The organism is Streptomyces sp. NPDC057743 (genome assembly GCF_042798755.1).
GTDB lineage: Bacteria > Actinomycetota > Actinomycetes > Streptomycetales > Streptomycetaceae > Streptomyces.
The window spans coordinates 1-56,717 of record NZ_JBHVJX010000036.1; the positions used below are offsets into that span (position 1 = coordinate 1).

The following is a 56,717-nucleotide window of genomic DNA, read 5'->3' on the forward strand; positions in this document are numbered from 1 at the left end:
GGGGGTGCCAGACTGCTTCGCTTTACGTCTGGCACCCCCACCCCTCCGGCCCGTCCCCTCCCGTGGGGGGTGGGTGAAAACGGTGATTGCCACGTACGCCCGGTGGGCCAACTCGGGCCGCTGGGCCAGCTCGGGCCGGTGAGTCAACTCCGGCCGCTGGGTCAACTCGACCCTCAGGATCAACTCGTGCTGGTGGGCCAACTCGGGCCGGTGGGTTGCGTGGTGACCGTCAGCGGACGAGGACGAGGACGACGCGTGAGTCTGCGTGGTGACCGTCAGAGGACGGGCGGCCCCAGCCAGCGGGCGGTGACCGTAAGAGGACGGGCGGGCCTCGACCACCAGGCAACGGCCGTCAGCGGACCACAAGGGCCAGCCCCAACTCACCTGTTTTTCCACCCACTCACGGGAGGGGACGGGTCGGAGGGGGCGGTAGGCCCGAGCGAAATACGAGCAAGAAGGCCAACCCCCCCCCCCACCCCCCCACCCACCCCGGGTTGGGGCGGGTTCGGTGGGGGCGGTAGGCCAGACGTAAAGCGAAGCAGTCTGGCCTACCGCCCCCGGAGACCCGTCACCGCACCCAACAGCCCCGCGCAGCGGACACAACTCGCCCCGCCCCGCGCAGCGGAAAGGCGAACAACAAGCCCGCGCCGCAAGGCGCAAACAACAGCAACCCCCACGGCGGGAAAGCCAACAACGTGGGAAGCTAAGCCAAGCGCATCGGCAACGCCAACAAATCCGTGTGGTGCACGGCGACCGCCAACTCGCCCGCCGCGCAGGACTCCAGCCGGCGTCGCAGGTACCCGTCGGCCTCCGCGGCCAGCTCCGGCCGCTGTTCCCGGGCGGCCGCCACCCACCCGCGCAGCCAGCGCTCGGTCAGCGCGCTCTCCGGCCCGCCCAGCCGCCAGGGGCTGGGCCACGTGATCACCCGCGCCCCGCGCCGGGCGAACGCCTCGGCGGCCGCCGCGACCGCGTCGGGACCCAGCAGCCGGCCACCGCCCGCGGCCCGCCGCTGATGCGCGTTGAACGCGGCGCAGACGGCGGCGTCGAGCGGGTCGGGCGGGGCGAGTTCGACCCGGCCGTTGACCGAGAGCACCAGCAGCGCGGGGCAGCCGGCGCCCGTGCAGGCCGCGGCGACGGCCTCCAACTCGTCGCGGGTCAGCAGGTCGAGCAGTGCGGAGGCGGTGACCAGGGACGTGTCGGCGAGGGTGGCGGCGGTCAGGCCGGCGATGTCGCCGTAGGCGGTGACGGCCGTAACGGGCCGGCCGTCGGCGGCGGTTGACGGCATCCGTAGTGCGGCGTGGGCGAGCAGGACCGGGTCGTGGTCCTGGAGGACCCAGTGCTGGGGGCCGGGCAGCCGGACCGCGAGCCAGCGGCCCATCGCGGCCGTGCCGCAGCCGAGGTCGCGGATCACCAGGCCGTCCGTGCCGCCGAAGCGTTCCGGGGCGGGGGCCGCGGCGAGGTGGTCGCGCAGCGGGCGGAGCAGCTCCGGCGCGCGGGCCGCATCGTCCGCCCGCTCCCGCAACTGGAGCCACTGCGGGCAGAACCGGGGGTTGTTGGCGGAGCGCCTCAGCGGTCCGGCGGTGCGGTCCGCAGCCGTTCCAGCGCTCCGGCCAGGGTGTGCGACGTCGTCTCCCACCTCTCCAGCATGGCACGGCGGCCGCGCGCCGCGGCCGTCATTCGCCGCCTCGCTTCCGGATCGCCGCACCAGGTGCGCAACGCGGCCTCCAGCGCGGCCGGTTCACCGGGCGGGACCAGCAGTCCGGGCACGGTGCCGTCCGGGGCCCGTCCGACGGCCTCCGGTATGCCGTCGACATCCGTCGCCAGCACCGGGACCCCGCGCGCCAACGCCTCGGTGAGCACCATCCCGTAGGGCTCGGCGTGCGAGGCGAGCACGAACAGGTCGGCGGCGGCGTAATGGGCCGCCAGTGCGGCACCGGTCCGCGGTCCGACGAACCGGATCCGGTCACCCAGGCCCAACTCGCCTACCTGTCGGCGCAGTTGGTCAACGCACTCGGGGGCACCTCCGCCGCCGACGAAGGTGCAGGTCCACGGCGCGTCGGCGATGGCGGCCAGCGCGTCGACCAGGCGGCGGTGCCCCTTGCGCGGGGTCAGCGACGCCACGCACAGCAGCCCGCCGGCGCCGTCGGTCCCTCGGGCGAGCGGAGCCGGGTCGACGCCGGGCCGGGCGACCGTCACCGGTGGCAGCCCGGGACCGTGGCGGGCGCGTACCCGGCGGGCCGTCCAGTCGCTGGTGGCGAGCACCGCGTGGACGGTGCGCAGGGCGCGCCGTTCGCGGCCGTCGAGCCGGGCCGCGGTGTCGGGGTCGAGCCCGGTCTCGTCGGCCAGCGGCAGATGGACCAGGACGGCGAGCCGCAGCCGGGCCGCCGCGGGCTGAAGCACCTCGGGCACTCCGCAGGCCACCAGGCCGTCCAGTAGCACCACCGCGCCGTCCGGCAACCGGGCCAGCAGGCCGGCCAGTTCGGCGCTCGTGGCCGCGTCCGGGCGCGGCCAGGCCCCGGGCACCAGGTGGCGGTGGACGCGCCACCCCAGGGCCGGCAGGTCGCGGCAGACCCGCAGGTCGTAGGCGTTGCCGCCGCTGGGCGTCGTGGGGTCGGCGACGCCGCCGGGCAGGACGGCGTGCACCTCCCGCGGGCCGCCCGGTCCGGGCGGGATCACCGGGCGGGCCCGCGCCGGGTCACAGCGCGCGCTCGTAACTGGCCCAGGCGATATGGGATTCGTGCAGGGTGACGGTGATGCCGGTCAGCTCGCGGGCGCCCTGGCCGAGGTTGCCGGCGTGCACCCGGTCGGCGAGCCGGTCGGCGATGACCCTGGCCAGCGCCTCGGTCGAGGTGTTGGTGCCGGCGAAGGCCGGTTCGTCGTCGAGGTTGCGGTAGTTGAGCTCGGCGATCACCGCGCCGAGCTCCTGGGTGGCCAGGCCGATGTCGACGACGATGTTGTCGCCGTCCAACTCGGGGCGGCGGAACGCGGCGTCCACGACATAGGTGGCGCCGTGCAGGCGCTGGGCGGGCCCGAAGACGGCGCCGCGGAAGCTGTGCGCCACCATCAGATGGTCGCGGACGGTGATGCTGAACACGGGGGTTCCTCCAGGGTTTCGCGGGCGGGGAGTGCGCCTACGGGTCACTGCCCGTCGGTCGCCGGGGCGTCGGCGGCCGGGTAGCGGATGCGGTGGCAGAGCGCCGGGAGCGCGCCGGAGGCCAACCGCGGGAGCACCGACGGCAGTTCGGCGAAGGCGGACTCGCCGGTGATCAGCGCGTCGAAGGCGGGGTCGGCGAGCAGTTCGAGGGCGAGCCCGAGCCGGTCGGCGAAGGAGCGCCGGCCGCGCCGGGTCGGCGCGATCGCGCCCACCTGGCTGCTGCGGACGGTGAGCCGGCGGGAGTGGAAGGACTCCCCCAGCGGCAGGACCACCCGACGGTCGCCGTACCAGCTCAGCTCGATCACCATGCCTTCCGGGGCGAGGAGTTCGAGGGCGCGGGTCAGGCCCTCCTCGGTGGCGCTGGCGTGCACCACGAGATCGCAGTCGCCGCGGGCGGCACCGGGCGACGCGAACGGGACGCCCAACGCCGCGGCGGTGGCGGCGCGCGCCGGATCGGCGTCGACCAACTGCACGCGCGCGGCCGGGAATCGGGCCAGCACGGCGGCCACCGCCGATCCGACCATGCCCCCGCCGACCACCGCGATCCGGTCGCCGAGCAGCGGCGCGGCGTCCCACACGGCGTTCACCGCGGTCTCGACGGTGCCGGCGAGGACGGCGCGCGCCGCGGGCACCGCGTCCGGGACGGGGGTGACGGCGCCCGCCGGGACGACGTAGTGGGTCTGGTGCGGAGAGAGGCAGAAAACGGTGCGGCCGCGGAGCCCGGCGGGCCCCTCCTCCACCACGCCCACGTTCAGATACCCGTACTTGACGGGGGCCGGGAACTCCCCCTCCTGGAACGGCGCCCGCATCGCCTCGTATTGGCTCTCCGGGACGCCACCGCGGAAGACCAGGCTCTCGGTGCCCCGGCTCACCCCGGAGTAGAGCGTGCGCACCAGCACCTCGTCGGCGCCGGGCGGCGGCAGCGGGGCCGTCCTGATCTCGCCGCGACCTGGGGCGCTGAGCCAGAGGGCCTGGGCGACGCGCGGCAACGAACCCTCCTGGACGGTGCGGCGAGGCGTCATGAATGCTGGACAACGCGTGCCGGGACCCGGCGACGCCGTCACGATACGCGGCGCCCACCGGCTCCGCCACAGTGTGGAGGGAGGCGCAGTGGCCGTACAACAGCGGTACGGGGCACGGCCGTTCGCCCCGGACCGGGCGGCCGGCCCGCTCGCGCAGCTGGTGCTGCTGGCGGTGCTCTGCCGGGCCGTCGGGCTGGGCCCGGCCGGCTGGCTGACGGGCGCCGCCTTCGCGGCGGGCACCTGGGCGGCGCTCACCCGGGCGCTGCGCGGTTCCTGGCTGCCGTCCTTCGGGCCGGCCAACCGCGTCACGCTGGCCCGGGCCACCCTGGTCGGCGGGGTGGCCGCGCTGGTCGCCGACTCCTTCGCCCGGCGGGCCCCGGTGGCGGTGCTGGTCGGACTAGCCGCGGTCGCGCTGCTGTTGGACGCGGTGGACGGGCAGGTGGCGCGGCGCACCGGGACGGCGACGGCGCTGGGCGCGCGGTTCGACATGGAGGTCGACGCGTTCTTGATCCTGGTGCTGTGCGTCTACGTCGCGGTGCCGTTGGGCCCGTGGGTGCTGGCCATCGGGGCGCTGCGCTATCTGTTCGTCGCGGCGTCCTGGGCGCTGCCGTGGCTGCGGGCGCCACTGCCGCCGAGCACGGCCCGCAAGGCGGTGGCCGCGGTTCAGGGCGTGGTGTTGGTGGCGGCGGGCGCCGGCGTCGCGCCGCGGGGGCTGGCGCTGGCCGCGGTGGCGGGGGCGCTGGCGCTGCTGGTGTGGTCGTTCGGGCGGGACGTGGGGTGGCTGTGGCGGGCCAGGGAGCGGCCCCTCGCCGCGGGAACCGGCACCGCGGCGTAGCCCCGCATCACGTCCCGGCGTGCCGCCCCAGGTAGACGACCAGTGCCAGGAACAGCAGCACCAGGTTGGTCACCGCGATGTGGAGCAGCACCCGTATCCACAGGCTGCGGCGGGCCGCCTCGTAGGCCACGATCCGGTGCGGCACCAGGACGGTGGTGGGCAGCCGCGCCAGCCGGGTGCCGGGGCGGACGGCGGTGGCCCGGGCCCGGCGGACGCCGCAACGGGGCGAGGTGCGGCGCCGGGCGGAGATCTCGGGGCAGGTCCGCCCGTGCCCGCGGGCCGGGCGCAGCGGGCCGCGGCCGAGGTGGCGACCCCGGCAGGCCGACCCGGTGTCGGTGGGTATGCAGGTGCGGGAGCGGACCGCGCGCGACGGCGGCGGTCCCTTGCGTCGTGGTGCGGCGGACATCGGCGGTCACCCGGCTCCGGTGGTGCCGGCTCCCGCGGAGCCCCGGCGCGGTGCCGCGCCGCTCACTGCGCCGCTCCGCCCCGGGAGGGACCGCCGGCGCCGCGGTCCGGGTCGATGCCGACGCCGTGCGCGGTCCGCAGCGCGTCGTCGAGTTCGTCCTCCGCCATCGCCAGCGCGTCGGGGTCGTCGGCGGCTCGCGCCGCGGCGACGGCGGCCCGTGCCGCGCGCACCCGTTCCCGTACCGACTCGACGAAACCGCCCACGCATGCCCTCCGCGTTCAGGCCAAGTGGCCATCGCGTTCATCCGTTGAACAGGGGAATTCCTCAACTGTAGACGAAGGGCCCGCCGGGTTGAACGGGCGGGGCGTGACCGGCGGGCCCGCCCGCGACGCCGAATCCGCGGCCTACGCCGGACACTTGCGCCCTTGAATCTGCCGCTGCGGGAGCTTCTACGGTGCCCGGACCGCGGCCGCCGCTCCCGACGGCCGCGCTGCGGACCGTTGTGGAGGAGCACGCGTCATGACCGCATTCGTCCTGGTGTCGGGCGGGTATACCGGTGGCTGGATCTGGCGGGAGGTGGCCGCGCTCCTACGGGAACGGGGGCACACCGCGCACCCGGTGACATTGACGGGGATGGGCGACCGACGCCATCTGGCCGGCCCCGACACGGACCTTCAGACGCACATCGAGGACGTCGTGCAGGTCCTGGACCACGAGGACGTCCGGGAGGCGGTGTTGGTGGGGCACTGCTACGGCCTGCACCCGTTGCTGGGCGCCGCGGACCGCCGCATCGAGCGGGTCGGTTCGGTGGTCTATCTGGACGGCGGGATGCCCTCGGACGGCGACGCGGGCATCGATGTGATGCCCGACCCGGCCGTGCGGGACCGGCTGTTGCGGCGCGCCGTCGAGCTGGGCGGGGGACGGTTCGCGCCGCCCCCGCCGCTGGACGACGAGGAGTTGTGGGGCTCGCTCGCCGGGGTCTCGCCGGCCGACCGGGAGCGGCTGGAACGGCTGGCGGCGCCCCAACCGCTGGGCACCCTGACCCGGCCGCTCCGCCTGACCGGCGGGGCCCTCGACCTGCCGGGCACCGGGATCTTCTGCACCGCCAACGGGACCAGCACCGCGCTGGTGGCGGCCCTGGTGGCCGCCGGCGACCCGCGCTCCGCCCGGCTGACCGACCCCAAGGTCGGCTACTTCGACCTGGACACCGGGCACTATCCGATGCTCTCGCGACCCGGTGAACTGACCGAGGTGCTTCTCCGGGCGGCGGCCGGCGAGGGCCGCCGCCTGGGCTAGGACTTGTCCTGGACCCGAGCTGCCGCGGCCCGCTCCCGGGCCTCGGCGAGGTCCTCCTCGGTGGGGGCGTCGTCCTGGCTGAGGCGGCGGCGCCAGTAGCCGGTGAAGTCGATCCGGCGGGCGTCCAGGCCGCGCTCGGCGATCAGATGGCGGCGCAGCCCGCGGACCGCGCCGGCCTCACCGGCCAGCCAGGCGAAGGCCGGCTCCTCGGGGAGGCGGGCCGCGCGGACGGCGGCGAGCAGCGCGCCGTCCGCACCGCCCGGGGCGCGGTCCCGGTGGACCCAGTGGACGGCGAGGTCGGCGCGGGTCGACAGGGGCTGCTCCTCGGCCCCGTCCGCGACCTCGATCCAGGCCACCGCGCGGGCGGTGGCCGGCAGCGCCTCGGCGAGCGAGCCGATGGCCGGCAGCGCGGTCTCGTCCCCGGCGAGCAGGATCAGGCCGGGGTCGTCGAGCGGCAGCGGCCGGGCGTACTCGGCGGCCGGTCCGTAACGGGCGAGGGTGTCGCCCACGCGCGCGGTGGCCGCCCAACGGGTCGCCGGGCCGGCCTCGTTGGCCGAGCCGTGGTGGTCGTGCAGCACGAAGTCGACGGTGATCCGCCCCCGTTGGGGGTCGTGGGCGCGCACCGTGTAGCTGCGCATCACCGGCCGTTCGTCCTCGGGCAGCGCGAGGAACGCCTGGTACCAGCGCATCCCGTCGCCGCCGGGCGCCTCCGGGAGCCGGGGCGCGCGCTGGCCGGGCCGCGGGAAGAGGAGCTTGAGCTGCTGGTCGGGCCAGGTGGGGAGGGCATCGAGGCCGTCCCCGGTGAAGGTGATGCGCGCCATGCGCGGGGTGATCCGTCGGACGTCGGTGACGTGGAGGTGTGCGACGGGCAGGGCCGTCATGGGAACTCCCGGTGACGAGGGGCGGGTGGTCGGTGGGTCAGTGACCCGGGGTGGCGCCGAGGTAGCACCGAAGGCGGTGCGCCATCAGGGACGGGCCGCGCCGGACGCGTGCGCGTGGGGTGCCGGTGCGTCGGATTCCATGGCCCGCCCCTGATATCCTTACGCCATAAAGAGTAAGGATCGAGGACAATAGCTTTACACCATAAGGAGTGGCAAGTTGGTGGTATTCGCGGGCCAGGGCGACCCCCGCCGATCCCTCTCCCTGCTGTGGCGCACCAAGGACGCCAACGGCCGGGCCCGCACCACCCGGGGCCCCAAACCGGCCCTGACCGTCGAGGCGATCGTCGACGCGGGCATCGCGGTCGCCGACGCGGAGGGCATGGCCGCCCTGTCGATGCGCACCGTCGGCGAGCGGCTGGGCCGCACGGCCATGGCGCTCTACACCTACGTCCCCGGCAAGTCCGAGCTGGTGGACCTGATGTACGACCGGGTGCTGGCCGAGCTCCCCACCGACTACGACCTGACGTCCGGCTGGCGCTCGGCGATCGCGGCCTGGGCCGCCGACACTTGGGAGTTCTCCCTGCGCCACCCCTGGGTGCTCCAGGTCTCCCAGGCGCGCCCGGTCCTGGGCCCCAACGAGTACGCCTCCCTGGAGGCCCTGCTACGGGTGCTGTACGCCACGGAGTTGGACCCCACCGCGCTCCGCCGGATCGTCGGCCTGCTGTTCCACTTCGTCCGCGGCGCCGCCCGCACCGCCGCCGAGTCCCGGCAGGCGGCCGCCGCCACCGGCGTCACCGACGAGGACTGGTGGCAGGCCCGCGCCGGCACCCTGACCGAGGTCGTCCCCGACTTCGCCGAGCGCTTCCCGCTGCTGGTCCGACTGGAAACCGAGGGCGCCTCCCCACCGCCCGAGGCAGACTCCGGCGAGTCCTACCTGGAGCGCGAGGCACGGATGACCTTCGAGGCCGGCCTCGCGGTGGTCCTGGACGGCATCGAGACCACCGTCGCCCGCCGGTCCGCGCCGCCGCCGGAGCAGGGGCCGTTGGAGTGACGAAGCCGACGGGAGCGCCGCGGGCCGGTGTCGTCCGGGCGCGCACCGGCGTTGTCCCTCCGTGACCGTCCCACGCCCCCGCCCGTGGTTCCTGCCCGCCAGCCTCGCGGCCCTACTGGGGGAGGCACCGTCGGACGAGCCGACTGACGCTCCGTCCGATCCCGGGCCGGGCCCGGCGACTGATCCGCGGTCGACCAACACGCGCACCGGCCCGCCACCACCCGCACCCCGCTCCCCCGACCCCCGTCCGCCCCGGGACAGTTGAGCCCCGCACACACCGTGTTCATCGGGCTACCACATGTGGCGAGCGCCGGTGATCGCCCATAGCTTCGGCTCATGGCACTACGACAGATGCCCCGCGGGGCACGGCGGATGACCCACCTGGGCTGCGCGGCGGCGGTCCTGGCCGGCGTACTCGGTATGGCCCCGCCGTCCCGAGCCGTGCCGGACCGGGACGAGGGGGTCCTCGTCGTCCGGCCCGGGGAGTCGATCCAGCGCGCGGTGGACGCGGCCCGCCCCGGCGACACCGTGGTCCTGCTCCCCGGCGTCTACCGCGAGAGCGTGCGGATCAACAAGTCCCACCTGATGCTCCGGGGAACCGACGGTCGGACCGTGCTCGCCCCGCCCACCGCCCAGGCGGCGCCCGCCTGCAACGCGGCCGGCGACGGCATCTGCCTCACCGGCGCCCCCGGCGGCCCGCTCACCGACGTCCACCTCCGGTCGCTGACCGTCGAGGGCTTCCGGCGCAACGGGATCTGGGCCTCCGGGACCGAGGGGCTGACGATCCACCACGTCGCCGCGCGACACAACGGCCAGTGGGGCATCGGCGTGGAGAAGTCCGTGCACAGCGCGCTCCGCGACAACCTCGCCACGGAGAACGGCGACGCGGGCATCTTCCTGGCCAACGCGGCCGAGGAGGAGGCCCCCGGTCTCGACACCCGCGGCACCCTGGTGCTGGAGAACCGGCTGGACGGCAACCGCATCGGCATCACCGCCCGCCGGGTGCGGAACCTGCTGATCGCCCACAACACCGTCTTGGGCAACTGCGGCGGGGTGTTCGTGGTCGGCGACGAGAACCGGCCAGCGGGCGGGGCGCTGACGGTCCGGGACAACGAGGTCTCGGGGAACAACAAGTTCTGCCCGGCCACCAAGCGGCTGCCGTTCCTCCAGGGCATCGGCGTGGTCCTCACGGGCGTCGAGGACACGCTCGTCCAGCACAACCTGGTCCGCGACAACATCGGCAAGTCGCCGCAGTCGGGCGGCGTGGTGCTCTTCCGCAGCTTCGTCAAGGCCGCCAACCACCGCAATCTCATCCGCGACAACGTGGTGCTGCGCAACGCCCCGGCGGACCTGGTCAACGACGATCCGGCCGGCCAGGGCAACGTCTTCGTCCACAACACCTGCCGGACCTCCAGGCCGCCCGGCCTGTGCCAATAGCCGCGCCGACGACCGCGGGCACGACCGCGGACACCCCATCGGGATCGCATCGGGAGAAGAGAGACGGAATGACCACCGTGAGCCCCACCCCCCAGCCCGCCATGCGGCTTAGGGAACTCATCTTCGGCGCCGCGTGTGCGGCGGCCGTCCGCGCCGCCGCCCGGCTCGGCGTGCCCGACGCGCTGGGCGACGAACCCACCACCGCGGACAAACTGGCCGCCTCGGTGGGCACCGAACCACGGCCGCTGCAACGGCTGTTGCGGGCGCTGGCCTGCTACGGGATCTTCGAGGAGACCGAGGACGGCAGCTTCACCCACACCGAGATGTCCCGACTGCTGCGCGAGGACACCCCCAACAGCCTGCGCTACATCTCGCTGTGGTGCACCGAACCGTGGACCTGGGAGGCGTGGCCCCGGCTGGACGACGCGGTGCGCTCCGGCCGCAACGTCTTCGAGGACCTCTACGGCAAGGGCTTCTTCGACTACCTCCACCAGGACGCCCCGGAGTCCGCCCAGGTCTTCGACCGGGCGATGACCACCTCCAGCAAGCAGTCAGCCCGCGACCTCGTCGAACTCCTCGACCTCACCGGGGTGTCGACGGTGGCGGACATCGGCGGCGGTCAAGGCCACGTCGTGGCCGGCCTGTTGGAGAAGTACCCCTCGCTGCACGGCACCCTGCTCGACCTGCCGTCGGTCGTGGCCGACGCCGACCCCCGGCTGCGCGACGGCGGCCCGCTCGCCGAACGGGCCCGGATCGTGCCCGGCGACTGCCGCAGGGACATCCCCGTCGAGGCCGACCTCTACATCATCAAGAACATCCTGGAATGGGACGACGACAGCACCCGCCGCACGCTGGGCAAGGTCATCGAGGCGGCCCGCCCCGGCGCCCGGGTCGTGATCATCGAGAACCTCGTCGACGACAGCCCGTCGATGAAGTTCACCACCGCCATGGACCTGCTGCTGCTCTTGAACGTCGGCGGGGCCAAGCACACCAAGGAGAGCCTGGTCCGGCACATCTCCGAAGCCGGACTGCTGGTCCACGACATCCTCGTCGTCAACCCCTACCTGCACGCCTTCGAATGCACCGTCCCCGCCTGACACCCCGTTTGACCTGACACCCCGTACGACGGAACGGCCCGCTCACCAGCGGGCCGTTCCGTCGTACGGCGGCGGCCTCCCCGCAGGACATGACGGGGAGGCCGGCCACTGGGCGCCGCTGCGGATCAGCCGGCGCCGTCCCGCTCCCAGCGGTAGAACTCGCGGGCCATCGCGTCCTTGGGACTGCGCCAGGTCGCCGGGTCGTACGCGCTGACGTACGAGGACAGCTTCTGGCTGATGGCCTGGAACTCCGGGTGCTCGTGCACCTTGGCGATCTCCGGGCCGGGCGGGAGGTCGGACTCGATGAGGTGCAGATACACCTCACCGAACTGGAACAGCGTCCGTCGGTTGACGCCCACCAGGTGGGGCAGCTCCGTCCGGTCCGAGGCCGCGAAGATCTCGGCGATGTCGGGAGCCGACCCGGGCTTCATCCGGGCGACGATCAGAGCGTTGTGCATCGGGGAGGTTCCCTTCGTTGCCGCCGGGCGGCGGGCGGTCCGAGTCGGGCTGGCCGGGCCTCAGTTGGCCGGGGCGGCGGCGCGCAGCTCGCGGTCCCGCTGCTCGATCCGGTCCCGGATGAGCTCCATCTGGATCCGGGAGTTGCGGTTGATGTGCGCGGTCATGCCCTTGTCGTCGACCGGGGCCTCGGGCTTCATGGCGAAGTCCTGGGTCCAGTGCATCAGCGTGCCGCCGGGGATCTCCTTGTACTTCCAGAAGATGTCCATGAACTTGAACGGGCCGGTCTCCACGCGTCGGGCGCGGACGGTCAACGCACCGCGGTCCGGGGTTCGTTCGGAGACCCAGCTCCAGACCTTCCCGTTCTCGTCGGGGTGCATGGTCAGCCGGAAGGTCGTGGTGTCGCCCTCCTGGGACAGCACTTCGACCGAGGCGTACTCGCTGAAGAGGTGGGGCCAGTTCTCCAGGTCGTTGGTCATCTCCCAGACGAGGTTGAGCGGGGCGGCGATGGTGATCTCGTTCTCGGTGTGGCCGGACATGTTCAGGCTCCTGTCGTGACGGTGTCGGTGTTGACGAGGTCGAGGAAGTCGCGCGGTGTCTTGGCGCGTTCGGCGTCGGGGGGCAACGGGCGGCCGAACCGGTTCTCCAGCTCGCCCACGATGCCGAGCAGGCCCAGCGAATCCAGGCCGTACTCGGCGAAGGTCACCTCGGGCCGGTTCGCCATCTCCTCCGGATCGACGGTCAGGCCGGCGGCCGACTTCATCAGCGCGGCCAGCTCGTCGAGGGTCAGTTGAGCGGTCATCGGAATCTCCTCTCAGGAGGGGGACTTCTCGCACCGGCGCAGCACCATCGCCGCGTTGGAGCCCATCAGGCCCCGGCTCAGCACCAGCGCCGTCTGGAGCTCGGCGGGCCGGGGCTTGCCGGTCACCACGTCGAGGTCCACGGTGACGTCGACGACGTTGGGGGTCGGTGGCACCACGGAGCCCTCCATGGAGAGCACCGCGGCCGCGACGTCCAGAACGGGAGCGCCGCAATACGCCCGGCCGATACCGGTCTTGGGCGCGGTCACCGGAATCCGGGAGGCGTGCCCGCCCAGCGCGTCGGCCAACGCCTGCGCCTCGGCCCGGTCGGCCGAGGGCACCCCGAGGGCGTCCGCGAAGACCACGTCGATCTCCTCGGGTGCGCACCGGGCGTCCGCCAGCGCGGCCTCGATCGCCCGGGCCAGCCCCTCCCGGGACTCCTCCCAGAGCGCGGCGCCGGTGAAGGTGGCCCCGTGCCCGGCCAACACGGCTCGGGGCCGGGTGCCCCGCTCCTCGGCGGCCGACCGCTCCTCGACGACCAGCATCGCGCCGCCCTCGGCGGGCACGAAGCCACACGCCCCCGCGGTGAACGGGCGGTAGGCGTGGTCCGGTTCGGCGCAGCGGCTGAGGTCCTCGTACCCGAGCTGGCAGACCACCGAGTACGGGGCCAGCGGGGCCTCGGCGGCGCCCACCACCACGGCCTCGGTGCCGCGGCGGATGGTCCGGCAGGCGTGCGCCAGCGCGTCCAACCCGCCCGCCTCGTCGCTGGCCACCACGCCGCACGGCCCCTTGAAGCCGCCGCGGATGGAGATTTGGCCGGTGCTGGCCGCGTAGAACCAGGCGATCGACTGGTACGGGCCGACGTAGCGCGAGCCCTGGCCCCACAGCCGTTGCAGCTCCCGCTGGCCGAACTCGCCGCCGCCGGAGCCGGCCGCGGTCACCACTCCCACCGCGAACGGCGAGCGGTTGTAGTCGGCCCGCCCCAACAGGGCGTCGTCCAAAGCCAGGTTGGCCGCGGCCATCGCGAAGTGCGTGAACCGGTCGGTCTGGACGAGGAAGCGCTCCTCGATCAGCTCGGTCGGATCGAAACCGCGGACCTCGCCGGCGACCTTCAGCGGCAGGTCCTCGCACCCCTCGCGGGTGACCGTGTCGAGGACGCTGATGCCCTCCTTGGTGGACTTCCAGAAGGCTTCGGTGTTGGCCCCGTTGGGGGCGATCACACCGATGCCGGTGACGACGGAACAGCGGTCTTCGTGCGGGGAGTTCATCTCGTCCTCCCACCCGGACGGGTCAGGACCACGGCCGACTGGAACCCGCCGAATCCGCTGCCCACGGACAGCACCGACGAAAGCGGCAGCTCCCGTGCGGTCTTCGGCACGTAGTCCAGGTCGCACTCCGGGTCCGGGTTCTCGTAGTTGGCGGTCGGCGGGACCACCTGATGGGTCAGTGCCAGGACACAGGCGACGATCTCGATCGCGCCGATCGCGCCCAGCGAGTGGCCCACCATCGACTTGATCGAGCTCATCGGCACCTTGTAGGCGTGGTCGCCCAGCGACTTCTTGACCGCGGCGGTCTCGTGGCGGTCGTTCTGCTGGGTGCCGGAGCCGTGCGCGTTGACGTAGTCGACCTGGGTGGGGTCGAGCCGCGCATGGGCCAGCGAGCGGTTGATCGCCTCGGCCATCTCCAGACCTTCCTGGGTCAGGCCGGTCATGTGGTAGGCGTTGCCGAAGGTGGCGTAGCCGCGGATCTCGCAGTGCACGGTGGCGCCGCGGGCCCGGGCATGCTCCAGCTCCTCCAGGACCAGCACGGCACCGCCCTCGCCCATCACGAACCCGTCGCGCTGCGCGTCGAAGGGCCGGGAGGCGTGGGCCGGGTCGTCGTTGTTCGCGGAGGTCGCCTTGATGGCGTCGAAGCAGGCCACGGTGATCGGGGAGATCGGCGAGTCGGACGCGCCCGCGACGCAGACGTCGGCCCGGCCCTCCTCGATGGAGTGGAAGGCGTAACCGATCGCGTCGAGGCCGGAGGTACAGCCCGTCGAGACGGTCTGCACCGGGCCGTGCGCGTCGATCTGCTCCGCCACCGCGGACGCCAACGAGCTCGGCGAGAAGGCCCGGTGCAGATGCGGCCCGGCGGGCCGGTGGTCCACGTCCCAGCGGCTGCCGGACGCGCTGACCGCCACATAGTCGTGCTCCAGGCGCGTGGTGCCGCCGACCGCGGTGCCCAGGGACACCCCGACCCGCCACGGGTCCTCCCGTGCCATGTCCAGACCAGCCTCCCGCAGCGCCTCGGCCGCGGCGACCAGCGCGAACTGGACGTACCGGTCGGACTTGGCCACCTGCTCCCCGTCCAGACCGTGCGCGGCCGGATCGAAGTCGCACTCGGCGGCGATCCGGGACCGGAAGCCGGTCGGGTCGAAGAGGGTGATGCCACGGGTGGCCGTCCGCCCGGTGGACAGCAGGTCCCAGAAGGCCGGGATCCCCACGCCGCCCGGGGCGACGATGCCGACGCCGGTGACCGCCACGCGGCGGGTCATGACACCGGCTCCGTGCGTTCGGGTGGGGCGGCCGGTGTGCCCTCCTGCGCGCCCTCGGCCGCCTCGGTGTCCACGTGCCCCAGCTCGGGGCGCGGGGCCAACGGGCCGAGGTGGAAGACCATCCGGGCCTCCACGTCTCCGACGTTGCGGAAACGGTGCCGCATGTACGGCGGGATCATCAGCCCCTGGTCCGGGCGGAGCGCGAAGGTCTCCCCGTCGAGGTCGACCTCCAGCGCGCCCTGGACGACGTAGACGAACTCCTCGGAGTACGGGTGGTAGTGCTCCCCGATGCGCTCGCCGGGCTGTACGAGGGCCATGCCCATGAAGCCGCTCGTGGATCCCACCGCGCTGGGCGTCAGCATGGCGCGCAGGTCACCTCCGCGCCGACGGTTGGGCTGGGTCTCGCTGAGGTCCACGATGCGTGGGCGGTGCGTGGTCATGGCTGATTCCTCCAGGGGCGTGCTGCCGGTGGATGGGTGGGGGGTGCCGGCCTGATGACGGCCTGCGGGCCCGGTCGGCGGGGCTTCGACGGTCAGGCGTCCGGCGCCCGACGGTCGGTGATGAGATCCATGTCGGCGCGGGCCAGGAAGTGCGCCAGCTCGCGCTCGCTGGTCAGGCCGCCGGCGACGTCGCCGTCCAACAGCCGCCGCAGCACGGCCAGTTTGCGCGGACCGCGGGCGCCGAGGGAGACCAGCGGGTCCCGGTCGATGGGCTCCCGCATGTCGATGAGGCGGACGACGATGTCGTCGCGCTGGAAGATGGTGCTGCCGTAGACGGGGCACGCCGGGTCGTCGGCGGCCTCCTCGTCCTGACGGGCCAGCATCTTGGCCAGCGTCATGCCGAAGCCGGGCTTGGCCGGGTAGTACAGCGCGTGCCGGGAGATGCTCTGGAAGTTCTCGGGCTCCGGACCGCCGGTCGCCACGTGGTGCACCGCGGGCAGCGCGGCGCGGGTGAAGAACACCCGGGCGGAATTGGGGTCGTTGAGGTCCCGGTCCTGCTCCAGATACGGGTTGATGGCCTCCTCGACGGCCCGGACCTCGGGCTGTTGGGAGACGTGCCGCAGCGCGGCGACCAGATCGCCCTGCACCTCGATGGCGCGCACCACGCGGTTGCCGTACATAAAGAGGGAGGTGCGGCGCAGCCGGGTCTTGTCGTCGACCCGGGCCGCCGGCGAGGTGTAGCCGGAGAGGATGTCGGCGACCATCGACTCGCTGCCGGGCTTCACGGTGAAGGTCAGCGCGTGCCGGACCACGCCGTCGCCGACGCGGGGGTTCGCCTGCAGGCGGCCCTTGAGGGGCTCGGGGGCGACGGCGGCGACGTTCGAGGTCTCGCGCAGGACGCTGAAGCGCAGGGAGCGGGTGTCGCGCACGCAGCTGTGCAGCGGCTGCACCATCTTGACGTGCTCCTCGCTGTTGACCCAGGCGAGGAACGGCGGGGCACTCTCCCATTCGCTGGTGATCAGCCACTGCGAGGGGTTCTCGATGGACTGGCACAGCTGGTCGGTGATGTGCCCGGGGACGGAGGCCACCTGGTTCCGGAGTTGTTCGTAGGCTTCCAGGAACTGCTGCTGGGCGCCCTCTTCCAGGTCCAGCATGAGCACGACCCGGAGCCGGGAGCCGTCGAAGGCGGACTGCGATATTCGTTCCGACAGCGTTGTCATCGTCTACGCATCTCCTCCGGGGCGCGAGGGCCCCTGTGGTGCGTCGTCAGTTCCGGCGCGATCCGGGATTCCGGTGCCTTCCGTTGCTCCCGATGCGGTCCGGGCGACTGAGCCGGATGGGCGGACCTTCTGCCCGGCGTGTCGCGGGGGGCGGTCCGGATTCGATCGTGGCCAAGACCCACGGTCGGCGCGAGATCTGTGAGCCATGCAGGTGAACCCTGATGGAAGGGGCCACGGGCCGGGCATGCGTTGCTCCATCTCCCGTACGCGCCGCTGGAGCTGGAGCCAACACATGAACCCCAAGGCCGAAGACCGGGTGCCGGTCCTCATCGTCGGCGGGTCCCTGGTGGGCCTGTCCGCCTCGCTGTTCCTCGGACGCCTGGGCGTCCGCCACGTCCTGGTCGAGAAGCACGCGGGCACCTCCCGGCACCCCCGCGGACGGGGCAACAACGTCCGCACCATGGAGCTTTACCGAGTGGCCGGCGCGGAGCGGCGGATCCGCGAGGCGGCCTCGGTCCTCGCCGCCAACCACGGGATTCTGCAGGCCCGTTCACTGACCGGCGACGAGCAGGAGTGGCTGTTCCGGGAGATCGACCCGGGCGGCGGGCTGGCCAAGTTCAGCCCGTCGAGCTGGTGCCTGTGCAGCCAGAACGACCTGGAGCCGGTACTGCTGGAGTGCGCCCGCGAGTTGGGCGGCGATCTGCGGTTCAGCACCGAGCTGATGACGTGCGACCAGGACGCCGACGGCGTGACCGCGGTCGTCAAGGACCGGAACACCGGCGAGCACACCACCCTCCGCGCCGACTACCTCATCGCCGCTGACGGGCCGCGCAGCCCGGTGCGCGAACGGCTCGGCATCGGGCAGACGGGCCCCGGCGACCTCTTCCACAACGTCAGCATCACCTTCCGCGCCCCGGAACTGGCCGACGCCGTCGGCGACCGCCACTTCATCGCCTGCTACCTCACCAACCCGGAGGCCGACGGGGCCCTGCTGCCGGTCGACAACCACGCGGAGTGGGTCTTCCACGCGCCCTGGCACCCCGACCGGGGCGAGACGCTGGAGGACTTCGACGACCAGCGGTGCATCGACCACATCCGACGGGCAACGGGCGTGCCGGGCATGGCGGTTGAGATCACCGGCAAGGCGCCCTGGCACGCCGCGGAGCGGGTCGCCGAGCGGTACTCCGCGGGCCGGATCTTCCTCGCCGGCGACGCGGCCCACGAGATGTCCCCCACCGGGGCGTTCGGTTCCAACACCGGTATCCAGGACGCGCACAACCTCGCCTGGAAACTGGCCGCCGTCCTCGACGGCGCGGCGGACCCCGCGCTGTTGGACACCTACGAGGAGGAGCGCCGCCCGGTGGCCGAGGTGACCAGCGCCCGCGCCTCGGCCCGGTCCGCCGAGCACAGCCATCCCGGCTACGACCCGGCGCCCGGTGGCGGCGGCCGGCAGCGCGGCGTCCTGACGGTGGCGCTGGGCTACAGCTACCCGCGCGGTGCGGTCCTCGGCGCCGACCCCGAACTCCCGGTCGTCCCCGAGCGGATGCGGCTGACCGGCGAGCCCGGCACCCGGGCCCCGCACCTGTGGCTGCACGCGGACGACGGGCGGCGCTCCACCCTGGACCTCTACGAGCGCTCCTTCGTCCTGCTGACCGGCACCGAGGACGGCAAGATCTGGCGCGCCGCGGCGGAGGCCACCGCCGCCCACTGGTCGACGCGGCTGGACCACTACCGCATCGGCATCGGCGCCGACGCCGACCTGGTCCCGGACGAGGGCGTCGACTGGGCGGAGAGGCACGGGACGACGCCCGAGGGCGCGGTACTGGTGCGGCCCGACGGCTTCGTGGCGTGGCGCGCGGAGGGGCAGGTGGCCGACCCCGAGGGTGCCCTGCGGGAGGTCCTCGGCGGCCTGCTCCGCCGGGCCTGACACCGCGGCGCCCCACCGACCCATCGCGGTGGGACACCAGGGGCCGACGGGCGCGCGCCGCCCGTCGGCCCCTGCAACGTTTTCCCGTCCGCTTGCCCGTCCGCCCTGGAACGTAATTTCTGCCCCTCACCGCCCAAGGGGGCATCTGCGGCCCGTACCGGCCAGGTCTCGTATCCCGCCGGGCGAAGTGGTGTTGAGTCCGGTACATGGACGTCAAACGGGCCCCGGGCCACCCCTTCCAGCGCATCTCGCTCCCCCACCAGCCGCCCCGGTTGCCGCCGCCGCTCGCCCGGCGCCGGGTGGAGGAGGACACGCCGATCTTCGACCAGCTGCTCAAGGAGTGGCGGGCCGGCACGCTGCGGCCGGTGGTGGCCTGGCCGGTGGACGATCCCGGGAAGAGCAGGCCGGGCACGGTTGTTGGGGGTGAGGATGGACGTCCCCGACCACGGAACCGCACCGAGGAGCCCGAGCATGAGCCTGTACGACATTCCGCTGCGCACCCTGACCGGTGAGTCCGCCTCCCTCGCCGACTACCGGGGCAAGGCCCTGCTGGTGGTGAACGTGGCGTCCAAGTGCGGACTGACCCCGCAGTACACGGGGCTGGAGCGGCTCCAACGGCGGTTCGCCGACCGCGGGTTCAGCGTGCTGGGCTTCCCCAGCAACCAGTTCGCCGGCCAGGAGCCGGGCACCGCCGAGGAGATCGCCACGTTCTGCTCGTCGACGTACGGCGTCAGCTTCCCGCTCTTCGAGAAGACCGACGTCAACGGCGAGGACCGACACCCGCTCTACGCCGAGCTGACCGGCACCCCGGACGCGGAGGGGGCGGCCGGCGACGTCCAGTGGAACTTCGAGAAGTTCGTCATTGACCACACCGGCGCGATCGCCGGCCGGTTCCGGCCGCGGACGGAACCGGAGGCGGACGAGCTGGTCCAGGCGATCGAGGCGGCCCTGCCGGCCTGATCCCGGGGGCGCCGGCGTCGGGGTGGGTTCGGCGGCACCGGGCCGGTGCGTTCGTTCCGTAACCACCCCGATGTCATCCTTCCGGGCGAATTAGACTGGTCGCAGCCGTACCGTCCGACACTGTCAGCCCAGAAGGCGCCGCTCATGCCGCCTGTGCCGCCGTACCCCGAGCCCGTCGAGCCGCACGACGGTGCCGGGTCCGCGGGTTCGGCGGCGGAGCTCGCCGAGCGCACCGCGCAGGACCTGCGGAATCTGGCCGGCGGCCCGCTGGCGCGGCTGCCGCAGCTGCTGGAGGCGATGGTCGCCATCGGCTCCGACCTGGACGTGCACCGGGTGCTGGACCGGATCGCCGAGACCGCCGCGTCGCTGACCGGCGCCCGTTATGCCGCCGTGGAGGTGCTGGACGAGGACGGCGAGGGGCGGCGCGATCTGATCACCCACGGCAGCCCGCCCGAGGGCCGGCCGACCGCCCCGTTCGCGCTGCGGGTGCCGATCAAGGTGCAGGGCGAGCTGTTCGGGAGCGTCTACCTGGCCGGGAAGGCGGGCGGCCGGACGGCGCGACCGTTCGGCGAGGTGGACCTGCATCTGGTGCGGGTGCTGGCCACCGAGGCCGGGATCGCCATGGGCAATGCCCGGATGCATGCCGCGGCCCGGCAGCGCCGGCGGTGGATCGACGGGGCGGCGTCGGTGACCACGGCGCTGCTGGCCGGCCCGGAGAGCGGTTCGGCGGCCGAGCACGCGCTGACCGTGGTCGCCGAGAAGGGGCGGGAGTTGGCGGAGGCGGCGACCGGGGCGGTGCTGCTGCCGCGGTCCGACGGCGCGATGGAGGTGGTGGCGATCTCCACCCTGCTGTCGGAGTCCGTGCGGGCCGAGGCGTACGGCGACGCGATCCCGCCGGAGAGCCCGGTCCTGCAACAGATCCACGCGGGGCATGCGGTGTTCTCCGACGACTTCGCCGACGACCCCCGGTCGATCTCCCCGATGTCGCGCCACTACGGGCCGACGATGCTGCTGCCGCTGCGCAGCGGCGACCGGGTGCTGGGCGCGCTGGCGCTCTGCCGGGCATCCGGGGACCCGCGCTTCACGCATGTGGAACGGACGCTGGGCACCCAGTTCGCCTCCCAGGCGGCGCTGGCGCTGGTGCTGGCCGACCGCCACCACGACCGCCAGCGGCTCGCGGTCTACGAGGACCGCGACCGGATCGCCCGCGATCTGCACGACCTGGTGATCCAACGGCTGTTCGCCACCGGCATGTTGCTGGAGAGCGCGCACCGCACCGCCGTCCGCCCGGACGTGAAGGAGGACGTGCAGCGGGCAGTGGACGAGTTGGACGCGACGATCCAGGAGATCCGCACCGCGATCATCGCGCTCCAGCAGGGGCCGCCGGAGGCGCCGGCCGGGCTGCGCACCCGCATCCTCCGGGAGGCCGGCGCGGCCACGGCGGTGCTGGGCGCCCGGCCGTCGGTGCTGTTCGTGGGGCCGGTGGACGCCCGGGTCGGCGCGGAGTCCGGCCGGGCGCTGGTGGCCGCGGTCGGCCGGGCGCTGGCGGAGCTGACGCCGGCGGCGGAACCGGCCCGGGTCGTCGTCGACGCCACCGTCACGCTGGCCGACGGCCGGGCGGGGGCCCGGCTGACGGTGATCGGCGGGAGCGAGACGGAGGGCGCGGAGAGCGGGGCCGAGGGCGTCCCGGACGGGGCGGTGGTCTGGGAGGGGCCGCTTCAGCCGTAGGCGGGGCGGGGTGCGGGCCGGCGGCGTAACGTCGGCTGGGTCAGGGCGCGTTGGGATGGTGACCGCCTGGTGGTCGGCGGCAATGCGGTGATCGAGAGGGGCCGCTTCGACGGCGATCGCGGCGGGGCGCGGCGCTTCCCCGGGTGCCCATGGCCGGAATGGCTTGACCTCAAGATTGGTTTAGGTTCTAGGTTCTTTCGTGTCGCCGGTCATCCACGGCGATCCCGTGACGACGACCCCGGCAATCAGGAGGCCGCGATGGACATGGAAGTCACCGCCTGGCATTCGCTGCACAGCACGATCACCGCTCAGCAGGGGAAGCGCCGCCTCTCCCCCGGGACGCTGCGCCGGATCGCGGCCTTCGCCCGCCCGCACCGCCGGATGCTGGCGTGTTTCCTGGTGCTGAGCACCGTCACCGCGCTGCTCGCGGTGGCCACCCCGCTGCTCGCCGGGCGGGTGGTGGACGCGATCGTCGGCGGCAAGTCGGCCGGGCTGGTGCTGAGCCTGTCCGGGCTGATCGCGGGGATCGCCCTGGCGGAGGCCGGGCTCGGGCTGCTGACCCGCTGGCTGTCGGCGAGCATCGGCGAGGGCCTCATCCTCGACCTGCGCACCACGGTCTACGACCACGTGCAGCGGATGCCGATCGCGTTCTTCACCCGCACCCGCACCGGGGCGCTGGTCAGCCGACTGAACAACGATGTGATCGGCGCCCAACGGGCGTTCAGCGACACCCTCTCCGGAGTCGTCAGCAACATCGTGACGCTGCTGCTCACCCTCGGCGTGATGCTCACCCTCTCCTGGCAGATCACCTTGATCGCGCTGGTGCTGCTGCCGATCTTCGTGCTGCCCGCCCGTAGGGTCGGCCGGCGGTTGGCGGCGCTGCGGCGGGAGGGCGCCGACCACAACGCCGCGATGGGCACGCAGATGACCGAGCGGTTCTCCGCGCCCGGCGCGACCCTGGTGAAGCTGATGGGTCGGCCGGCGCGCGAGTCCGCCGAATTCGCCGCCCGGGCCCGCCGGGTGCGCGACATCGGTGTCCGCTCGGCAATGGTGCAGACGTACTTCGTCACCGCGCTCACCCTGGTCTCCGCGCTCGCGCTGGCCGTGGTCTACGGGCTGGGCGGGTTCCTGGCGCTGCGCGGGCAGTTGGAGGCGGGCGCGATCGTCTCGCTCGCGCTGCTGCTCACCCGGCTCTACGCCCCGTTGACCGCGCTGTCCGGCGCGCATATCGAGGTGATGAGCGCGCTGGTCAGCTTCGAGCGGGTCTTCGAGGTGCTGGACCTCAAGCCGCTGATCACCGAACGGCCGGACGCCCGTCCGGTGCCCGAGGGCCCGGTGTCGGTGGAGTTCGACGCGGTGCGCTTCGGCTACCCGGCCGCCGACAAGGTGTCGCTGGCCTCTCTGGAGGAGGTCGCCACCCTCGACACCCGGGGCGGCGAGGAGGTCCTGCACGGCCTCTCCTTCCGCGCCGAACCGGGTCAGATGGTCGCGCTGGTCGGCTCGTCGGGCGCCGGCAAGTCGACGATCGCGCAGCTGCTGCCGCGGCTGTACGACCCGGATTCCGGCGCGGTGCGGCTGGCCGGGGTGGACGTCCGCGAGCTGACCGCGGCCTCGTTGCGGGACACCCTGGGCATGGTCACCCAGGACGGCCACCTCTTCCACGACTCGATCCGGGAGAACCTGCTGCTGGCCAACCCGGAGGCCACCGAGGACGAGCTGTGGGACGCGCTGCGCCGGGCCCGCCTGGAGGCGCTGATCGCCTCGTTGCCGGACGGTCTGGACACCGTCGTCGGCGAGCGCGGCTACCGGCTCTCCGGCGGCGAGCGACAGCGGCTGACCATCGCCCGGCTGCTGCTGGCCCACCCCCGGGTGGTCATCCTGGACGAGGCCACCGCCCACCTGGACAACACCTCGGAGGCGGCCGTCCAAGAGGCGCTCACCGAGGCGCTGGAGGGGCGGACCGCGTTGGTGATCGCGCACCGGCTGTCGACCGTGCGGGCCGCCGATCTGATCCTGGTCGTCGAGGCCGGCCGGATCGTCGAACGGGGCACGCACGAGGCGCTGCTGGCCGCCGGCGGCCGCTACGCCGAGCTGTACCGGACGCAGTTCGCCACGGCGCGGCACGGGACGGCGGACGCCGGTGGCTCCCCGGAGCCGCTGGGCGTCCAGGACGGCCCGGATGACGACCGGCCCGAGCCGGCCGCCGAGCCCTCGCTGGTGAACTGACGCCCCGAAGCCCCCGGCACCGTGCGGCCCCCGTCCCCAAGGCGGGGGCCGCACGCATGCCGCACGCCCAAAACGGGCCGGCTGATGGGCGCTCATAAGGGCTGGTAAGACCGCACCACCGCCCGACATTCCGGATGCGCAAGAAGTGGCGGAAGTTGTCCATGCCTGATCACCCTTGAGCGTGGCAAGAGATATCGACGTGACACGGCAGCACACGTTGGGGCGCGCATGGCGACAGGGGGCCCGTATGGACATACCGCTCGGCCACCGGGTGCGAGGGGACGGCTCCCTCTGGACGCGGGGGCCGGCCGCCGCCCTCGCCGGCGCGCTGCCGGCCCTCGCCTTCCCGACGCCGTCCCTGTGGTGGCTGGCGTATGTGGCGCTGGTGCCGTGGCTGCTCCTGGTGCGGTCGGCCGGCAGCGCGCGGCGGGCCGGGCTGTACGGCTGGTGGGGCGGCGCCGGGTTCATGCTGGCGGTGCACCACTGGCTGCTGCCGAGCCTGCACGTCTTCATCGTCGTCCTGGCGCTGTTGTTGGGGGCGCTGTGGGCGCCGTGGGGGCTGCTGGTGCGGGCGCTGCTGGGCGGGGTGCCGGGCCGGGGACGGTGCGCCGCGGCGCTGGTGTTGGTGCCGGCCGGCTGGCTGATGGTCGAACTGGTCCGGTCCTGGGAGTACTTGGGCGGTCCTTGGGGGCTGCTGGGCGCCAGTCAGTGGCAGGTGCCGCCCGCGCTGCGGCTGGCCTCGCTCGGCGGGGTGTGGCTGCTGAGCCTGCTGATCGTGGCGGTGAACACCGCGCTGGCCGGGCTGCTCACCGTCCCGAACGCCCGGGTGCCGGCCGTCGCCGGACTGTTGGTGTGCGCACTGGCCGGCACCGCGGCCTGGTGGTGGGCGCCGCGCCCGCGGCCCGCCGGGACGGTACGGATCGCGGTCGTCCAACCGGGCCCGACCGGCACGCCCACCCAGCGGCTGGCCCGCAGCGAGGCGCTCACCACCGCGCTGGCGGGCCGCGGGGTGCGCCTGGTCGTCTGGGGCGAGAGCAGCCTCTATGAGGACCCGGCGGACCACCCGGCGCTCGCCGCCCGGTTGGCCGCGCTGTCCGCGCGCACCGGCGCCGACCTGCTGGTCAACGCCGACGCACTGGACGCCGGTCGGCACGGCATCTCCAAGAGCGCGGTCCTCATCGGCCCGCACGGCCCGACCGGGGACCGCTACGCCAAGATGCGGCTGGTGCCGTTCGGCGAGTACATCCCGGCCCGGTCCGTGCTGGGTTGGGCGACGAAGGTGGGCAAGGCCGCCGCCAGCGACCGGCGGCGCGGCACCCATCAGGTGGTGATGCCGTTGCCCGCCACCGGCGGCCTGCGGGCCGGCCCGCTGGTGTGCTTCGAGACGGCGTTCCCGGACATGAGCCGCCATCTGGCCGCGGACGGCGCGCAGTTGCTGGTGGCCCAGTCCTCCACCGCGACGTTCCAGGACAGTTGGGCGCCCGCGCAGCACGCCTCCCTGGGGGCGCTGCGCGCCGCCGAGACCTGGCGCCCGATGGTGCACGCCACGCTCACCGGGATCAGCGCGGTATACGGACCGCGCGGCGAACCGGTCGGCGCGCGCCTGGGCACCGACCGCAGCGCGTCGGCCGTCTACGACCTGCCGCTGGCCCGGGGCACCAGCCCGTATACCCGCTGGGGCGACTGGGTGCTCTACGGGGCGGTCGCCGCGCTGCTCGCCTACGGGCTGACCGGGGCGGTGCGGGCCACCAGGCGGCGCGGGGCCCCCAGTTAAGGCGGCGCCCGCGCCGGCCCCCGGTTACCCGAGCGCCTCGGTGACCACCCGTTCGCACAGCTCGTGCGTGCGCAGGGCGTCCTGGGCCGAGGTCCGCCGCCCGGCCCGGACGTCGTCGAGGAAGGACTTCACGATCTGCTCGATGCCGCGCTGGCGGGCCACCGGCTCCCAGTCGCCGCGGCGCCGGATGCTCGGCCGCCCGTCGTGGTCGACGACCTCGGCGAGGTTGACCACCTGGCGCCGCGCGTCCTGGCCGGACACGTCCAGCACCTCCTCGGCGGAGCCGCTGCGGCGGTTCATGGTGCCGATGGCGGTGAACCCGTCGCCGGACAGCTGGAGCACCACGTGGTCCATCAGGCCGTCGCGGACCCGGGCCCGCACGTCGATGTGCTCGATCTCGCCGGGCGCCAGGAAGCGCAGGGTGTCGACGACGTGGATGAAGTCGTCCAGGACCAGGGTGCGTGGGTCCTCGGGCATCCCGGTGCGGTTCTTCTGCAGCAGGATCAGCTCGCGGGGGTGCTCCCGGCACGCGGCGTACCCGGGCGCATGGCGGCGGTTGAAGCCGACGGCCAGGCCCACCCCACGGCGTTCGGCGAGGGCGACGATCCGCCGGGTGTCGGCGAGGTCGTAGGCGATCGGCTTGTCGACATAGGTGGGGATTCCGGCCTCGATCAGCCGGGTCACGATCTCCGGGTGGGCGACCGTCGCGGCGTGCACGAAGGCGGCGTCCGGGCCGGCGGCGAGCAGCGCGTCCAGGTCGGCGTGGAGCTGCCGGTCGGCCAACCGGTAGGTCTCGCCGGCCTGTTGGAGCGCGACCGGGTTACGGGTCTGCAGGTGCAGCTCGACCCCGGGCTGGACGCCCAATACGGGGAGGTACGCCTTGCGCGCGATGTCTCCGAGTCCGATGCAGCCGACCTTCACTCAACTTCTCCCTTGGGTCTTCGGGTCCGCCGCGGCGGGTGGCGGGGCGCCCGTCCTCGCAGCTTACGGGGCGGTCGGCGGCCGCCAGTCGGCGATGCCGTCCAGGCCGCGCAGCGCGAGGTCCGGTGCCAGGCGGGCGGTGGCCGCGATCAGGGCGGCGCGCAGCGCACAGGCCGGCCGGGAGCGCCAGGTGGTGAGCCGGCCGATCCGTCCCGACCGGCGAACCACGTCCATGGTGCGGGGCAGACGCTGCCGGGTGTAGGCGGCCAGCGCGGTCGCCAACGGGGCGTTGGGGGCCGCCTCGTGGGCGAGGACCACGGCGTCCTCGACGGCCTGACAGCCGCCCTGCCCGAGGTTGGGCGTCATCGGGTGCACCGCGTCGCCGAGCAGGGCGACCCGGCCGTGGTGGAACGCGGGCGGCGGGGCGGCCGCGGCGTACACGTCGTTGCGGAGGACGGCGGCCGGTTCGACGGCGGCCAGCAGCTCCGGGACGGGCCGGTGCCAGGTGCCGAACCGCCGTATCAGTTCGGCCCGTTGGTCACCGCCGGCCCGGTCGCCGCCGGGCGGTACGGCCGCGGTGGCGTACGCGTAGATCCGCCCGTCGTGCAGCGGCAGGGTGCCCCAGAGGCCGCCGGGGCCCCAGGTCTCGTGCGCGGTGTCCGGGTCGGCGGCATGACCGGGGGCAGCGGCGGCGGGCACCACGAAGCGCCAGGTGGTGAAGCCGGCATAGCGGGGCGCGGGGTGGTCGGGGAAAAGCGTCCGGCGGGCCGCGGAGTGGATGCCGTCGGCCGCGACGACGAGATCGGCGGTGAGCTCCTCCGGTTCGCCGTCGGGGTCGGTGCACCGCACCCGGGCCGGGCGGCCGTCCCGCAGCGGATCGCCGGCGTCCAGGAGGGCCGCCGAGGCCCCGATACGGACCGCGGCGGTGGGCAGTTGGGCCGCGAGCAGGGCGACCAGATCGGCGCGGTGGGCGACCACGACGGGACCGCCGAACCTGCGGACCGCCGCCGCGTTGTCCGAACGGGCCAGCAACCGCCCATCGGGACGGCGGATCTCGCCGGCCAACTGCCAGGAGGCCAGGGCGCGCACCGCGTCGCCCACGCCGATGGTGTCCAGAGCCCGTTGGGCGTTGGCGGCCAGTCCGATGCCCGCGCCCACCGGTTCCAACGCGGCGGCCCGTTCCAGCACGGTGACCTGCCAGCCCCGCCGGTCCAGGGCCACCGCGGCGGTGAGCCCGCCGATCCCGCCGCCGATCACGATCGCGGTGCGCTGCCGCATGCCGCCGCCTTTCTCGCCTCTGCCGTGCGCCGATGCACCCAGCCTCGTCGGATGCCCGCGCGACACGCAACTACGCCTGTAGTGCCGAGCGGACAAGCAGAGACTACACCTGTAGTGCGTGCGGGACGTGCCAGACCGCGAACACCCGGGGCACGGGGCGGGCGCCCACTACGGGCGTAGTTACCGGCCGTCCTCCCGCGCTAGGCTCGCCGGCATGAGTCCCCGCAAGGCCGCCGCTTCGCCCGCTCCCCTCCCCCGGCACCAGCTGATCGCCGACACCGCGCTGTCCCTGCTCGCGGAGCGCGGGATGCGGGGTCTGACGCACCGGGCCGTCGACGAGGCGGCCGGGTTGCCGCAGGGTTCCACGTCGAACCTCGCGCGGACCCGGGCGGCGCTGCTGGAGGCGGCGGTGCGGCGGCTGGCCGAGCGGGAGGCGGCGGTGCTCACGCCGCAGGAGGTGGCGGAGGCGAGGCCCCCGGCATCGGCGGACTCGGCGGTGGCCGGTGGGTCGGCGGCGCTCGCGGATGCCCTCGCACTCGCCCTGCATCGCTATCTCTCGCACCACCGCGAGCTGTTGATCGCCCGTTACGAGCTGGCGCTGGAGGCCACCCGTAGGCCGGAGTTGCGGGAGGTGTACGACCGGGCGGGCCGGGCGTTCCGGGAGCCGGTGGCGACGCTGCTGGCGGCGGCCGGCTCCACGGCGCCGGAGCGGCACGTGCTGTCCCTGGTGGCGTGGTGCGACGGGGTGCTGTTCTCCTGCGTCGCGGGGCAGTTCCACGCCGATGTACCCACCCGCGATGCGCTGGGCGCCTCCTGCGCGGAGCTGCTGGAGGGGATGTTGGGCGGCTGAGGAGGGCGGCTGGCCGGGCCTCGTCGGTTGCCTGGAGGGGCCCTTGCCGCCCCCTAACGGAACGGTCCCGCCGCGCCCTCGATGCGCAGTTCCAGGCGTTCGATCGCCTCGGTGAGGCGCCGGCGGTACTCGCCCTCGGCGAGGGCGCGGACCGAGGTGCGGGCCCGGCGGAGCTGGGCGCGGGCGTCGGCCGGGCGGTCGAGCCCCGCGTAGTCGGCGGCGAGGTTGAGGTGGAGGGCGGGGAAGAACGCCCTTAGCGCGGCGAGCGGTTGGCGGGGGCCCGGTCCGTCGGCGGGGCCGGTGGGGCGGGCCCGCGCGGGGCGCTCGGTGACGAAGCCCTCCGCCGCCTCCAGGGCGCGCAGGTCCCAGTCCAACTCGTCCCGGGGATCGTCCTGGGTGTCGGCCATGTAGTGCGCCAGGGCGCAGCGATGGAAGGCGTCGCCGCGCGGCCCGATCTCCTGCCACAGGGCGGCGAGGCGGTTGCGGGCCTCCTCCCGGTCGCCGGCGCGATGCAGCATGATCGCCTGGCCGATCCGGGTCAGCACACCGTCCTCGCGCTCCGCCGACCGCCGCTGCTCCGCCACCGCGCACTCCCCGTCCTCGCTCGCCACCGTTGGCTCCCACGACGCTAACCGCCGGGCGGGGGCCGCGCGCGGTGTGCGCGACGCGCCGGGTTGCTAGGGCCTGTCCGACCCTGACCCATCGGACCGGCCCTAGGTCCTGTCAAACTCCCGTCGTTCGCCCGGAGGGCGGGCCGGGCGGTGGTCGGCAGGCGGGAGTTTGACGACAGGGGCCCAGGTCAGCCCAGGTCAGGGATGCGCCAGTCGATCGGGGTGTGGCCCTGGGCGGCGATCGCCTCGTTGATCTGGGTGAAGGGCCGGGAGCCGAAGAACTTCTTCGCCGACAGCGGGGAGGGGTGCGCGCCCTGGACCACCGCGTGCCGCTCCTCGTCGATGAGCGGCAGCTTCTTCTTGGCGTAGTTGCCCCACAGGACGAAGACGGCCGGGTCCGGCCGCTCGGCGACGGCGCGGATCACCGCGTCGGTGACCTTCTCCCAGCCCTTGCCCTTGTGCGAATTGGCCTCGCCGCCGCGGACGGTGAGCACGGCGTTCAGCAACAGGACGCCCTGCTGCGCCCAGGGCATCAGATAGCCGTTGTCCGGCACCGGGTGGCCGAGCTCCTCCTTCATCTCCTTGTAGATGTTCCGCAGCGACGGCGGGGTCTTGACGCCGGGCTGCACGGAGAAGCACAGGCCGTGGCCCTGGCCGGGGCCGTGGTACGGGTCCTGGCCGAGGATGAGGACCTTGACCTGGTCGTAGGGCGTGGCCTCCAGCGCCGCGAAGACCTGCTCGCGGGGCGGGTAGACCGGCCCGGCTTCCCGCTCCTGCTCGACGAAGTCGATCAGCTCCTTGAAGTAGGGCTTCGCCAACTCCTCGCCCAGGACCCCGCGCCAGGACTCGGGCAGCATGTCGGTGACCACGTCAACAACCTCCGGTGTGCGTTCCGTTCTCGTCACACGAACCTACCGGCGACCACTGACAGTCCCCGCCGCGGGCCGCCCGCGGGGGCCGTGCACGGCAGCATCCCCCGCGCCCTCGCGCGGTGTCCAACCAGGCCGCCCGGGCGCCGGAGCGCACGGCTGCTGAACGCAGAGCGCCGGCCCCCTCAGGGGACCGGCGCCAAGCACCCTGCCTCTTGGCACGCGCGCGGCCAAGGCACACCCCTCGGGGCCGCCCCTACTAGCGGCCCCGGGTCGTCACACCCCGGCCTTGAGGAACAGTCCTCCGTCCACGACGAGGTTCTGTCCGGTGACCCAACCGGCAGCGTCGGACAGCAGGAAGGTCGCGGCCCCGCCGATGTCCTCCGGGACGCCCAGCCGCCCCATCGGGTAGGCGGCGGCCGCCTCCTCCTCGCGGTTCTCGTAGAGCGCGGCGGCGAACTTGGTCTTAATCACCGCGGGGGCAATGGAGTTGACCCGAACCGCCGGCGCGAACTCGTGCGCCAGTTGGAGCGTCAGGTTCACCATCGCCGCCTTGCTGATCCCGTAGGCGCCGATGAACGGCGAGGGCGCGACGCCGGCGATCGAGGCGATGTTGACGATCGCGCCGCCGTTGTCCTTCTGCCAGGCGTGCCAGGTGCGTTGGGCAAAGCCGAGCGCCGAGACGACGTTGGTCTCGAAGACCTTGCGCGCCACGCCGAGGTCGAGGTCGGCTATCGGGCCGAACACCGGGTTGGTACCGGCGTTGTTGACCAGGTAGTCGACCCGGCCGAAGGTCTCCATGGCCCGCTCGACGGCGGCGGCCTGGTGCGCCTCGTCGTGCGCCTTGCCCGCGACGGTGAGCACCCGGTCGGCGCCCAGCCTCCCGGCGGCCTCCTTGAGGGCGTCCTCGTTGCGCCCGGTGATGACCACCCGGTCGCCGCGGGCGACGAGGGCCTCGGCGATGCCGTAGCCGATGCCGCGGCTGGCCCCGGTGATCAGTGCCACCTTGCCGGAGGGCGCCGGGAGCCCGCTGTCCTGCTCTGTCATGTCCTGTTCTCCTGCTCCTGTGGTCCTGCGGTCGGTCCGGCGGTCAGCAGAGCGGGCCGCCGGCGACGTAGAGGACCTGGCCGGAGACGAACCCGGCCGCCTCGCCGGTGAAGAAGGCGATGGCGTTGGCGATGTCGTCGGGGTTGCCGACGCGGTGCACCGGGATCTGGGTGGCGGCCGCGGTCTTGAAGTCCTCGAAGTCCATGCCGACCCGGGCGGCGGTGGCGGCGGTCATGTCGGTGGCGATGAAGCCGGGGGCGACGGCGTTCGCGGTGACGCCGAACTTGCCGAGCTCGATGGCGAGGGTCTTGGTGAAGCCCTGCAAACCGGCCTTGGCCGCCGAGTAGTTGACCTGGCCGCGGTTGCCGAGCGCCGAGCTGGAGGAGAGGTTGACGATCCGCCCGAACGTGGCGTCCACCATGTGCTTCTGACAGGCCCGCGACATCAGGAACGCGCCGCGCAGGTGCACGTTCATGACCGTGTCCCAGTCGGTGTCGCTCATCTTGAACAGCAGGTTGTCGCGGAGCACGCCCGCGTTGTTGACCAGGATGGTCGGTGCGCCGAGCTCCGAGGCAACCCGATCGACCGCGGCCGCCACCTGGTCGCTGTCCGAGACGTCGCAGCCGACCGCGACGGCCCGGCCGCCGGCCGAGGTGATCTTCCCGACGGTGTCCTTGCAGGCCGCCTCGTCGAGGTCGAGTACGGCGACGGCGCGACCCTCGGCGGCCAGGCGGACGGCGGTGGCCGCGCCGATGCCGCGGGCCGCGCCCGTCACGATGGCGACGCGCTGCTCGGTGGTGGACATGCGGGTTCTCCTCACCCTCGTTCGTCGAAACCTCGAACACCTCGACCGGCGGCCGCCCCGCTGCGAATGAGCAACCGCTTAGTAGCCTCAGCACGGCTGACGCTAGAAGCCCGGCCACCCCCTGTCAACGCCCCACCACCGCACGCCCACCCCCACACGACGAACGGGGCGGGCCCCAACAAAGGAAACCCGCCCCGCTCCGCGCGCCCAAGGCGCCGTCACCGCGCCGTCACCGCACCAGCAGCCCCAACAGCCGCTCCGCCTCCACGGTCGGATCGGCCGTCAACCCGGTGTGCACCGGCCCCGGCTGGACGATCGTGCTGCGCGGCGCGATCAGCCAGCGGAAGCGCTGCCCCGGGTCGTCACCGGCGGCCTGGCCGGCCCGCGCGCCGCCCGCGCAGACGCCCTCGACGGCGCACAGCGCGGCCCGTACGCCGGCCACGTCCACGGTGGGATCCAGCGCCAGCAGCCGGGCCTCGTCCAGGTGCGTGCGCGCCTCGACGAACCGCCGCGCGCGGCAGTACACCACCACCCCGGCGTTGATCATCTCTCCGCGCTCGACCCGCGGGACGACCTTCAGCAGCGCGTACTCGAAGACGTCGCGCCCGTTGTGCAGTCCGCTCACGTAACGGCCCTCCGCGGCAACTTGCCCACCAGCCACTCCGGAGCCTGCGACGGCCTGTCCTTCGTCGGCTGCCCGATGGTGATCTGGTCGCTGATGGTCCGCGCCCGGGCCAGCAGGGTGCGCACATATGCCGCGCGCAGCTCGTCCGGCGAGTCGAAGCCGGGCTCGCCGGCCAGCCACTCGTCGGGCACGTCCGCGGCGATCTCGTCCAGCAGCTCCTGGGTGATCCGCGGCGCGAACTCCTCGGCCGCGGCGGCCACATCGGGCCCGAACGTCGCCAGCGCGTGATCGGAGGCGTCGTACGGCCGGGCCGAAGCCTTTTCCGCGGTCGGCCAGTTGTGGTGCCAGATCATCGCCGCACCGTGGTCGATCAGCCACAACTGGCCGTGCCACACCAGCAGGTTGGGGTTGCGCCAGGACCGGTCCACGTTGTTGATCAGCGCGTCGAACCACACCACCCGGCCGGCCTCGCGCGCGCTCACCTCGAAGGCGAGCGGGTCGAACCCCAGCGAACCGGGGAGGTAGTCCATCCCCAGGTTCAGCCCCCCGCTGGCCTTCAGCAGCGCCTGGACCTCCTGGTCCGGCTCGCTCAGCCCGATGACCGGGTCGAGCTGCATCCGCACCAGATCGGGCACCCGCAGCCCGAGCCGCCGCCCCAACTCCCCGCAGATGACCTCCGCGACCAGCGTCTTGCGGCCCTGCCCGGCGCCGATGAATTTCATGATGTACGTCCCGCAATCGTCCCCCTCGACGATCCCGGGAAGCGACCCGCCCTCACGCAACGGCGTGACGTAGCGGGTCGCTGTGACTTCGGTCAGCATTTGCCCAGGTTACCCGGGCGTGAGGGGACGGGGTCCGGGGTGCTCCGGCGGAGCTCGGTCACTCGACGCGCGCTCGCCCTGGGGCGGCGCGGCCTTGCCTCACCGCCCCGACCGGGACCGCATCAGCGGCTGGATGCGGGTGCCGAAGTTCTCCACGCCTTCGAGGAAGTCGTCGAAGACCAGCATGATCCCCTTGGTGCCGGACACTTCGGCGATCTCGTCGAGCATCCCCGCGACGGTCTCGTACGAGCCGACGAGCGTGCCCATGTTGAAGTTCACCGCCCCCTCGGGGAGCGCGATGGTCCGGGCGGTGGCGGAGCCTTCGGAGGTCGTGTCGGTGGCCGTCTCGCCCGCCATGTAGGCCAGCGCCGCGCGGTCGGCGTGGTCGTGGTAGTGCTGCCACTTGGCCGACGCGGCCGCGTCGGTCTCGTCCGCGACGACCATGAACAGCGGCAACGCCCCGACGTCGCGGCCGGTTTCGCGCGTCGCGGCCGACAGCGCCGCCGTGGTGTCGGCGAAGGCGAGCGGGGTGTTGACCCCGCTGCCCAGGAGGAAGTTGTAGTCGGCGTGCTCGGCGGCGAACCGCATCCCGTTACTGCTCTGCCCGGCGGCGACGATGTCCAGGTGCCCGTTTGCCGGCCGCGGGGAGAGCACGCAGCCGTCCATCGTGTAGAACTCGCCCGCGAAGTCGCTGACGCCCTCGCTCCACAACTGCTTCATCACGGTGACGTATTCGGCGGCCCGGGCGTAGCGGTTGCCGAAGTGCCCGTCACCGGGCCACAGTCCCATCTGCGCGTACTCGCCGGGGGCCCAGCCGGTGACGATGTTGACGCCGGTCCGGCCGGGCGCGATGGCGTCCACGGTGGCCGCCATGCGCGCGGCGATCGCCGGTGACAGGGCGAGGATCGGGGCGGAGGAGTACAGCCTGATCCGCTCGGTCACCGCGGCCAAACCGGCGGTCAGCGTGAACGATTCGAGGCAGTGGTCCCAGAACTCGGTCTCGCCGCCGAAGCCCTTGAGCTTGATCATCGACAGCGCGAAGTCGAACCCGTGCTTCTCGGCCCGCTGCACCACGGCCTTGTTCAACTCGAAGGTCGGCATGTACTGCGGGGAACCCTTCGAAATGAGCCAGCCGTTGTTGCCGATGGGAAGGAAGACTCCGATGTCCATGCCGCTCCTCGCTGGTTCTGGTGCCCCCCTGGCCCGGGGAGCCGCGCGGGGGCCTTGCGTGCGCGGGCCAAGACCTGCCCGCGCGGCGGCACCGTACACCGCTCCGCCACGAGTACCGGACGGCGGGAGCGCGGTGAACTGGCGTGGGGCGGGGAGGGGTTGGGCCCAGTGGGACGGGGCGATTTTTCGGCGGTCGTTCGAGATCGCCCGGGGGTCGTCCGGGGCGTCCGGGAGCGTTCAGCGGTTGTCGCCTTCGACCCATCGGGCGAGGTTGGCCAGGGTCATGCGCGTGCCCGCTTCGTTGTCCGGCCGGGGAATGGCGTCGGGTACTCCCTCGTGGACGAGCACGACGGTGGTGCCCTCGCCCGTGGGCACCAGGGTGGTGGTGATCGTCATGGTGCCGGCGAACCGCGCGTCGTCCGTGTCGAATTGGAGCACCTCGACGACCTTCTCGTAGGGCACCAGCGCCAGGAACCGCCCGTGGTAGGTGTCGGTGCGTGCCGTCGACTTCCCAACACCGCCTAGCCCGCCCTCGTAGGTGAGCCCGTCCTCGTAGGTGAGCGAGACCCGGAAGGCGCCGCCGATGCGGACGTCGAAGGCGTGCACCCGGCAGCTCATGCCGTCCGGGGCCCGCCACTTGGCGACGGCCTGCGCGTCCAGCAGGGCTTGGTAGACGGCGGCGGGTGGGGCTCCGATGTAGCGGGACGCCTCTGTCACGTACATGCGGGCAAGCGTAGGGCGTCACGGGCGGGGGCCCGCGGCGCGGCGCCCGCGGACCGCCGTCGTCCCGGAGCGCCGTGCACAGGACGTCGTCGACGACGTCACCTCGGGGCTTCTCCGGCTTCCCTGAGACATCGCCACGGGCTTGCCTAAAACGGCTGCGCCGGCGCCCTGGTCTGTGCGTATGATCCGCTGGTCCTGCTCAGCGATCGACCATCGCCTAACTGCCGCGTCCGCACGAGGACTTCCCCGGCCGGCTTCCGGCTGGTCGACCGTGGCCACACCGCGGCCCGTCAGCCACCGAGCGCCGCGCCTGTGCGCACCTGCACACACCCGCCACTACCTGCTGGGTGGCTTTGGTGCTCTCGTGGCTCTGGTGGCTCTGGTGGCTTTGAGAGCCTTCGCCACGGCAGACGCACACCCGGATTCCCGGACACCGGACGCCCGCACATCTGCCCCTCGGCCTGCCCCGTAGGAGCCTGCCCTAGCCCCACCGCCCCTTGGAGGGACCCACCTTGACGCAACAACCGGCCAACCCCGCAACGAAGACAGCAGGCACCGACCACGCCAACCAGGCCACAAAAGCAACCAAAGCCACCAACACCGATGGCTTTCCCGAGCAGTTCGCCCGCACCCGCCGCTTCTCGCTCGGGATACCAAGGAAGTTCACCGTCTCCCCCGACGGCAGTCGCGTGCTGTTCGTCCGCACCGGCTCGGGGCGCGATCCCGTAGGGCGGCTGTGGGAGTACGTGGAAGGAGAGGAGCGGCTGTTGGCCGATCCTGCGCTCCTGGTGGGGGCCGGCGCCGAGGACGTCCCGGAGGAGGAGCGGCTGCGGCGCGAGCGGGCGCGGGAGCGCTCCGTGGGCGTGGTGGGGTTCGCGACCGACGACGCGGCGCGGGTGGTGGCGTTCGCGCTGTCCGGCGCGCTGTGGGTGGTGCGGACGGGCGACGAACCCGGCGCACCGGGGCCCGCGCCGTTCGCGGTGCCGGCCGCCGGGCCGGTGGTCGACCCCAGGCCGTCTCCGGACGGGCGGCACGTCGCGTATGTGACCGGGCGCTGCCTGCACGTCGTCGGCCTGGAGGACGGCAACGACCGGCAACTGGCGCGCGCCGAGGGGCCCGAGGTCTCCTACGGGCTCGCCGACTTCACCGCCGCCGAGTCGATGGGCCGGTCGCGCGGCTACTGGTGGGCGCCGGACGGTCGCCACCTCCTGGTGGCACGGGTAGACACCTCCCCGATGGAGCGGCACTACCTCAGCGACCCGGCGGACCCGTCCCGCCCGCCGCGGATGATCCGCTACCCGTCGGCGGGTACCGCCAACGCCGAGGTGACGGCGCACCTGCTGACCCTCGACGGCGGCCGCACGGAGGTCCGTTGGGACCGCGAGGCGTACGAGTACCTGGTGGACGCCGGTTGGGACGCCCACGGCCCGTTCGTGGCCGTTCAGAGCCGCGATCAGGGCGTGCTGCGGACGCTCGCGGTCGATCCGGCGACCGGCGTCACCGAGGTGCGGCATGAGCGGACCGATCCCGCCTGGGTGGAGCTGGTGCCCGGCACTCCGTCCCGTACGGCAGCCGGCGCCCTGGTGCTCCCGGAGGACGCGGGCGGCACCCGTTTCCTGACCGTGGGCGGGCAACGGGTCACGCCCGAGGGCCTGCAACTGCGCGAGGTGTTGGGCGTCGAGGGCGAGCGGGTGCTGTTCACGGGGAGCGAGGAGCCGACGGAGAGCCATGTGTGGCGCTATGAGCCGGGTGCCGGATGTCGTCGCCTCAGCGGTGGCCCCGGCGTCTGGACGGGCACCGGGCGCGGGGGCACGACCGTTGTGGCAGGCCTGACGCCAGACGGGCACGAGGTGCGCGTCCTACGGGACGGCGGGCCGGAGCCGCGGCCGTCCGGGACCATTGCCTCGCTCGCCGAGGAACCACTGGTCGCGCCGCGGCCGATCCATCTCACCCTGGGTGAACGGGAGTTGCGCGCCTGCCTGTATTTCCCCTCCGGGCACCGCCAGGGTACGAAGCGGCTGCCGGTGTTGCTCGACCCGTACGGGGGCCCGGCGATGCAACTCGCCGTACGGGCACGGGGGTGGACCGGCTGCGTGTCCCAGTGGTTCGCCGAACAGGGCTTCGCGGTCCTGGTGACGGACGGACGCGGTACGCCCGGGCGCGGCCCCCTCTGGGAGAAGGCCGTCCACGGCGACCAGTTGTGGCCGGCGCTGGAGGACCAGGTGGACGCGGTGCACGCAGCGGGGGAGCGCTTCCCTGATCTGGACCTCGGGCGGGTGGCGATCCGCGGCTGGTCGTTCGGCGGGTTCCTGGCCGCGGCGGCGGTCCTGCACCGCCCGGACGTCTTCCATGCGGCGGTCGCCGGCGCCCCGCCCACCGACCAACGGATGTACGACACCCACTGGAAGGAGCGGTTCCTGGGCCACCCCGATGAGCACCCGGAGAACTACGCGCGCTCCTCACTGGTCGGTAGCGGCCACCTGTTGAGCCGCCCCCTGCTGCTCGTCCACGGACTGGCGGACGACAACGTCGCCGTCGCGCACACCCTGCGGTTCTCCGCCGAGCTGCTCGCCGCGGGCCGTCCGCACACCGTGCTGCCGCTACCGGGCGCCACGCACCTGCCCGCCGACGACGCGGTCAACGCCAACCTGCTGCGCTTCCAACGGGACTTCCTCAAGGGCGCGTTGCCCGCCCCGGAGGAGAGCGCCGCGGCGCGGTAGCGGTAACGGGACCGACGGCCGGGTCAACGGGCGCGGCTCGGACGCCGCCAGCAGTCGAGGACGGCGTCGGCGGTGGTGATGGTGGCCACCAGGGAGAGGGTGTTGCGGACCATTGCGGGGGTGTAGTCAGCGGGCACCCCCGCGATGGCGTCCGCCGGAACCACCGCGGTGTAACCGAGGTTGACCGCGTCGAACACGGCATTGGGAATCGCCACGTTCGCCGAGACCCCGGTGACGACGAGCGTGCGGCACCCGAAGTTGCGCAGCAGCGCGTCGACGTCGGTGCCGGCCAGCGGGGAGAGGCCGTGCAGCCTGCGCACCACCAGGTCCTCCTCCGCCACCGGAATGGGGTCGGCGACGCGGACGGCCGTGGATCCGGCCAGCTGCCGCACCGGCAGGCGCTCGGCCGCGCGGAAGAGTCGGGCGTTGCTGCTGGCACCACGGCCGTCGGGACGCCGTTCGGCGACCGCGTGCAACACCTGGACGCCGGCCTCGTGCGCCGCCGCCACCAGGCGGGCGATCCGCACCAACGCCCCGGAGGTACGCGCCACTTCGGCCAGTTCGGGCAGCGCGCTGTCGACCCCGACGACCCCACGTTGGCACTCGACGGTGAGCAGTACCGTCGTGGCCGGGTCCAGTTGCGCAACGAGCCCGGGGTCCGAAGGCACGGGCACTCCCCTCTGTGGAAGGCGCGCCGGCGTCCGCGGATACGGGGCGGCGGGCGCCGGCTACGGGCCGGAAGGCGCGAGGGTATCGACCATTGCGCCCGCCAGGAAGAGCCCCCATGCTTTCCTGACGCAGCATCAGTTCTACTCGATCTGCCCGTCGGACACGACTCCGAATGCCCGACGGACACGACAGCGGGCGCCCAACCCAAGCGTTCCATCAGGCACTTCACGAGCAATGCACCCGAGACTCCACCCGACAGGTGAGGGGCGGCGAGGATGACCGAGACACCGCGCGCGGCCGGCACGGACGACGCGACCGCGCACCAACGGCGCGGACGCCGGATCATGATGACCCCGGGCGAGCTGGACACCTTCCTGGCGGCACAACGGACCTGCCGGGTCGCCACGGTCGCCGCTGACGGCACACCGCACGTCGGCGCGCTGTGGTTCGTCTGGGACGGGGCGGCGCTGTGGCTGTACTCGATCACCCGCAGCAGGCGCTGGGCGCAGCTCCGCAAGGACCCGCGGCTCGCGGTGCTCGTCGACGACGGCCACGCCTACGGGGAGTTGCGCGGCGCCGAGCTGACCGGGCGCGCGGAGTTCGTCGGCGAGACACCCCGCGTGGGAGACCCCTGCCCGGAACTGGCCGCGCCGGAGCGGCTGTTCGCGCAGAAGTACTTCGGGCTCGGGGAGATGCCGCACGACGGCCGGCACGCCTGGCTGCGGCTGGTGCCCGACGCGGTGGTGTCCTGGGACTTCGGCAAGATCCCGGGCTGACCGCACGACGCCGTCGGCCCCCGCCCGCCGAGTTATCCACAGGCCGACGGTGCGGCGATCACAATGTCGGCGGTCTCTGCGAAAGTGGTCTCTGTCAGCCCGTTCCGCGCGGCGGCGCGTGCGGGATCGGGATGGTTCCGGCCCATCGGTCGGAAGCCGACGAGGACGAAGGAGACCCGGTGAACGTGCTCTTCCCCGCACTGCGCGACGGCTCGCCCGCCCCCGCGCTGCGCTTCGGCGACCGTGCGCTCAGCCACCGCCAAGTGGCCGCCGTGGCCAGCCCACTCGCCGAACGGATCGACGAGCTCACCCCCGACAGCGGTGCCACCCGCGTCGCCGTCTGGGCGACGCCGACGCTGGAGACGTCCGTGGGCGTGGTCGCCGCGCTGCTCACCGGAGCGGCCGCGGTGCCGATCAACCCCAAGATCGGCGAGCGCGAGTTGGCGCACATCGTGGCGGACAGCCTCCCCTCCCTCGTCCTCGCCGAGCCGGGCGCCGACCTACCCGGCCCGCTGGCCGCACTCCCCCGCCTCGACGTGGAGATCGTCGAGCCCGACGAGCAGCAACTGCCCGGCCCCCTCCCGTTGGAGCCCGGCAACGAGTCCCCCGCCCTCATCGTCTACACCTCCGGCACCACCGGCCCGCCCAAGGGCGTCGTCCTCCCCCGGCGCGCCCTCGCCCACACCCTCGACGCCCTGGCGGACGCCTGGCAGTGGACGGCCGACGACGTGCTGGTCCACGCCCTCCCCCTGTTCCACGTCCACGGCCTGATCCTCGGCATCCTCGGCCCGTTGCGCCGCGGCGGCAGCGTCCACCACCTCGGGCGCTTCAGCACCGAAGCGGTCGCCCGGGAGCTGTCCGCGGACGGCACGATGCTCTTCGGCGTACCGACGATGTACCACCGTCTCGCCCTCGACGCCGGGGAGAACGCCGACCTCGCCAAGGCGTTGGGCCGCGCCCGCCTGCTGGTCTCCGGCTCCGCCGCACTGCCGCTCACCGACCACGCACGGCTCGCCGCCGCCACCGGCCGCCGGGTGATCGAGCGCTACGGCATGACCGAGACGTTGATGAACACCAGCGTCCGCGCGGACGGCCCGGACTCCACCGGTACCGTCGGCGTCCCCCTCCCCGGCGTCTACGTCCGGCTGGTGGACGACGCGGGCCAGGCCATAGAGGAGAGCGACGGCGAAACGGTCGGCGAGATCCAGGTGCGGGGCCCGAACCTCTTCTCCGAGTACCTCAACCGCCCCGACGCCACCGACGCCGCGTTCGACGGCGGCTGGTTCCGCACCGGCGACATGGCCGTGCGGGACGCCACCGGCAACTACCGCATCGTTGGCCGAAAGGCCACCGACCTCATCAAGAGCGGCGGCTACAAGATCGGCGCCGGCGAGATCGAGAACGCCCTGCTGGCACACCCCGGTGTCGCCGAGGCGGCCGTCACCGGCGAGCCCGACGAGGACCTGGGCGAGCGGATTGTCGCCTGGATCGTGCCGGTCACGGGCCCCGATGTCGGCCCGCGCCCGGACGCCCAGGAGCTCGCCGACCACGTCGCCCGCCAACTCGCGCCCCACAAGCGCCCCCGCACCGTGCACTTCCTCGAAGCCCTCCCCCGCAACGACATGGGCAAGATCCTCAAGCGAGACCTCCGGGCGGCCACACCCCCCGCGGGAGCCGGCGATGCATGAGCAACCACCACCCAGCGCGACCCCGTTGCCCAGCCTCCGCCTGACGGCCCGCCAAGCCATCTCCGCAATCACCGACTCCTACGCCGAATTCACCCCCACCACCGGCCCGCCACCCACCTCCCCACCCGCCGACGGCCCACTCAACTGGCACGGCTACGACGCCTCCCGGGAACGGGCCCGCGCCCGCACCGGCGAGGAGGAGTCGGTGCTCACCGCGCTCGCCACCCTCGGCGGCACCGAAGCCGTGGTGCTCTCCTTCGAGTTCGGCTTCCTCGGCGGCTCGCTCGGCGAGCGCACCGGCGACCGGCTGGAGGCCGCCTACGCCATCGCGCGCGAGCGGCGCCTGCCGCTGGTATCGCTGATCGCCACGGGCGGCAGCCGCATGCAGGAGGGCATGCGGGCCCTGTCCCAACTCCAGCGCGTGGCCGGACAGTCGGCGCTCAACCGCGCCGCGGGACTCCCACAGATCGCGGTCCTCCGCGATCCGACCACCGGCGGCGGTTGGGCGACGCTGGGCGCCGGGGCCGATGTGATCCTCGCGCTCCCCAAGGCCCAGGTCGGCTTCGCGGGCTCCCGGGTCCGCCCTCCGGACGCCGACCCCACCGCCTACTGTGCCGAGGGTCAGTTCGCGGCCGGCCAAGTCGACGCCGTCGTCCCGGCCGACGAGCTCCGCGCCACCCTCCAGCGCTGGCTCCGCCTGCTCGCCGACGCCCCACGACCACCCACCACCCCGCCCAGCCCAGCGCCCCCACCCTCCGCCCTGGGCACCACAGACATGCCGGAATCCGGCTGGGCCGCCGTGCTCCGGGCCCGCGACACCCACCGCCCCCGCGCCGAGTCCTACCTCCGGGCCTACTTCGACGACTGGGAGGAGCTCAGCGGCGACCGCTGCGGCGGTCGCGACCCGGGAATGCGCTGCGGCTTCGGCCACCGCGACGGCCGCACCATCGCCTTCGCGGCCCAATGCGGCACGGCCACCCGCCCATCCGGCTTCCGCACCGCAACCCGGCTGATACGCCTCGCGGACCGGCTCGGCATCCCGGTCCTCACCCTCGTGGACACCCCGGGGGCCGCCAACGACGCGGACGCCGAACGCGCGGGCGCCGGCGCAGCCATCGCCGACACCTTCGCCGCGCTCGCCTCCGCCCGCGTACCGGTGACCTCACTGCTGATCGGCGAAGGCGGATCGGGCGGCGCACTGGCCCTCGCTGCGCCGGGCCAGCTATGGGCCACCCCCGACAGCTACTTCTCCGTGATCGCCCCGGAAATGGCCGCCGCCATCCTCAAACGCGACTCACACGAAATCCAACACACCGCCGACCAACTCCGCATCTGCCCCCAAGACCTGCTCGAACTGGGCATCATCCGGGGCATCGTCACGGCGGAGACAGACAGGGGATAGACACCACACACTTCGGGGCTTCAGGACTTCAGGACTTCGGAACTTCGGGCGTCCCGGCAGGGGGAGGAGGGAGAAAGTGGGAAAGGCGGAACGGCAAGCGATGCTCTGGTGCGCCGTTCAATCCGTCGCCTGTCGGGGAGCGTTGGGCACACCTGGAGCGGCGGTGCGAGGCGAACGACACCCCGCCCAGGTTCCGGCCTGCACCAGGGCGTTCGGGGCGCGCCCCGGGCGCCCTCATGTCGGGTGCAGCCGCCAGTCGCGGGCGGCGTAGGGCCCGATGGCATCACCGCCGCTGTCATGGATCAGGGGGACGGTGAAGACGTTGACGCGGCCGCGTTCCAGGAGGGCGTCGCGCAGCCGGTCGGGATCGGGGGCCAACAGTCGGGAGCGGTGCAGCCTGACCGGGCCGGCCTCCAGGTCCGCGGACGGTTCGGTCAGGCTCAGTAGGGACATCTGGGCATCGGCGACGGTGTGTTGGTAGAGCTCGCGGGTGGTGCGGATGATGGAGTAACCGCCGTTCACGAGCCGGAACACGGTCAGATTCCCGCGCAGCCGGGCCCCCTCGTACAGGATCTGTTGGAGCAGGACGGGCAGTGGATCGGGTACCAGGGCGGAGGCGCCGTCGCCGGTGAAGACGACGACGCTGTCCGCCGTGGTGAGCGCCAGCGCGGGCGCGGCCAACAGCGCGTCGCCCATCAACGCGCGCCCGTACCAGCCCGAGAACCCCGGGCCGGTGCGCGGCAGGTTGCGCACGGCGGAGATCCCGCCGCGCCCCACGTCGTACACGCCGGTGTAGGTGTACCCCTCGTGCTGGATCATCCGGTGCAGCAGGGCACCGAGGCCCGCGAAGAAGAAGCCGTGGCTCATGGGCCGGGACGGGATCTCGGCAATCAGATCCGCGGGGGTGCGCCGGGCCCGTTCGATCACCTGTTGCCGCTGGCGGAGCAGACCGGGGTCGACGTCGAGGTGCTGGCGCACGTGGCGCAGCACGTCACGGAGCGGGGCCACCATCGGCAGGCAGGTGAACGGGGCTATGTGCTCGGCGCGTTCGGTGACTTGGACGATGTGCAGCCGCTCGTGCAGCGAGCGTTCGGAGAACGGTGTGGCGACATCGGGGACGCTGCTCTTCAGGAAGCACAGCGACTGGTCCTGGCGCGGGCGCAGTCCCTTCTCGTCGTGGAGGAGGTTCCACACTCCGGTCGAGTAGCCGTAGAGGCCCAGGGTGCCGACGTACTCCGGCACCCGGCGTCCCTCGTGGTACGCGCTCACCGTGCCTGGCCGGTGGAGGGAGTCGACCAGCGCGATACCGGCGCGGTGTGCGATGTCCCGTACGCGGGCGTGTTCCTCGGCGTCGAGATCCCCGCATTGCCACACCACCCTGGCCGGGCCGTTGTTGACCAGGTGGACGAACTCTTCGATCGCCTCCGCCATTTTGGCATCCGGAAGGGTGGAGGAGGAGGGACGGGGCGCGGCCCTTGGGGGGTCCGGGAGGGCGAGGGGCCCTCCCGTCACACGCAGGGCCCGTGGCGTGGTGAGCAGCACCACTGGACCTTCAGCGGTGTCGTACGCCTCAACTGCCCGTCGCAGATCGTCACTCAACCGCTCGGGATCGTCCAGATAGAAGCAGGTCAGGCCGCGGGCCGCGAAGACGGCGCGAGCGTCCTCCCTGGAATGCACCACTCCCTGAAAGGGCATCCAGCCGTCCGCGGGAGGCTCCCCGAACACGATGAAGCCCTTGCCGCGGGCGTCCCGGAGGTTCGCGAGCGTCCCGCGCAGTTCGTCCACCATCGCGGCAGTCGCCACCAAGAGGAAGGGCGCGCGCGTCAGTTGCCAGCGGGCCATCGCTCCGCAGGCGAGGCTGTGTTCGCTGGGGCCACGCAATACGGGATTGCCACCCGTTTCAGCCAACCGCGTGAGGTCCGTGATCAACTTCGATACGACGGAGCCGGTGAACGCGTGCAGGCCCCAGAGGGAGCCGGACCGCTGGGTCAGGAAAGCCGCGAGGGTACGGGCGATGACCGACGCCGGTTCCGGGGCGGCGGGCTGCCCGCGGCATGCGAGGTGGTCCTGCACGCTGTCGGCCACGGCACAGACCAACTGGGTGGCCAACATCCAGTCCTCGTAGGGCATTTGACGCACGGTGCAGTCAAACCGGCCGTAGGTGAAGAGGGCCCCCTCGACGCTGGCGCTGTTGACGTACACCTGCACCCACGTGGCCGACGGCGGGCGCGCGGTCGCCTCGCGCAGTTCCGCGATTCCGGGCGGTACGGAGACAGGTGGGCCGGGCTGTGGAGACTGGCCCACCTTCGTGGCGTCAATGACCACCAAGACGGGGTCCGAACCCGGGTCCCCTCCCTCCCCCCTTCCGCTCTCCCTCTCCCCTTCAGCCTTCTTCCGCGCCTCTCTTTCCACACTGGCGAACGCCTCGGGAAGCCTTCCCGGACCTGCCAGCCGAAGCAGTCGCGCGCCGAGTTCCGGGCAGGCTCCATCGAGGTAACACCGAACAGTGGCCAATGTCCGTGCATACACCGGGTGTTGGATGGTTGCGAGGTGCTCCGGCGAGGGGCGCACCGCGGCGGGGAACAGCTGACTGAGGACGGTTTGCGCGATCAGGTGGAGGCGCGGGTGCCCGCCCACGACCAGCAGGTGGAGAGTGGGGGTGCCCGGGGCACGGGGAGACATGCCTACCACCTCGGTCTTGTCGGGGAATCTCCTGTATGTCCGGCTGCATTTGGTATCCGCGCTGGGGACCAGCGTTTGGTCCGTACTGCGGACTAGCGCTTGGTCCGCACGGCGGACCAGCATCTGGCGTCTTTACGTGGGACCAGCACCCGCCCCGCGGTAGTCACTGCGCAGCCGCCCCGTGTCGGTCATGACGTGGGGAGAAGTCATGCGCCGGCTCCACCGCGACCGTCGCATCACACTCACTCAAGGAACTCAAGGAACTCAAGGAACTCGATGCCCTCGTGGAGCGAGGATCGGAACGAACAGCGGATGACCGAGCGGAAGAGAACCTCACCCCCTCATCGACGACAACGGGTTGCTGCGCACGAACAGCCGCCCGCGGCCGCCGTCGCACGGGCGCCCCTTCCATCCGGCCCGACAACCGCCGCCCTGCCAACCCCCTTTGGGAAGGCAACCGCGTGAATGCGGTGAATCTCCCGCTCTTGGGGGTGACTCTGTCCAGTGAGGGGCTGTCGCGGCGACCGGGGGTCTGCGCGGGCCAGCAAGGCGCGGAGGGCGTTGCCGAGGAACCGGCTGAACACTTCCGGGTAACGCCGTGGGATGCGAACCAGGCTCTGGCCCTGCGCAAGTACGCGATGGTGGTGGCCTCCTCGTCCGGCAGCGCCCCAGTGGAGGCGAGCGACTGAACCCGTCGACGGCGGAGTGGAGGCAGAAGTAACTAACCACCGCGCTTGCTCTTCGTTCTTGCGACGCTCGGCAGCCTCGGCCTGTTCGCTGCCGCATCCGTGTGCCCTCCAGCCCCCGCCGCCAGAAATCCGCCCCACCTTCTTCTCGCAGCCTGGATGCATTACGCATGCGGATCGCGGCAGCGAATACACACCAGCTGAATTCCGGCGTGAAATAGATGAGTTGGGACTGCGGCAGAGTCACGGAACGAGCCGGGTCGCGTATCGACAACGCGACCGCGGACAGCTTCTGGAGTTGAGCAGCTGGTGCAGCTGTCCAGGATGCGCTGGCGCATCGAGCACGACCACCGCGAGCTCAAATATGAGCAAATGTCACAATGTTCGTTCCGTGAGAATCCTCCCTCGGCCGCCGGCTGTCCGGACGGCGCGAGGGTGTTCTCCCGTCACGACGAAAGACATCATGAGACGCAAGAGATCCATGGCGCCGACGCGGCGCCGCCCGGCGCGATTCGGGGCGTTCCTCCGCACCCACATATCCGCGCTGCTGTCCCTCGTACTGCTCGTCGGTCTGTGCGACATCGCACTCCCGACTGCCCTGGCGAGCGCACAAACCACGGCCCCGGCTCCGGCGTCGGGCATCACCCCCAGACAGAATCCGGCGCCCGTTCCGGAGCGGGCCATCACCTTCAACGCCCAAGGCGGCAACGCCTGGGCGTTCATCGAGAGCAGACTGCTCAAGGACGCCGACCTGGTGGCACTCCAGGAAGTCCAGACGCTGCCGCCCAACCTGTCCAACCCGGTAGCCCTCGACCACAACCGAGATGACCCCCGGGAGACAGACGGCGAGAAGCTGCCCCCTCAGAAGTATCGGCTCGACATGTACCGATGGGGAAAGTCATCACGTGGCCAGGAACCGGGCTACCTCTACTACCTGAAGGTGTACGAGAAGCAGCGGACGAAGGATGCCCCGCTGAATGAGAAGGGCAACGGCGGGAAGTCCATGGCGATATGGACACCGCGGCCGGCCGAGGCGTTCGCTGTCGTAGAGGCCAAGGTCCCGGACAATGACAAGAGGTGGATGCGCGAACGGCCCGCACTGGGTCTGAGGTTCGGGGACACCTGGTTCTACAACGTGCATGCCGCGTCGATCCGGCGGGATTCCACCCCGAATGAGCACTCGGAGGCCCTGGTGCGGACCGTAGCGGCCAAGGCCGCTGCCGAGGGTACGCACTGGCGTGTGCTCGGAGATTTCAACTCCCGCCCTGACACTTTCCACCGCACGTTTCCCGAAGGCGTCAACTGGCCGATCTACTACGCGAAGAAGGAGGACGGGACCCCACTGCCCACGCACCAGAGTGGGAACCCGCTCGACTTCATGGTCGCCGATCAGCAGATCCAGAACTACAGTGTCTCGGCCAACACCAACACCAACGCCGACCACTTCCCGATCCGTTTCGCACCGTGGACCGCTCCGCTGTGCAACACCAACTTCTGGCAGTTCCCGACCCCTTACTTCATGGCCCGCTCCATGGAACGCCGCAGTGCGCCGGCCGCGGCCTGCGAGGACGAGGGCAAGAAACAGGACGCCATCGTCTCGATGGGCGACAGTTTCATCTCCGGCGAGGCGGGCCGGTGGGCGGGCAACGCCAACACCGGTCCGGGGGGCTCGGCTTGGGGCACGGACCGCGCCGCCCGATGCGAGAACGGTGAGGGTGATTGCCGCACCGATCTGGGCCAGGTCTATGAGCCGGGCACCGCGTATGACGTGAAGAAGAACGGTGACGCCTGCGACCGCTCCCTGTCAGCCGAGATCAAGGGCACCGAGATGGCGGGCATACCCAGGGAGCGGCGCTTCAACATCGCCTGTTCCGGCGCCCGTACCGAGCATCTGACGAAGACCGGGTTCAAGGGGCAGCGCCCGCAGGTCGAGGACCTCAAGGACATCGCCAAGGACCACCAGATCAAGATGATCACGGTGTCCATCGGTGGCAACGACCTGAAGTTCTCCGATGTCATCGCGGCGTGTGCCAAGGCGTACTTCGCCCCCTCCGCGCTCGGCGCCTCCTGCAAGAAGAGCGAGCAGGCAGCGTTCGAGGAGCGGTTGCGGCAGGCAGAGAAGGACGTCGCGGGCGCCGTGGAGGGCATCCGGGCCGCGATGCGCCAGGCGGGCCAGAAGGACTCCAGCTACCAGCTGGTCCTGCAGTCCTACCCCAACCCCCTGCCGCGCAGCAGTGAGTACCGCTACCCGCAGGACGACGCACCCGTGGGCGGTGTCCTCACCGCCTACGGCCGCTACCGGAACGGCGGCTGCCCGTTCCTGGACGAGGACACCGACTGGGCGCACGGCTACGTCGTCCCCAAGATCAGCAGCATGCTGCGCGGGGTTGCCGCGCGCAGCGGAGCCTCCTTCCTGGACCTGCAGTACGCCTTCACCGGCCACGAGCTGTGCGCCAAGTCCTCCCAGCAGGCCACCGCGGAGCACTCGTTGAAGAATCCGCTTCCGGCGGCCCAGGCGGAGTGGATCCGCTGGGTTCCTTATGTGGCGGAGGGGACCAAGGACGTCCTGTGGGGTTCCCAGGGGCACCAGCAGGAGGCGATCCACCCCAACCTCTACGGCCAGCAGGCGCTCGGCGCCTGTCTGACCGCGGCCTCCGCCCGGCTCGGCAACGCGCCCCAGGTGTTCACCTGCCGCGGCACCGCCGGCAAGAACCCCGACACGGTGGACGTGGGCCAGGACAAGGTCGACTGGACCCTCAGCAGTCAGAATCGCCGCGCTCCGCAGCCGGGACTGCCGGACTGGAGCCGGGCGGGCTACCGCGGCGGCCAGCCGCTACCCGGCGAGTCCGCGATCAACCCCGACCCGGCCTGCCGGATCGAACCGGCCCGGCTCGCCGCCGACTTCGGCGTCCGCCCCGACGACGGAGTCGATGACACCCAGGGCCTACAGAACGCCATCGAGGAACTGCACGGCCGCTGCTCCCCGTACGCGAACTACGACAAGCTCTCGCTCATCGAGCTGCCCAAGGGCCATCTGAACATTAGCAAGCAGCTGTCTGTGGACGCCTCTTACCTCGTCATCCGCGGGCAGGGCTCGAACCCCAACGACGGCACCCGGCTGGTGTTCCGGCCCGACGACAAGACCCGCTACGACGCCCTCACCCCGGACGGCGGCCGATGGGACCAGAACGGGACGAAATTCTCCTGCAAGATGAAGGGCCCCGACGACAAGACACCCCCACAGGTGGCGAAGGGAGGCTGGATCTGGCCCGGCCGCGGACTGTTCCGCGTCCAGACCCGGGAGATCGCCAATCGCTACGAGGATCGCTGCTGGGACACGCCGGAGAACCGGAAGGACTTGTTCGAGGGCTCGGTCAACCAACACTGGGCCTCGGGTGTGAAGGTCGCCGAAGCGCCCAACGGCCAAGGGTTCGCCGCCCGCCAGGGCGACCGGGTCATCCAGCTCCAGCCCAAGACGAAAATGGACCAGTTCCCGGTGGGCGGGTACATCTGGGTCGGCGCCGCCAACACCCAGAAGTTCTACGACGAGCAGACGGTCTCCGTCGGGAGCAAGGGCATCGAGGACCTGCACATGCGCCAGCAGGTCTTCACCATCGCCGCCGTCGACGAGGGCAAGGGCACCATCACCCTCGACCAGCCGCTGGAATTCGATGTCCCGGTGGACTCCACCTCCGACGGCTCGGCGCCGCTGGGCGGCACCGACGCCAAGCCCTATCCCAGCAAGGTCACCCCGCTGCAGATGGTGGTCGGCGTCGGTTTCGAGAACTTCTCCTTCACCCAGGACATGAAGGGCCTGCCCAAGCTGCGCGGCGGCACCTACGACCTCTCCCCGGAGGACGCCAAGCACAACTACGGCAACCTCGCGCCCGAGTACGCCATGCACGGCATCGTGTTCAAGTGGGCGGCCAACTCCTGGGTGCGCGGGATCCGCGCCGACATGACCGGCTCCCATCCGATCGTCACCGAGGTCGCCAAGAACCTCCAGATCGAACACAACATGATCGACGGCGCGTGGAACAAGGGCAAGGGCGGCAACGGATATCTACGCGGCAGCAGAGTGTGGGACTCGCTCTACGCCCACAACACCACCCGCAACATCCGTCACTTCACCTTCCAGTGGTCGGCATCCAACAACGTCGCCATCGGCAACGACTTCGACTCCGACCTCAACCTGCACGGAGGCTGGGAACGCCGCAACCTCTTCGAGAACAACACGGTGCGGGTGCCCTTCGAGCACCGCTCCAGCAACTGCAAGGCCAACTGCGGCGGAGAAGGCGGTGAGGCCAAGGACAACTCCCAGTGGTTCCCCATCTGGTGGGCTGCCGGGCCCAAGGCGGTCAAGTGGTCGGGCTCCTCAGGACCGCAGAACGTCTTCTTCCGTAACACCCTCACCAAACAGACCAGCCCCGGCGGTCCGTTCGAGACCTACGCCCCCTACGGCGCCACCGGCACCGGAGCCCAGACGGTCTTCCAGTTCGGCTCCGACAGCAGCGATCCATCCCGCTTCCAGCATCCGCCCATCCAAGACTGGGCCCACAACGAACTGCGCGACTTCTCCGGCCAGGGCATCAACACCAGCCGCACCGACGCCGGCCCGTCCCTGTTCCTGAAATCCCTCTCCTGACCCATGCACCGCCCCCGGCCGGCCCACCAGCAACGCTGGCAGACCCACCGGGGGCGGGCCTAGGGTGGTGCACCACCCCGGACACCACCCCGAACGCCAGCCCCTGCACGGCCATCGTGTCCGCCCACGACGATGGTGGCGGCCGAACCCCGTCACATGACCCATCGGACACTGCCTGGGTGCAATACCGATGACTTTGTGCGGTGTGGGTCGTTGGGTGTGCCCTGGCCGACAGATATGCGGATCATCCGCAAGGAACGCCCGCGTCCCGGCGCCCAGTTGAGCCTCACCGACGTCGGCGGCAACCGGCTGACCTGCTTCGCGACCAACACCAAAGGCGGCCAGCTCGCCGACCTCGAACTGCGCCATTGCAGGCGGGCCCGACATAAACTGACGGGCCCTCAAAATTATTCGAGGCTAGGAGTGTCCAGGGGAGTCACCCCTTTCTCAGCCTGCCCTGGCCGTCGTAGAAGTTGCCTCCGCGCTGGCGGAGTCTGCCCTCGGAGTCGTAGAAGTGCTCGCCAGGCCCCCTGAGGCGTCCCTGGAAATCGTAGTAGTGCTCGCCAACCCTCCTGAGTCTCCCCTGGCCGTCGTAAAATTGAGAGCTCCCTGGGCTCCTCAACCGCCCTTTGCCGTCGTAGTAGTTCTCGCTCGTCGAGTACACGAGGCCCCCTTCAGTCCGTTCCCCTCGCTTACACGGATTCTGTCAGAGGGGAGCAACACCCTTATTTGAGAGGGAGTGTGCGACCCGTGACCGCTGCGCACAGCGGTCACGGATCAAGTACACAGGAAATCGCCGAGCGTCGCGGCTTCGCAGGGAGGGAGGAGGGGGTGGACGGGGCGAGGGGGAAGCCCCAAAGCGGCGCGCATCCCCCGCCACCCCACCCAACTCCCCCACCCACCCCGCCCCACAAACCACCTACACCCCACGCCCCGCCCCCGCCGAACGCCCCCCTTCCGCCCCCATCCCCGCCTCCACGCGTTCGCCGGCCTTCCGAAGCGCCTCCACGACCGCCCGGATCGAGGGTCGACGATCCGCGTCCGCGCGCCAGATCGCGTAGACATGGCGCCGCATCGGGTCACGCACCGGCACCACGCTCACCCCGTCCGGCACCGGCCCACGTCCCAACCGCGGCGCGACCGCAACGCCCAACCCCGCCGCGATCAGGGCAAGCTGGGTGTGGTGCTCCTCTGCCAGGTGCGAGATGCGCGGCTCGACGCCCTTGCTCCGCAGCGTGAACATCAACCAGTCATGGCAGAACTCCGCCTGCGGCCAGGAAATCCACTCGTCGTCCGCGAACTCCTCCAGTTCCACGTACCGGCGCCCGGCCAACGGGTGATCCGACGGCATCGCCACATCCGAGGGATCGTCGAGCAACGGCGCCTTCGCCAGCCCTTCGGGCACGGGCAGCGGCCGGTTGTACCAGTCGAGGACGACGGCCACATCGACATCGCCCCGCACCACGCCACGCACCGACTCGTCCGGCTCCAACTCGCGCAGCCTCGGGCGAAGTTGCGGGTGTTCGGCACGCAGTGCCACGAGCGCAGCGGGGAAGAGCCCACGCGCCGCCGTCGGGAAGGCGCCCATCCGCAGCTCGCCCACCGGCTGCCCGCGATGCGCTTCCAACTCGGCCTGCGCCAGCTCCACCTGGGACAGGATGCGCCCCGCATGATCGGCGAGCAACCGTCCGGCATCGGTGAGCCGGACCCCTCGCCCGTTCTTCGCCAGCAGTTGCTGCCCGGTCTCGCGCTCCAGCTTGGCGATCTGCTGCGAAACCGCCGAGGTCGTCACGTGGAGCCCTTCGGCAGCCGCGCTGACCGAACCGTGTCGGGCGATCGCGGACAAGGTCCGGAGGCGATCAAGGTTCAACATATAAGCAATGCTAAGCGATACCAGCCAGCAATTCTCACTTGTGCTACGAATTTGCTTCGCTGCATCGTAGACGCCATGAGCACCACCACCGAGGCGTCCACCAGATCCGCCCCAGCCCCCACCCCCTCACCCGCAGCCACAGCCGCACCCGCCGACCACCGGGGCACCTCGCGCTCCCACCCGGGGAGGCCCGCGCCGCGCCGCACCACCGCCTGGCAGGTGCGTTTCGCCCTCCTCTGCCTGGTCTGGGGCTTCAGCTTCCTCTTCATCAAACTGGGCACCGAGGGGTTCGCGCCGCTCCAAGTCACCCTGGGCCGGGTGGCGTTCGGCGCGCTGGTACTGCTGGTGTTCCTCGCCGTCAAGCGCGAACGGCTCCCCCGCTCCGCCCGCACCTGGGGACACCTCATGGTCGCCGCGTTCCTCCTCAACGCGCTTCCGTTCTCCCTCTTCGCGTACGCCGAGCTGACCATCCCCTCCACCTTGGCCAGCATCTGCAACGCCACCTCGCCGCTGTGGGGCATGCTGCTGTCGATCGTGGCGCTCTCGGAGGACCGGCCCACCCGGCGCCGCGTCGCCGGCCTCGGCCTGGGATTCCTCGGCGTGCTCACCGTCCTCGGCGCCTGGCAGGGCTTCTCCGGGGTCGACCTGACGGGCACCGCCATGGCGCTGGGCGCCTCACTGAGCTACCCCATCGGCTGGATCTACGTCCGCCGCACCCTCGCCCGGGACCAGCATTCGCATCTCGCCATGTCCAGCACCCAACTGCTGCTCGCCACTCTCCAACTGGCCGTCGTCACCGCACTGTTCACCCCGATGCCGACCGCGTTCCCACTCGTCCCCGTACTGGCCGTCTTCGGCCTGGGCGCACTGGGCACCGGCGTCGCCTTCCTCCTGCAATACGGCTTGGTTGCGGAGGTCGGGCCCACCACGGCCCAGATGGTCACCTACTTCATCCCCGTCATCGCCACCGCGGCCGGCGTGGCGCTCCTCAACGAGCACCTCACCTGGAACACGCCCGTCGGCGCCCTCATCGTCCTGGCAGGCGCGGCCCTCACCCAGAGCAAGTCCCGCACCCCGTAACCGTCCACGAGCGCCGCCTCGACGCAGCCCCCCGGCCTAGCCGGACAGGGGCGAGCCCAACCAAGCCGAGCCGAGCCGACCGAGGCGACCGAGGCGACCGAGCCCGCAAAAGCCGAAACCGGCAGTCCTCAATCCGGCACCGCGCCTACCACCCAACCCCCGGCCCTCTCCCGGGGGTTAACGCTTTCCCACTCCCCTCAGGCACCCCTCTCCTACACCTGCCCCACCCCCGCCCCAACGTGAGCCCACCTCCACACCCCCTCACCATCGCCCCGCCTGCGCCCGCCCGCTTGACCACCAGCCATCGCCCTCGGCCTCGGCGCCACACCTCTCCTTTCCCCTCCCCCCGGGGTCTCCCCCATCCCACCCGCCCACCACCACCTCACCTACGCCCGCACTCCCCACCCACCGCCGCCCACTCCACCCCCAACCTCCCTACGACACCCAGCGCCCACCGCCCCGCCCCCGCCCCCTCACTCATACCGCCGCGCCTCGCCCACCCCCCTGGCCTCGGCGACCGCGTCGGCGAGGGGCAGGGTGTCGTCGGCGGTGAGGCCGGAGACCGTGATCCGGATACCGGGGGGTGACTGCATGCGGAACCGGGCCCCGGGGGCGACCGCCCAGCCGGAGTGCAGGAGGCGGGCCACCGCGCCGGTCTCGTCGGGGACCGGTACCCAGACGTTCATCCCGCTGCGGCCGTGGGCCTGCACCCCGCGCTGCTCCAGGGCCGCTATGAGCGCGTCGCGACGCTCGTCGTAGGCGGCGGCGATCGCGGCGGGGTCGATCGCGGACGTTCTCCAGAGGTGGACGACGGCGTGTTGGAGCAGGTGGCTGACCCAGCCGGGGCCGAGGCGCTGACGTCCTCGGACCCGGTCGACGGTGACGGTGTCGCCGGTGAGGGCGGCCAGGCGCAGGTCGGGGCCGTATGCCTTGGCCGTCGAACGGACCAGGACCCAGTGGTCGGTGACGCCGGAGAGGCGGTGCAGCGGGAGATCGACTATGCCGTGGCCGTGGTCGTCCTCGATGAGGAGCACTCCGGGGTGCGCAGCCAGGAGGGTGCGGAGCTCGGCGGCGCGGGGGGCGCTGATGGCGGCGCCCGTGGGGTTCTGCGCGCGGTCGGTGACGACCACCGCGCGGACCCCTTGCTTCAGAGCCGCCGCCAGCCGGTCGGGCATCGGGCCGTCGTCGTCCACACCCACGGGGACAGGGCGCAGGCCGAGCGCCGGGATGAGGTCCAACAGGCTTCCCCAGCCCGGGTCTTCGACCGCCACCGCGTCGCCGGGGCGCAGGTGTGCCGCGAGGACGCGCTCGATGGCGTCGAGCGAACCGCTGGCGACGGCGATGGGGCCTTCGGGCAACCCGGCACGGAGGAAGGCGGCTCGGGCGAGCGCTTCGAAGTCGTCGTCGATGGCGGGCATGCCGTAGAGGACGGGGCGCCGTGCGTTGCGCGCGGCGGCTTCGGCGAGCGCTGCTCCAAGGGAGGGCAGCAGGGCCGGATCGGGGTTGCCATCCGCGACATTCCGGACGCCGGGTGGCGCCACCACCCGCACCGCCTCGCGTGAGGTGCTGGCGGGTCGGGGGCGGACTCGACTGCCGCGTCGACCGGCCGTCTCGATCACTCCGCGGTCACGGAGCGTGCGGTACGCGGCCGCGACCGTGTTGGGATTCACCTCCAGATAGACGGCCAACTCCCTTAGCGGGGGTAGGACTTCGCCTGGTTGGAGCTCGCCCGCACCGACGGCTCGCTCAACACTTGCGGCAATTTCCGATGCGCGCCGCCCTTCGATCCGATACTCTCCTAGCACAAAGCTGATTATGCACTAGTGCAATGGAGTTGGCAATGACCGAGGGAAAGTCTTTCGCCGCGACGGACCGCACCGTCCCCACCCGGGCCCGGGAGCGTGCCAGCTATGACGAGGCGACGGTGCACGCGATCCTCGACGAGGGCTACGTCTGCCACCTCGGCTTCGTCCGCGACGGCGCCCCGGTCGTCCTGCCCACCCTCTACGCCCGGGTCGACGACCACCTCTACCTCCACGGTTCGACCGGTTCGCGCCCGCTGCGGATGACCGGCGAGCAGGGCACCGACCCCGGCCTCCCGGTCTGCGTCACCGTCACCCACGTCGACGGCCTGGTCCTCGCCAGGTCCGCGTTCCACCACTCGATCAACTACCGCAGCGTCGTCGTCCACGGCACCGCCCACCAGGTCACCGACCCGGACGAGAAGACGGCCGCGCTCGACGCCCTCGTCGAGCACGTCCTGCCCGGCCGCGCCGCGGACTCCCGCCCCGCCAACGCCAAGGAGTTGGCCGCGACGGCGGTGATCCGCCTCGATCTGCGCGAGGTCTCCGCGAAGATCCGCACCGGCGGCCCCAGCGACGAGCCCGAGGACCTCGAACTGCCCTACTGGAGCGGCGTACTCCCGGTCTCCCCCGTGTACGGCGCGCCGATAGCGGCCGACGACCTCGCTCCCGGCATCCCCGCGCCGGACTACCTCTCCGCCCGCTGAGGAGCCCCGATGCTCATCCACCCCTGGGACGCCCCCACCGACGACGCCGAATGGCAGGAGTGGCTGGCCGCACACGACTTCGGGCAGCTCGCCGTCAACGGCTCCCCCGGCGAGCCTCCGTGGGTCCAGCCGCTGCACTTCGCCTACGACCCCACACACCGCGAGGCCGTCACCCACCTCGCCCGTCCGAACCCCATCTGGTCCGCCCTGCAGGACCAACCGACGGTCCTGCTCAGCGTCGTCGACGACTACACCTTCATCCCCGGCCCCTGGCAGGCGAACGAGGACCAGCCGCCCGAGCACGGCGTCCCCACCAGCTTCTACGCGGCGGTCCAACTCGTCTGCACCGCACACGTGGTGGACGACCTGGATGCCAAGGCCACGCTGTTGCAGCACCAGATGGCGCACTTCCAGCCGGACGGCGGCTCGGCACCGGTCGTCGCCGGCGAGGCCCCCTACGGGCGGCAGCTGCCCGGCATCCGTGGACTGCGCCTCGAAGTGCACGACATACGGGCGAAGTTCAAGTACGGCGGCAAGCGGAGCGAGACGGTCCAGCACCGCATCTCGGAACGTCTCGCCGACCGGAACGGCCCCGGCGACGCCGCGGCCCGCCGCCACCAACTGCGCCGCCTCGCGGCCACCCGCGGCGCCGCACCCACGACGGACGGGCCGGACACACAGCGATAGGCGATTCAGGTTCGGTCCGTGCCGCACCGACCTGGCCTGGCCTGGCCCCCAGGAGCGCCCCCGACGAGTGCCCCCGGAGAGCGGCCCACTCCCCGGGGCACCCGTCCCCCCTCTTCGCCCACCCCTCCCGTCAGCACCCCGCGACGGCCAGCGCCTGGCGGCCCGTCACGGCCCCCGATGGATCGGTGCTCACCCAGCCGTCCTCGTTGCGGGCGCAGCCGAGTTCGGTGAGCAGGGCATCCCGCGGCACCACGTAGACCGCGGTGCGCGGCACCACACGCCCCTCGGCGAGTTCGACGCCGCGCAGCCGGTCGTCCTCGATCACCAGCCATGTGCC

At 72.3% G+C, this 56,717-nt stretch carries 49 protein-coding genes and 2 pseudogenes (1 of these 51 running past the window's edge); 20 read left to right on the top strand and 31 right to left on the bottom strand.

Annotated elements, in window-relative coordinates; genetic code table 11:
- Positions 1-703: 703 nt before the first annotated feature.
- Genes ACFVFQ_RS30940 through ACFVFQ_RS30955 form a run of 4 tightly spaced genes read right to left on the bottom strand, consistent with a single transcriptional unit; the run spans position 704 to position 4,143 of the window.
- Complete coding sequence (locus ACFVFQ_RS30940; RefSeq protein ID WP_383422509.1) at positions 704-1,570, bottom strand: SAM-dependent methyltransferase; 867 nt, start codon at positions 1,568-1,570, stop codon at positions 704-706.
- On the bottom strand, positions 1,567-2,676 hold the full coding sequence (locus ACFVFQ_RS30945) for a glycosyltransferase family 4 protein (RefSeq protein ID WP_383422382.1): 1,110 nt from the start codon (positions 2,674-2,676) through the stop codon (positions 1,567-1,569). The genes ACFVFQ_RS30940 and ACFVFQ_RS30945 overlap by 4 nt, the downstream gene beginning before the upstream one ends.
- A 19-nt stretch (positions 2,677-2,695) precedes the next feature.
- On the bottom strand, positions 2,696-3,094 hold the full coding sequence (locus ACFVFQ_RS30950) for a 6-pyruvoyl tetrahydropterin synthase family protein (RefSeq protein WP_383422384.1): 399 nt from the start codon (positions 3,092-3,094) through the stop codon (positions 2,696-2,698).
- Positions 3,095-3,138: 44 nt separating this feature from the next.
- Positions 3,139-4,143, bottom strand: a complete 1,005-nt coding sequence (locus ACFVFQ_RS30955; protein ID WP_383422511.1) for a dehydrogenase — start codon at positions 4,141-4,143, stop codon at positions 3,139-3,141.
- A 121-nt stretch (positions 4,144-4,264) separates the two neighbouring features.
- Between ACFVFQ_RS30955 and ACFVFQ_RS30960 the strand changes: the two genes are divergently transcribed.
- Complete coding sequence (locus ACFVFQ_RS30960) at positions 4,265-5,011, top strand: CDP-alcohol phosphatidyltransferase family protein (protein ID WP_383422386.1); 747 nt, start codon at positions 4,265-4,267, stop codon at positions 5,009-5,011.
- A 7-nt stretch (positions 5,012-5,018) separates the two neighbouring features.
- Here the strand turns inward: ACFVFQ_RS30960 and ACFVFQ_RS30965 are convergent, their stop codons facing one another.
- Entirely contained in the window at positions 5,019-5,417 is a 399-nt protein-coding gene (locus tag ACFVFQ_RS30965) for a hypothetical protein (protein ID WP_383422388.1), read from the bottom strand.
- Between the two features lie 62 nt (positions 5,418-5,479).
- Positions 5,480-5,680: a hypothetical protein gene (locus ACFVFQ_RS30970; protein WP_383422390.1), complete on the bottom strand. Its 201-nt coding sequence runs from the start codon at positions 5,678-5,680 to the stop codon at positions 5,480-5,482.
- A gap of 256 nt (positions 5,681-5,936) precedes the next feature.
- Between ACFVFQ_RS30970 and ACFVFQ_RS30975 the strand changes: the two genes are divergently transcribed.
- Positions 5,937-6,713 (top strand): alpha/beta fold hydrolase, encoded by a 777-nt coding sequence (locus ACFVFQ_RS30975; RefSeq protein ID WP_383422392.1) that lies wholly within the window; start codon positions 5,937-5,939, stop codon positions 6,711-6,713.
- Here the strand turns inward: ACFVFQ_RS30975 and ACFVFQ_RS30980 are convergent.
- Positions 6,710-7,594, bottom strand: coding sequence for a siderophore-interacting protein (locus tag ACFVFQ_RS30980; RefSeq protein WP_383422394.1), 885 nt, complete (start codon positions 7,592-7,594; stop codon positions 6,710-6,712). The genes ACFVFQ_RS30975 and ACFVFQ_RS30980 overlap by 4 nt on opposite strands.
- Before the next feature lie 217 nt (positions 7,595-7,811).
- On the opposite strand from ACFVFQ_RS30980, the gene ACFVFQ_RS30985 reads away from it, so the two are divergent.
- From ACFVFQ_RS30985 to ACFVFQ_RS30995, 3 genes are all read left to right on the top strand, one after another.
- The gene (locus ACFVFQ_RS30985; protein WP_383422396.1) at positions 7,812-8,645 is read left to right on the top strand and encodes a TetR/AcrR family transcriptional regulator; all 834 of its coding nucleotides are present in this window, start codon (positions 7,812-7,814) and stop codon (positions 8,643-8,645) included.
- A 336-nt stretch (positions 8,646-8,981) separates the two neighbouring features.
- Positions 8,982-10,082 carry a nitrous oxide reductase family maturation protein NosD gene (locus tag ACFVFQ_RS30990; RefSeq protein ID WP_383422398.1) on the top strand — a complete coding sequence of 367 codons (1,101 nt, stop codon included), beginning with the start codon at positions 8,982-8,984 and terminating at the stop codon, positions 10,080-10,082.
- Between the two features lie 68 nt (positions 10,083-10,150).
- Complete coding sequence (locus ACFVFQ_RS30995) at positions 10,151-11,179, top strand: methyltransferase (protein ID WP_383422400.1); 1,029 nt, start codon at positions 10,151-10,153, stop codon at positions 11,177-11,179.
- Positions 11,180-11,304: 125 nt separating this feature from the next.
- On the opposite strand, the gene ACFVFQ_RS31000 is transcribed toward ACFVFQ_RS30995, so the two are convergent.
- The 7 genes from ACFVFQ_RS31000 to ACFVFQ_RS31030 form a co-directional block, all read right to left on the bottom strand.
- Positions 11,305-11,637: a TcmI family type II polyketide cyclase gene (locus tag ACFVFQ_RS31000; RefSeq protein WP_383422402.1), complete on the bottom strand. Its 333-nt coding sequence runs from the start codon at positions 11,635-11,637 to the stop codon at positions 11,305-11,307.
- Positions 11,638-11,697: 60 nt separating this feature from the next.
- Positions 11,698-12,174 (bottom strand): SRPBCC family protein, encoded by a 477-nt coding sequence (locus tag ACFVFQ_RS31005; RefSeq protein WP_383422404.1) that lies wholly within the window; start codon positions 12,172-12,174, stop codon positions 11,698-11,700.
- A gap of 2 nt (positions 12,175-12,176) precedes the next feature.
- On the bottom strand, positions 12,177-12,437 hold the full coding sequence (locus ACFVFQ_RS31010; RefSeq protein ID WP_383422406.1) for an acyl carrier protein: 261 nt from the start codon (positions 12,435-12,437) through the stop codon (positions 12,177-12,179).
- A 12-nt stretch (positions 12,438-12,449) separates the two neighbouring features.
- Positions 12,450-13,703 (bottom strand): beta-ketoacyl synthase N-terminal-like domain-containing protein, encoded by a 1,254-nt coding sequence (locus ACFVFQ_RS31015; RefSeq protein WP_383422408.1) that lies wholly within the window; start codon positions 13,701-13,703, stop codon positions 12,450-12,452.
- On the bottom strand, positions 13,700-14,968 hold the full coding sequence (locus tag ACFVFQ_RS31020) for a beta-ketoacyl-[acyl-carrier-protein] synthase family protein (RefSeq protein WP_383422413.1): 1,269 nt from the start codon (positions 14,966-14,968) through the stop codon (positions 13,700-13,702). Before ACFVFQ_RS31020 ends, ACFVFQ_RS31015 begins: the two co-directional genes overlap by 4 nt.
- On the bottom strand, positions 14,965-15,408 hold the full coding sequence (locus tag ACFVFQ_RS31025) for a cupin domain-containing protein (protein WP_383422417.1): 444 nt from the start codon (positions 15,406-15,408) through the stop codon (positions 14,965-14,967). The genes ACFVFQ_RS31020 and ACFVFQ_RS31025 overlap by 4 nt, the downstream gene beginning before the upstream one ends.
- A 92-nt stretch (positions 15,409-15,500) precedes the next feature.
- Positions 15,501-16,628, bottom strand: coding sequence for a SchA/CurD-like domain-containing protein (locus ACFVFQ_RS31030; protein ID WP_383422419.1), 1,128 nt, complete (start codon positions 16,626-16,628; stop codon positions 15,501-15,503).
- Between the two features lie 292 nt (positions 16,629-16,920).
- Between ACFVFQ_RS31030 and ACFVFQ_RS31035 the strand changes: the two genes are divergently transcribed.
- From ACFVFQ_RS31035 to lnt, 5 genes are all read left to right on the top strand, one after another.
- A complete protein-coding gene (locus ACFVFQ_RS31035) occupies positions 16,921-18,555 on the top strand; it encodes an FAD-dependent oxidoreductase (RefSeq protein ID WP_383422421.1) in 1,635 nt (544 codons plus the stop codon).
- A 471-nt stretch (positions 18,556-19,026) separates the two neighbouring features.
- The gene (locus tag ACFVFQ_RS31040) at positions 19,027-19,515 is read left to right on the top strand and encodes a glutathione peroxidase (RefSeq protein WP_383422423.1); all 489 of its coding nucleotides are present in this window, start codon (positions 19,027-19,029) and stop codon (positions 19,513-19,515) included.
- A gap of 144 nt (positions 19,516-19,659) precedes the next feature.
- Positions 19,660-21,243, top strand: coding sequence for a GAF domain-containing protein (locus ACFVFQ_RS31045; RefSeq protein WP_383422425.1), 1,584 nt, complete (start codon positions 19,660-19,662; stop codon positions 21,241-21,243).
- 258 nt (positions 21,244-21,501) lie between these two features.
- Positions 21,502-23,469: an ABC transporter ATP-binding protein gene (locus ACFVFQ_RS31050; protein ID WP_383422427.1), complete on the top strand. Its 1,968-nt coding sequence runs from the start codon at positions 21,502-21,504 to the stop codon at positions 23,467-23,469.
- 247 nt (positions 23,470-23,716) lie between these two features.
- Entirely contained in the window at positions 23,717-25,243 is a 1,527-nt protein-coding gene (gene lnt, locus ACFVFQ_RS31055) for an apolipoprotein N-acyltransferase (protein ID WP_383422429.1), read from the top strand.
- Positions 25,244-25,267: 24 nt separating this feature from the next.
- On the opposite strand, the gene ACFVFQ_RS31060 is transcribed toward lnt, so the two are convergent.
- Positions 25,268-26,164, bottom strand: a complete 897-nt coding sequence (locus ACFVFQ_RS31060) for a Gfo/Idh/MocA family protein (RefSeq protein ID WP_383422431.1) — start codon at positions 26,162-26,164, stop codon at positions 25,268-25,270.
- Positions 26,165-26,227: 63 nt separating this feature from the next.
- The gene (locus ACFVFQ_RS31065; protein WP_383422433.1) at positions 26,228-27,442 is read right to left on the bottom strand and encodes an FAD-dependent monooxygenase; all 1,215 of its coding nucleotides are present in this window, start codon (positions 27,440-27,442) and stop codon (positions 26,228-26,230) included.
- A 214-nt stretch (positions 27,443-27,656) separates the two neighbouring features.
- Between ACFVFQ_RS31065 and ACFVFQ_RS31070 the strand changes: the two genes are divergently transcribed.
- Positions 27,657-28,292, top strand: coding sequence for a TetR/AcrR family transcriptional regulator (locus ACFVFQ_RS31070; RefSeq protein WP_383422435.1), 636 nt, complete (start codon positions 27,657-27,659; stop codon positions 28,290-28,292).
- 53 nt (positions 28,293-28,345) lie between these two features.
- Here ACFVFQ_RS31070 and ACFVFQ_RS31075 read toward each other — a convergent pair whose 3' ends face one another.
- From ACFVFQ_RS31075 to ACFVFQ_RS31110, 8 genes are all read right to left on the bottom strand, one after another.
- Entirely contained in the window at positions 28,346-28,903 is a 558-nt protein-coding gene (locus ACFVFQ_RS31075; RefSeq protein ID WP_383422437.1) for a hypothetical protein, read from the bottom strand.
- Positions 28,904-29,091: 188 nt separating this feature from the next.
- Entirely contained in the window at positions 29,092-29,760 is a 669-nt protein-coding gene (locus tag ACFVFQ_RS31080; protein ID WP_383422513.1) for a uracil-DNA glycosylase, read from the bottom strand.
- Positions 29,761-30,048: 288 nt separating this feature from the next.
- The gene (locus tag ACFVFQ_RS31085; protein ID WP_383422439.1) at positions 30,049-30,819 is read right to left on the bottom strand and encodes an SDR family oxidoreductase; all 771 of its coding nucleotides are present in this window, start codon (positions 30,817-30,819) and stop codon (positions 30,049-30,051) included.
- Between the two features lie 43 nt (positions 30,820-30,862).
- Positions 30,863-31,624, bottom strand: a complete 762-nt coding sequence (fabG, locus tag ACFVFQ_RS31090; RefSeq protein ID WP_383422441.1) for a 3-oxoacyl-ACP reductase FabG — start codon at positions 31,622-31,624, stop codon at positions 30,863-30,865.
- Positions 31,625-31,853: 229 nt separating this feature from the next.
- Positions 31,854-32,249, bottom strand: a complete 396-nt coding sequence (locus tag ACFVFQ_RS31095; protein ID WP_383422443.1) for a DUF3037 domain-containing protein — start codon at positions 32,247-32,249, stop codon at positions 31,854-31,856.
- Complete coding sequence (locus ACFVFQ_RS31100; RefSeq protein WP_383422445.1) at positions 32,246-33,070, bottom strand: HipA family kinase; 825 nt, start codon at positions 33,068-33,070, stop codon at positions 32,246-32,248. Before ACFVFQ_RS31100 ends, ACFVFQ_RS31095 begins: the two co-directional genes overlap by 4 nt.
- A gap of 99 nt (positions 33,071-33,169) precedes the next feature.
- Complete coding sequence (gene rutA, locus ACFVFQ_RS31105; RefSeq protein WP_383422446.1) at positions 33,170-34,240, bottom strand: pyrimidine utilization protein A; 1,071 nt, start codon at positions 34,238-34,240, stop codon at positions 33,170-33,172.
- Positions 34,241-34,477: 237 nt separating this feature from the next.
- Entirely contained in the window at positions 34,478-34,963 is a 486-nt protein-coding gene (locus tag ACFVFQ_RS31110) for an SRPBCC domain-containing protein (RefSeq protein ID WP_383422448.1), read from the bottom strand.
- Positions 34,964-35,613: 650 nt separating this feature from the next.
- Here ACFVFQ_RS31110 and ACFVFQ_RS31115 point away from each other — a divergent pair.
- Entirely contained in the window at positions 35,614-37,683 is a 2,070-nt protein-coding gene (locus ACFVFQ_RS31115) for a prolyl oligopeptidase family serine peptidase (RefSeq protein ID WP_383422515.1), read from the top strand.
- 23 nt (positions 37,684-37,706) lie between these two features.
- Here ACFVFQ_RS31115 and ACFVFQ_RS31120 read toward each other — a convergent pair whose 3' ends face one another.
- Complete coding sequence (locus ACFVFQ_RS31120; protein WP_383422450.1) at positions 37,707-38,351, bottom strand: cysteine hydrolase; 645 nt, start codon at positions 38,349-38,351, stop codon at positions 37,707-37,709.
- 276 nt (positions 38,352-38,627) lie between these two features.
- Here ACFVFQ_RS31120 and ACFVFQ_RS31125 point away from each other — a divergent pair, with 276 nt between their 5' ends.
- The 3 genes from ACFVFQ_RS31125 to ACFVFQ_RS31135 all read left to right on the top strand — a co-directional run bounded on the left by ACFVFQ_RS31125 (position 38,628) and on the right by ACFVFQ_RS31135 (position 42,218).
- Positions 38,628-39,128, top strand: coding sequence for a pyridoxamine 5'-phosphate oxidase family protein (locus ACFVFQ_RS31125; protein ID WP_383422452.1), 501 nt, complete (start codon positions 38,628-38,630; stop codon positions 39,126-39,128).
- Between the two features lie 179 nt (positions 39,129-39,307).
- Positions 39,308-40,816 (top strand): acyl-CoA synthetase, encoded by a 1,509-nt coding sequence (locus ACFVFQ_RS31130; protein ID WP_383422454.1) that lies wholly within the window; start codon positions 39,308-39,310, stop codon positions 40,814-40,816.
- Positions 40,809-42,218, top strand: a complete 1,410-nt coding sequence (locus ACFVFQ_RS31135) for a carboxyl transferase domain-containing protein (protein WP_383422455.1) — start codon at positions 40,809-40,811, stop codon at positions 42,216-42,218. Before ACFVFQ_RS31130 ends, ACFVFQ_RS31135 begins: the two co-directional genes overlap by 8 nt.
- A 234-nt stretch (positions 42,219-42,452) precedes the next feature.
- Here ACFVFQ_RS31135 and ACFVFQ_RS31140 read toward each other — a convergent pair whose 3' ends face one another.
- Entirely contained in the window at positions 42,453-44,522 is a 2,070-nt protein-coding gene (locus ACFVFQ_RS31140) for a hypothetical protein (protein ID WP_383422457.1), read from the bottom strand.
- A 964-nt stretch (positions 44,523-45,486) separates the two neighbouring features.
- A pseudogene (locus tag ACFVFQ_RS31145) lies at positions 45,487-45,733 on the bottom strand (IS481 family transposase); the annotation flags it as partial.
- Positions 45,734-46,049: 316 nt separating this feature from the next.
- Between ACFVFQ_RS31145 and ACFVFQ_RS31150 the strand changes: the two are divergent.
- The gene (locus tag ACFVFQ_RS31150; RefSeq protein WP_383422459.1) at positions 46,050-50,231 is read left to right on the top strand and encodes an endonuclease/exonuclease/phosphatase family protein; all 4,182 of its coding nucleotides are present in this window, start codon (positions 46,050-46,052) and stop codon (positions 50,229-50,231) included.
- Between the two features lie 225 nt (positions 50,232-50,456).
- Positions 50,457-50,615, top strand: a pseudogene (locus ACFVFQ_RS31155) (IS1380 family transposase); the annotation flags it as partial.
- 52 nt (positions 50,616-50,667) lie between these two features.
- Here ACFVFQ_RS31155 and ACFVFQ_RS31160 read toward each other — a convergent pair.
- Positions 50,668-50,895 (bottom strand): hypothetical protein, encoded by a 228-nt coding sequence (locus ACFVFQ_RS31160; RefSeq protein WP_383422519.1) that lies wholly within the window; start codon positions 50,893-50,895, stop codon positions 50,668-50,670.
- Between the two features lie 255 nt (positions 50,896-51,150).
- Complete coding sequence (locus ACFVFQ_RS31165) at positions 51,151-52,104, bottom strand: LysR family transcriptional regulator (protein WP_383422461.1); 954 nt, start codon at positions 52,102-52,104, stop codon at positions 51,151-51,153.
- Positions 52,105-52,179: 75 nt separating this feature from the next.
- Here ACFVFQ_RS31165 and ACFVFQ_RS31170 point away from each other — a divergent pair, with 75 nt between their 5' ends.
- Positions 52,180-53,184 carry a DMT family transporter gene (locus ACFVFQ_RS31170; RefSeq protein ID WP_383422463.1) on the top strand — a complete coding sequence of 335 codons (1,005 nt, stop codon included), beginning with the start codon at positions 52,180-52,182 and terminating at the stop codon, positions 53,182-53,184.
- Between the two features lie 473 nt (positions 53,185-53,657).
- Here ACFVFQ_RS31170 and ACFVFQ_RS31175 read toward each other — a convergent pair whose 3' ends face one another.
- Positions 53,658-54,989: an aminotransferase class I/II-fold pyridoxal phosphate-dependent enzyme gene (locus ACFVFQ_RS31175; RefSeq protein ID WP_383422465.1), complete on the bottom strand. Its 1,332-nt coding sequence runs from the start codon at positions 54,987-54,989 to the stop codon at positions 53,658-53,660.
- Positions 54,990-55,024: 35 nt separating this feature from the next.
- On the opposite strand from ACFVFQ_RS31175, the gene ACFVFQ_RS31180 reads away from it, so the two are divergent.
- On the top strand, positions 55,025-55,693 hold the full coding sequence (locus ACFVFQ_RS31180; RefSeq protein WP_383422467.1) for a pyridoxamine 5'-phosphate oxidase family protein: 669 nt from the start codon (positions 55,025-55,027) through the stop codon (positions 55,691-55,693).
- 9 nt (positions 55,694-55,702) lie between these two features.
- Positions 55,703-56,380, top strand: coding sequence for an FMN-binding negative transcriptional regulator (locus tag ACFVFQ_RS31185; protein WP_383422469.1), 678 nt, complete (start codon positions 55,703-55,705; stop codon positions 56,378-56,380).
- A 130-nt stretch (positions 56,381-56,510) separates the two neighbouring features.
- Here ACFVFQ_RS31185 and ACFVFQ_RS31190 read toward each other — a convergent pair whose 3' ends face one another.
- Positions 56,511-56,717, bottom strand: the 3' portion of a protein-coding gene (locus tag ACFVFQ_RS31190; RefSeq protein WP_383422471.1) for a hypothetical protein. 360 nt of this gene lie beyond the right edge of the window; the window shows 207 of its 567 coding nt (coding positions 361-567); its start codon lies off the right edge, out of view; it ends in the stop codon at positions 56,511-56,513.

Bases quoted from the DNA above. Each gene is read 5' to 3' on its own strand.
- ACFVFQ_RS30965 (WP_383422388.1), bottom strand. From the start codon at position 5,417: ATGTCCGCCGCACCACGACGCAAGGGACCGCCGCCGTCGCGCGCGGTC.
- ACFVFQ_RS30975 (WP_383422392.1), top strand. From the start codon at position 5,937: ATGACCGCATTCGTCCTGGTGTCGGGCGGGTATACCGGTGGCTGGATC.
- ACFVFQ_RS30980 (WP_383422394.1), bottom strand. From the start codon at position 7,594: ATGACGGCCCTGCCCGTCGCACACCTCCACGTCACCGACGTCCGACGG.
- ACFVFQ_RS30990 (WP_383422398.1), top strand. From the start codon at position 8,982: ATGGCACTACGACAGATGCCCCGCGGGGCACGGCGGATGACCCACCTG.
- ACFVFQ_RS30995 (WP_383422400.1), top strand. From the start codon at position 10,151: ATGACCACCGTGAGCCCCACCCCCCAGCCCGCCATGCGGCTTAGGGAA.
- ACFVFQ_RS31000 (WP_383422402.1), bottom strand. From the start codon at position 11,637: ATGCACAACGCTCTGATCGTCGCCCGGATGAAGCCCGGGTCGGCTCCC.
- ACFVFQ_RS31005 (WP_383422404.1), bottom strand. From the start codon at position 12,174: ATGTCCGGCCACACCGAGAACGAGATCACCATCGCCGCCCCGCTCAAC.
- ACFVFQ_RS31010 (WP_383422406.1), bottom strand. From the start codon at position 12,437: ATGACCGCTCAACTGACCCTCGACGAGCTGGCCGCGCTGATGAAGTCG.
- ACFVFQ_RS31015 (WP_383422408.1), bottom strand. From the start codon at position 13,703: ATGAACTCCCCGCACGAAGACCGCTGTTCCGTCGTCACCGGCATCGGT.
- ACFVFQ_RS31020 (WP_383422413.1), bottom strand. From the start codon at position 14,968: ATGACCCGCCGCGTGGCGGTCACCGGCGTCGGCATCGTCGCCCCGGGC.
- ACFVFQ_RS31025 (WP_383422417.1), bottom strand. From the start codon at position 15,408: ATGACCACGCACCGCCCACGCATCGTGGACCTCAGCGAGACCCAGCCC.
- ACFVFQ_RS31030 (WP_383422419.1), bottom strand. From the start codon at position 16,628: ATGACAACGCTGTCGGAACGAATATCGCAGTCCGCCTTCGACGGCTCC.
- ACFVFQ_RS31035 (WP_383422421.1), top strand. From the start codon at position 16,921: ATGAACCCCAAGGCCGAAGACCGGGTGCCGGTCCTCATCGTCGGCGGG.
- ACFVFQ_RS31040 (WP_383422423.1), top strand. From the start codon at position 19,027: ATGAGCCTGTACGACATTCCGCTGCGCACCCTGACCGGTGAGTCCGCC.
- ACFVFQ_RS31045 (WP_383422425.1), top strand. From the start codon at position 19,660: ATGCCGCCTGTGCCGCCGTACCCCGAGCCCGTCGAGCCGCACGACGGT.
- ACFVFQ_RS31050 (WP_383422427.1), top strand. From the start codon at position 21,502: ATGGACATGGAAGTCACCGCCTGGCATTCGCTGCACAGCACGATCACC.
- lnt (WP_383422429.1), top strand. From the start codon at position 23,717: ATGGACATACCGCTCGGCCACCGGGTGCGAGGGGACGGCTCCCTCTGG.
- ACFVFQ_RS31065 (WP_383422433.1), bottom strand. From the start codon at position 27,442: ATGCGGCAGCGCACCGCGATCGTGATCGGCGGCGGGATCGGCGGGCTC.
- ACFVFQ_RS31070 (WP_383422435.1), top strand. From the start codon at position 27,657: ATGAGTCCCCGCAAGGCCGCCGCTTCGCCCGCTCCCCTCCCCCGGCAC.
- ACFVFQ_RS31080 (WP_383422513.1), bottom strand. From the start codon at position 29,760: ATGCTGCCCGAGTCCTGGCGCGGGGTCCTGGGCGAGGAGTTGGCGAAG.
- ACFVFQ_RS31085 (WP_383422439.1), bottom strand. From the start codon at position 30,819: ATGACAGAGCAGGACAGCGGGCTCCCGGCGCCCTCCGGCAAGGTGGCA.
- fabG (WP_383422441.1), bottom strand. From the start codon at position 31,624: ATGTCCACCACCGAGCAGCGCGTCGCCATCGTGACGGGCGCGGCCCGC.
- ACFVFQ_RS31100 (WP_383422445.1), bottom strand. From the start codon at position 33,070: ATGCTGACCGAAGTCACAGCGACCCGCTACGTCACGCCGTTGCGTGAG.
- rutA (WP_383422446.1), bottom strand. From the start codon at position 34,240: ATGGACATCGGAGTCTTCCTTCCCATCGGCAACAACGGCTGGCTCATT.
- ACFVFQ_RS31110 (WP_383422448.1), bottom strand. From the start codon at position 34,963: ATGTACGTGACAGAGGCGTCCCGCTACATCGGAGCCCCACCCGCCGCC.
- ACFVFQ_RS31125 (WP_383422452.1), top strand. From the start codon at position 38,628: ATGACCGAGACACCGCGCGCGGCCGGCACGGACGACGCGACCGCGCAC.
- ACFVFQ_RS31135 (WP_383422455.1), top strand. From the start codon at position 40,809: ATGCATGAGCAACCACCACCCAGCGCGACCCCGTTGCCCAGCCTCCGC.
- ACFVFQ_RS31150 (WP_383422459.1), top strand. From the start codon at position 46,050: ATGAGACGCAAGAGATCCATGGCGCCGACGCGGCGCCGCCCGGCGCGA.
- ACFVFQ_RS31165 (WP_383422461.1), bottom strand. From the start codon at position 52,104: ATGTTGAACCTTGATCGCCTCCGGACCTTGTCCGCGATCGCCCGACAC.
- ACFVFQ_RS31170 (WP_383422463.1), top strand. From the start codon at position 52,180: ATGAGCACCACCACCGAGGCGTCCACCAGATCCGCCCCAGCCCCCACC.
- ACFVFQ_RS31180 (WP_383422467.1), top strand. From the start codon at position 55,025: ATGACCGAGGGAAAGTCTTTCGCCGCGACGGACCGCACCGTCCCCACC.
- ACFVFQ_RS31185 (WP_383422469.1), top strand. From the start codon at position 55,703: ATGCTCATCCACCCCTGGGACGCCCCCACCGACGACGCCGAATGGCAG.